Source organism: Vibrio sp. 378 (genome assembly GCF_033339435.1).
In genome coordinates this window covers 115,343-173,013 of the sequence record NZ_JAWOUO010000003.1, presented here as the reverse complement: position 1 = coordinate 173,013, position 57,671 = coordinate 115,343, and the positions used below count along the sequence as shown (strand labels likewise).

Genomic DNA, 57,671 nt, shown 5'->3' with positions numbered 1-57,671 from the left:
TCTTGCGGCGTTAATCAATCAAATGCCCGAGAGTGTCGACCAAATTCGAACGGATTCTTTGATTCAGCCACCGATGCTGGTGAACTCTCAGGAGCAATGGCTAAAGCTAGCGACAGACAGCAGTCCAGAGCTGTTGGTGGCGGCGCAGATGGTGAAAGCGAGCGAGTTCGCGAAAGATTCAGCTAAAGGTGGATACTACCCGACCGTCAAAGGCAGTGTGGGCTACAGCGATGGTGACAATCGTTCAAACGGCGAGTTTAACGCTGGGATTAGTTTGAGTTTGCCGATTGACCTCAATGGTGCAGTGCGAGCGAAAGTGGACGAAGCATCGTTGAACATTTTAAGCGCCAAGCAAGATATGCGTAGAGTGGAAATTGATATTCAGAAACGAGTTATTCAGCAGTTTAAGCAGGTCGATATCAACTGGAATCAAGTTTTGATAGCGAACGAGCTGGTTGAGTCGCGCGCCAGAGTGTTGCAAAGCAAAGAGAAACTTTACGACGCTGGTCTGCTTGAAGTGTCGGAAGTTATCAGCGCACACAACAGCTTGTTTGAGGCGAAAAACAGTCTGCAAACCAACTTGTACAGCTACTGGCGTAAGAGAATCGGCTTACTGCAAACCGCAGGGAAACTCGATGACGATACCATGGCGTTGATCTCTCGGGCTTTTCATTCATGAGCAGCCTATTGCAACAAACTTGGCAAACGTTGATGGCGCACCGCATGAAGAGCGTGCTAGCCATTATCGCGATTGCTTGGGGCGTGATCTCTGTGGTGGTGTTAATCGCACTTGGCGAAGGCTTTTATCGCCATCAGACCCAGTCGTTTTCATTTATGATCAACAATGTGCAAGTGGTGTTTCCGTCGAGTACCAGTAAACCGTGGCAAGGGTTAGCTTCAAGACGACAAATTGATATTCCACAAGAAAAAGTCGACATGATCAAACAGTCAGGCTTCGTGCAACAGGTGTCAAGCGTTTACGCCAAATGGGATGCGAATATCACCAATCTCAAAGGACAGAACTTATCGAGTACGGTCAGCGGTATTGATACGTCTTACTTTCCTTTAATGCAACGCAAGCTGCAATCCGGTTCGAGAAACCTGTCACCAAGTGATATGGACAACCATACTCGCGTGGCGGTGTTAGGCGATCAAATTGCGCAAATGGGCGGAATCCAAATCGGGGATAGGCTCAAAGTCAACGGCATTCCGTTTTTGGTGATTGGGATAACCGTTGGTGAGGACACTGGCATTTCATTCGGCGATAGCCGCACGGTTTTCATTCCTCAAACAACGTACCGCGATTTGTGGGATGCGAAACCTTGGATGGTATTGATGAAGCCGAGAGACGGGATGGATGCACCGTCGTTTCGACAAAATATCGTGAACTTTTTCGCCAAGCAGCTTCATTTTGACCCAAGTGATAAAGATGCGGTCGAATTACCCGATTTTAGTGAAGGTGCGGCGGTCATCAGTGGAATTTTGCGTGGCATTCAGATTTTTCTCGGAGCGAGTGGCGCGATGACCATGGCGGTCGGTGCGCTTGGCGTTGCCAACATCATGTTTTTATCTGTCACGGAGCGCACGCGTGAAATCGGTGTGCGTTTGGCGATCGGGGCGACTCAAAAATCCATACTCAGTCAGTTTATTCTTGAAGGGCTTATTTTGGTAGCTGTGGGCACGGCATTAGGTCTGATGTTTTCGTATGCCGTGGTGTCTGTCCTAAGCAGCATGGCATTACCGGAATGGATTGGTTTACCTGTGATCACGCCAGATTCCATTGCTTGGTCTTTACTTGTGACGCTTATCTTGGCATTGATGGCATCGTATTTCCCAGCAAGGCGAGCATCGCGTCTCACGGCAGTCATTGCTTTGAGTGCGAGGGCCTAGTCATGTTGTTACCGATGAGACAAATTTTCCAAGAAATGGCTGCAGAAAAGCTGAGATTGGGTTTGACCATTCTGGCTGTAGCGTGGGCGACCCTCTGTATCGCTGCTATGTTGGCGGTAGGTGAGGGCATTCGTCAGGGGGTATTGAAAACCGCACAAAATGGTAACGGCAACTTGATTTATTTGACCGGAGGGATGGCCACCGTCGACCACGGTGCTTTTCACCAAGGTAAGTTTCTGACGTTAAAAATGGACGATTCAGAGATCGTTCGAGCATTACCCGATGTAAAAAGCGTTGCGCCAACTGCGAAGTGGAAAGAGCGCATCACCGTTGGTGACAGAAGCTCATGGCAAGAGCCGTTAGCAGTCACGAGCGAGTTTCAATCCATGACCAATTTGGTGCCGATGGCGGGGGGACGATGGTTAAATCCACTCGATCAAAAAGAGACGCGCAAAGTCGTTGTACTGGGTTATGAACTGGCAGCCGACTTATTCAACCCGAATGAGGACTTTAGTTGGTTTGCGACAGTCACATTGCAAGTCAACCCTGTGGGGCAAAAGGTAAAAATCGGCAATGAGCAGTTCACCGTTGTGGGCGTATTGGAGAAAAACAGCGCCCAAATAGAACTGGGGGATCTTATCAACTATTCCAGCTTTGTGCCGTTAGCGACGTGGAAGCGATTTCATGTCAACGGTGAAATTGGTGGCATCAATGTGCAACCACAAGCGGATGTAGACCGAGAAGCCTTAGCAAAGACGATCAGGCAAGTGATTGCCCGTAAGCACGGGGCAAGTGTCAGTGATGAACAGGTCGTCCAAGTCGATGATATGTTCCTTAAACAAAAGAGTATGCAGCAGTTTCTGATAGGTTTGCAGAGTTTTCTTGGCATTATCGGCTTCGTGACGTTAGCTGTTGCTGGCGTTGGCATCGCCAATGTGATGTATGCCACCGTAAAGCGATCTACGCGTGATATCGGCGTGCGCATGGCGGTCGGTGCAACCCCAACGGCCATTCGCATGCACTATTTAGTGCAGTCTTTATTGACAATGATGATGGGGGGCGCGCTTGGCTTAGGCGTGACGTACGCGCTGGTGTCTGCCATCAGTTCCATTCCTTTAGAGGGCAATGCCTTTTATGAACAACTGGGTAAACCTGTCCCGGAGTTGTCGTGGGTCGTTGTCGCGATTGTCATCCTCACCTTAGTGATCATTGGTGTGGCATCTGCATGGTTACCTGCAAACCGAGCCGCAAAAGTCAGCCCGTTGGAGGCGCTACAAAGTGAATAACAACAATAACTCTGGAAAGAACATGTCGAACAAGCCGCTTGTTGAGCTGACCAACATCTGTAAATACTACTCAAGCGGGGAGGCGGAAGTTCGCGCGCTAGACGGCGTTGACTTAACCATTAATCAAGGCGAGTTTCTTTCGATTCTTGGCCCGTCCGGTTCAGGCAAATCAACGTTGATGAACATGCTCGGCTGTTTAGATAAGCCCACCGATGGCAAGTACCAACTTGGCGGCCAAACCGTCGCAAGTTTAAGTGCGAATGAGCTGGCTGGCATTCGTAACCAAAAGATCGGATTTGTCTTCCAAAGCTTTAACTTATTGGAATACGCGACGGCGCTTGATAACGTGGCACTGCCGTTGGTTTACTCTGGTATCAAAGCCAAAGAACGTCGCCAGCGCGCCGCTAAATTGCTAGAGCAAGTCGGGCTAGGGGATCGTTTAGACCATAAACCAAACCAGCTTTCTGGTGGTCAAAAACAGAGGGTCGCGATTGCAAGAGCCTTGGTTAACGATCCGCAAATCATCTTAGCAGATGAACCAACGGGTGCATTGGATTCAAAATCCGGCGCAGAGATTGAAGCCTTGTTCAACCAACTCCACGCCGAAGGTAGAACGCTGATCATCGTGACGCACGATAACGCTCTGGCAGAGCGCACTAAACGCATCATCACCATCAAAGACGGCAAGGTGATTTCGGATAGGGTGCCGGTAAGTAGGGAGAAATGAGCTTTTCTTAATTGAGAACTGAGTTTTAAGGGAAATAGCGATACAGAGGCTATCTCCCTTTACTTTTATTCGCGATGTTCGTTTTGTCTCTCTTTTATCAAGTCATGCTTTTGTTCTTTAAGTAGAGTGATTGCGAGCTTAGTGTCCTCAATCAATTTACTGTTATCGTTGAGATCTTTGCTCTTCAAAGGCAAAACTAGATAATGAATGCTGCCATCTGCATTCTGTACTCCGGTAGCGATGATGACATCACCTTCAGACGCCGTACCAAAATACTCTGATACGACTTTGGTTTCGCTGACACCGTAGCTATCCAAATAGGATGACTCCGTATTGTCAAACAAGATAGGAACCCCTTGCTTAGCTAATGTTCGCAATTGTTTTTGCTTTTTCTCGTCGAATGGATAGTCGGTCGTACTGATGTAACTTACCTGTTCAGCTTCAATAAAATCGTACAGTTCATTGCTCAGTTCATTTAATGGGGCAGATATCCAAGGTGTAGCTGGAATGACGTCGGAAGTATCATCATTGCGACTTAGTGGTGTTGGAGCGGTAACAACCTCTTGAGCAGCATCGCTCTCAGGAGGCGTTACACTTATTGTCGCAGCGTCTTCTGTCTTGATTTGCTCATCAAGGCTTGCAACAGGTTCGGTCTGGGCATTCTTGTTATTTGAATTAATTAGAAATATGGCGAGTACTGCACCAAGTGCTAGCGCCGATCCAGTCAAGAGTTTTTTGTTACTTGTCATGTGTCATGTCTTACCGTTTATTTCATTAGTAAATATAGCGGCCACTTATTTATTCCGTGGCCGCAGGCTAATAAGTTAGTGGTAGAGATCGTCATTCCAAGAGATAGTTACGGCTCGGCTAGTCTCTGTCCATTGACTGCTATCACGATTTTTCTTCCAGGTATTTTCTGGAGTGGTATACCAGCTACACCAGTCGCGACCAAAGTAGTAATTGGTTTTTCGCCAACCAGCAACCAGCTTGACCTCTGATGTATCTAGGCCATCTTGAATGTCATTTTTTCTATATACGACGCCGACTTGTGGTTTAAAGTCTGAACGCATAACGACAGGTAACTCATTGTAATCAATCAAATTACCCATGTCACAACTGGTCCAACGATACAATAACCAGTCTTTAGCTGGCGTATTATGGCGGATAGTCTTGTTTTCAATTAACCAATTAATGCTTTCGTTAGCTTGGTTAAAATCGGCAACCGTTTGAAACTCTGGCTGGTCGTACGTTACACGGTTGCTCCAGGAGATTCCCCCACTAATATTTGGAGAAGTAGAAGCACTGAATCCAAGGTTAAAATCTAGCGACTCACTGACAGATGCCGTTGCAATGGTGTTTTCTGGAGCATGGCTCATGTGGCGTAAAGGGGCGCCATTTAAATAGCTCAGTGCCAGCTTAAAAGCCGTTGGAACGGTGTAACGGTAATCTCCCCCAGTAGCAAAACCATAGATTTGTTCTTTGTTTGGAACATTAGTCATGTCGAAGCCAGAACCGCCATTTAGGATCAACTTGGCTTCTTTAGCGCCATTTGGTAGCAAAGATTGGTTCCAGACATTTTCTAAAGAATAAATTAAGCGGATTTTTTTCGAGCGTGCATCACCATCATCAAGCTGAAGCAATGTCGAAGTGTAAGATTTCAATGTATCTTCAGCATGTGCTGGTGCTAAAGAACCAAGTAAAGCGAGTGCGATAATACTCGCGGAAAGATGCTGTTTTTCCATTATTTTTTCCTATTAGTCAGCCCATAAAGACTTTTGTTTTAAACCATCTTGATGGGCACTTTATAATTATGGACAGGTTATAAATTCAAGCTCAATAAATGAGCGGTGAAATAGTGCATCTTGTTTTTTATTAAAAAAAGAAAAAGGATAGATTCGTGGGATTAATGTCTCATAGTTTTTAAATTCACCACTCAACTATAATAAATAAGAATTTGGTTATTAAGTTTTGTCTTTTTAAGTTATTGCTTAATTTTAATTTTCTAATGTTGTGTTGAGATTTTCTATTGATAAAAGTGAATTTTATAAATGTTAGCCATGTTATTTTTAGGGTTTTTGTTATACCAAATTAAGTAAAGTATCGTTATGTGGTTATCTCGGGTTTATGGGTTTAATTCAAATTAAAACAGTGATTTATGTTTTTTTTGTTATTATTTTTTAGAGCTTAATGTAATAGTTTAGTGATAAAGTCCGTCAATGAAGTTGCCATGTTCGTGTATGAAGTTATATGTGCTTTTACAGCAGGAAATTAAACTTTACGTTTAAGATGGTAAAGATAGAAAAAGAAATAAATAAGATTATTAAATAATCATGTTTCGAGAATATAAAATGTAACGTACTTCTAATTAAACGAATACTTGAATAAACGATGGAGTGTGAAAAGTGCTATTTAAGTTACGCTGTCCTATATTCCAGTTGGTGCCTTGTTCATACAATGCGTTTTCTCGGCTTAAACTGGTTTATGTACTGCTAATCTCTTATCCGTTTCTTAATTACACATATTGGCAATATGCTCGCCAAGTTACGTGTATTGGTGTCAATGAAAAACAGTATCTACGATAGCTCTCTCAGGGTTGGAACTGCCACTATGAATTTCCTTCATGTTCAATGTGAAACAATACCAATATTACTCAACTCGTGAAGCAAGTATAAAAAAAGGACTGCTCTGGTGTTAGGCACTGCGACGGTCGTTTTTTGTACGAACCGTTCGTCGTAAGTGCTGTGCAACCTAACGATTGGGAAAACCAAAAAACAAAAAATGTCCCCATGCACAGAGTTAGGAAAAGTCTGCTTTATCTAAGGAAATAGGATACCAACTCACGATGAATAACGATTTCACATTTGCTATCAAAAGCATTCGCTTTGATGAGAATTACCAACCATCAGACAACACGCGAATCACTACCAACTTTGCTAATCTGGCTCGCGGAAACTACCGCCGAGAGAATCTGCGCAATGCGCTCCGAATGATCGATAATCGTTTTAATGCGTTGGCATATTGGGATAACGCGCAAGGTGACCGCTACTCAGTTGAACTTGAAATCATCTCTGTTGATATGGATATCCAAGGTAGTGGAGAAGCATTCCCATCGATTGAAGTGCTCAAAACTAACATTGTTGATCACAACACTAACGAGCGCATCGAAGGCATTGTGGGCAATAACTTCTCTTCATACGTTCGTGATTACGACTTTAGCGTTTTGCTGTTGGACCACAACAAAAACCAGCCACAGTTCAGCATCCCAGCGAACTTCGGTGATTTGCATGGCAAACTGTTCAAAGCTTTCGTTAATTCTGAGTCTTATAAACAGCATTTCAAAAAGCTGCCAGTGATTTGTCTGAGCGTATCGGACAACAAGGTATACCGACGCACCGAAAATCAACATCCTGTTTTGGGCTTTGAATATCAGCCGAACGAATCTTCGTTGACGGAGCAGTACTTCAAGAAGATGGGCTTACAGGTGCGCTACTTTATGCCGCCAAACAGCGTTGCACCGTTGGCATTCTACTTCTTCGGTGACTTGTTGAACGATTATTCAAACCTAGAGCTTATCAGTACGATTAGCACGATGGAGACATTCCAGAAGATTTACCGACCTGAGATTTACAATGCCAACGCGGTTGCCGGTAATTGCTACCAGCCAAACTTAAAAAACCTAGACCACTCGCTAACTCAAATCGTTTACGACCGAGAAGAGCGCAGCCAACTGGCGATTGAACAAGGGAAATTTGCCGAGGAGCATTTCATCAAACCTTATCAATCTGTGCTTGAACAATGGTCTGCAAATTACGCGTAAAAGATAACGAGAATCTAGAAAGGAATGACGATGAAAACACTATTACCGACTTCAACGGCTGGCAGCTTACCGAAACCTTCTTGGCTGGCCGAACCAGAAAAACTTTGGTCACCGTGGAAACTGCAAGGTGAAGAACTGATTGATGGCAAACGCGATGCGCTACGCGTCGCTTTGCAAGAGCAAGAATTGGCAGGCGTTGATATCGTCAGTGATGGAGAGCAAACTCGGCAACATTTTGTGACGACCTTTATTGAGCATTTAAGCGGCGTAGATTTTGAAAACCGCAAAACGGTGACTATTCGCAACCGTTATGAAGCAAGTGTTCCGACTGTGGTTGGCCCAGTAAGCCGCACAAAGTCCGTGTTTGTTGAAGATGCCAAGTTCTTGCGTCAGCAAACTAAGCAACCTATCAAGTGGGCGCTGCCAGGCCCTATGACGATGATCGACACACTTTATGATGATCATTACGGTAGCCGTGAAAAGCTGGCTTGGGAATTTGCAAAGATCCTCAACCAAGAAGCGAAAGAGCTTGAAGCGGCGGGTGTCGACATTATTCAATTCGATGAACCTGCGTTCAATGTGTTTTTCGATGATGTGAACGAATGGGGCATTGCGTGTTTAGAGCGTGCGATTGAAGGGCTGAAATGTGAAACTGCAGTGCACATCTGCTATGGCTACGGCATCAAAGCGAATACAGATTGGAAGCAAACGCTAGGCACTGAATGGCGACAATACGAAGAAGTATTCCCTAAATTGCAGCAGTCAAATATCGATATTATCTCGCTTGAGTGTCATAACTCACGAGTGCCTATTGAGTTACTTGAGTTGATTCGCGGTAAGAAGGTGATGGTTGGTGCGATTGACGTCGCTACCAACGAAATTGAAACGCCAGAAGAAGTGGCGAACACACTGCGAGAGGCGTTGAAGTACGTTGATGCCGACAAGCTTTACCCATGTACCAACTGCGGTATGGCGCCTTTGTCTCGTGAAGTATCGACCGCTAAGCTCAATGCGTTAAGTGCGGGTGCGGAGATTGTTCGTAGAGAGCTGTCTGCTTAAGTTATTCAAAATATTTTCCCCTTAGATAAACAAAAAAACCAAGAGCTCGGTTCTTGGTTTTTTTCTTAAAACAGACGTTGTAACTTCGCGCTAGTTCATTTCTAGCTGTCGAACTTCAGGATGCTTTAGCAACATCACACGAATCCAGTGATGCACCACCCACATCACCATCGCGGTGAGCAGAACCGCAACGAAAATCGAGCTGAAACGGTACAAGATCGAAAAGAACGCGTCTTTTTGTTCTGGCACCAACGAGGTCGTCAGCGGAACCGATAGGGCAGACATGGCAGAAAACGCGATAGCCGCTTTAATTTGCCCCTTGGTGAGCCACAAGCAGAATGGCCCCATCGCAATGGTAAAGGCGAGCCAAAAGAGTAGCCCATGCCCATACCAACTGCCCAATATGAGCTGAACAGCCATCCCTGCGATGCAGCCTAGTGCGGTGCCGATGATGCGAATTTTTGCCATGGCGAGCGAGCCCGCTAAAGTCATTGGGGTTAGGATGATCAAAATGGAAGCTTGTGCGGATAGCGAGTCATATAAGTCCGCTACTTGGAATACGATAAACGCAGCCATCGCCACTACCCAACCCATAGCAACTTGGCTGATGTAGTCAATATCGCTTTTTACTGGGGTCGACATCTCAAGGTGCTCGGCGGGGGATTTTGGCTCCGGGAACAACCAATACGCGAATGCGCAAACAAAAATATTGCTGAACGCCATCACCCACATGTTGACGTTGAACTCTTCAATATCCATGAAGTTATAGCTGGCAAAATTCAACACAATTGAACCCACCAACAACCCCATGTAACCAAACAAATAGGTTTTCTGGTTCATCATTGCAATGCACTTGAACAGCATCATAATTCCGACGGCAACGGTCATTAATGTTGGATGAAACTGCAAGTATTCCAGCAAAAATGTGGCTTGTATGGTTGTCCACACAGCAGAGAAAAACACGATCAATAAAGCCGAAAGATTAAAGTGGTCCATTCTGCCCAAAATAAACAACGGCATCATGATGGCAAAAAATCCGTAAGACCAACCGAAGACCATGCTTAGCGCGAGCCCTAAAGAGCAGCCGAACCAAATTCGTAAGGTTTTCATTGTCGCCGCCTAGTAAATGAAGTGGAACCAGCTTGCGAGGTGAATCTGTGCTTGCGCCATCAACTGCCAGAAAATGCTGTTGTCTGGGTACAAAACAATGGTAGCGCGAGAGCCGACAAACAGTGCTGGTGGTAACTCTTCGCTGCTGGTTAGGTTCACTCGTGTACGCTGCGCATCACGTACCCAGCGGTTGTTCACTTCCACTTTGGTTAGTGCGCCATTAGGCGTTTGTTGTGCGGCTGCTACACCGTAATCGCGGCTAGCTAAATCAAAGTCGTACACCGAACCTGGGTTGGCATCAAATGTGACCAAGGCGTGGAAAGTCTTGTCTACGCTCGCGACGGACTTTTCACGAAAATCAGCGGCTACCCAGAGTGATCCTGTTGGTACAAATGTCAGCAATGGCATGTTGGTGTTTGCCATCGTGCCAACTTCTAGTTGCAGGTTGGTCACAACACCATCACTGGGAGCGAGTACCGCGGTATTTGCCAAATCAAGTTGCGCCTTTTCGATGCCGTTTTTGGCAATTCGAACGGCGGTGCTTTGACCTTTTTGATCGCCTAATTGCGCCTCAATGACTTTTAAGTTTTGTCGTTCCGCTTTAAGCGCTGCACGTGATACCTGATTTTGGGCAAAGGCATTATCGAGTGTCGATTGAGAGATGACTTTCTGCTTCGATAACGTCAGTAAGCGGTTGTATTCGCGGTGTGCATTATCAAATGTCGCTTGTGCGCGGGCAATATTGGCAAGAGCGGCTTCGCGTTGAGAATACAGCGTTGCTTCTTTTTCATAAGCGGATTGCAGAGACAGCTCCGCCTGTTCAAGTGCTATTTTGTATTTACGATCATCAATCGTAAACAACACATCGCCTTTTTGAACGGACTGGTTATTCTCGATGAGAACGTCGGTCACTTTACCAGATACCTCGGGCGCGACTTGGACAACGTATCCTTGCACTCGTCCTTCGGTCGTTAAGGGGGCGTGGCGGTCAGCAATGATAATGTACAAAAATAGTACGATGAACAGGACAATCAAAGTTCGCATCCAGTGTTTGAATTTTTGGTCAGCCGTCATTACAAGTTCCGTTAAACATATTGGATAGCGGATTATAGAGAAGTTACTCACAATTCAGTAGAATGATAATACGAACATAAATGACCTAAAAATAGGACAATGAACGTTAGTTTTGATGATATTTACCTATTCACTCAGACGGTGGTTCACGGCGGTATAAGTGCAGCGGCAGAGGCGAATCAACTACAACGCTCAAAAGTGAGTCGTCGCCTGCAAGAATTAGAGAAATCGCTCGGGGTACAGCTTTTGATCCGCACAACACGCAGCATTGAGTTGACGGAGCACGGGAAACGCTTGTTTGAGTTGGTGGGGCAGCCTATTGACCATATTCAGCAAGGTTTAAATGCCATGCACGAATATCAACAAGAGCTGACGGGCAAGGTGCGTTTAGCCATTCCTTCCGCATTGATGAGCTCTGCCGCGTTTAACGCGATCATCACCGAGTACACAACGCGGTATCCGGAGATTTCGGTCGAGATTGAAAACCATCAAGAGAGTGTCGATCTTAAGCGTCAATCGTTTGATTTACAGCTTCTTCCGAGCGTGGTCAAAGTCACCGATGACAGCTATGTGCAGTTCAGTCTTTTGCCTTATCGTAGTCACTTTGTTGCGTCAAAAGCCTATCTAGAATCGCATCCGCCAGTAAAAACGGTGGAAGATCTTAAGCAGCATCGCCTTTTAACTAATCGTTACAATGCCGATTTGCTCGATTCAGATCTGCATGTGGCGTTGCGCTCGGACGACCTCAACTTGCTGCGCTCGATGGCGATAGCAGGAAACGGCATCGCGTTTATTCCTCAAATTCATTCCAAGCCTGCACTGAGAGACGGTTTGTTGGTCGAGGTGCTGCCTCAATTTGCGCATCCGAAGCAGCATCTTACTCTGATTTATCCCTCGGCCTTATTTCTGCCCAATAAAGTCAAAGCCTTGATTGAGCTAATTCGAGAGAAATTTAAATAGTCAGTTCAAACCACTCTTAACTAAGAGCAAATGTGTGAGCGAAGGTCATCTTTCTAGGTTTTAGTGCTCTAACATGAAAGGATTCTGATACATTAACTGTTGCTCAACTTGTTGAGTATGGTTTGTGGTCACACAAGATAGGAGATGGAAATGTTATCGAAAGGAAACACGGGCCTGATTGTGGTGGATGTTCAGGGCAAACTCGCTACATTAATGCATGAAAGCGACGCACTGATTGAAAATATCACGAAACTGGTAAAGGGCGCCAAAGCACTAGATTTGCCTATTCTGTGGCTAGAACAGAATCCAGAAAGGTTGGGCCCAACCGCGGAGCCGATTCGTGAAGTGCTTGAAAGCACGTATTTACCTATTACCAAGTACACGTTTGATGGTTGCAAAGAGGCGACGTTTAAGGTCGCGGTGGAGAACGCGAAAGTGGATACCTGGTTGGTTTGCGGTATTGAATCCCACATTTGCGTCTATCAAACCGCGGTTTCTCTTAGTCAGTCCGGTTATCGCGTTGAATTAGTCACGGATTGTGTATCTTCCCGAACTGCTGCCAATAAGGCGCTCGCTCTTGCGAAGTTAACCGCTAACGGTGTGGTGCTCACTGGGCTAGAAATGTGTTTGTATGAAATGGTCGAAGATTGCCGAGCACCTGAATTCAAAGAAATTCTGGCGCTCATCAAATAGTGGAATCACTGTAATCAGCAACAACTTTATTTGAACACGCTATTCAAATTCTCGTTGATATCTTGGCAACATCGACTCGTTGCCAAGTAACCCGCCTTGGTGAATGTAAATCACCGTTTTATCTGTGTTCTCTTCCAACCAAGGTGTTAGGCATTGCCACATATACGGGTCGTATAACAGGTCAAATTCGAGGTCGGTTTGCTCAAAGAGCGCTTTCCATGTGATGTAATCTTCTTCGTACAAGCGACCAAAATGGTGTTTGTTGCGGATGGTTAAAATGGTTGGGTGGCTGTTTTCACCGAGCTGGTTGAACTGCTCAGTTAAGTAATCTGCATCGCCTACGCAAGGGCAAGTTAGCACTTCAATGCCGTGTGGACTTAAATGTTTATGAAGATATAAAGACGTCGTGCCAGTGCCTGATGGCAGGGCAACCGCAAACTGCTCTTTACCTCTCAATCGCGTCCAATCAAGAATTTCTCGTGCTAACTGTTTGATGCCAGCTTCAGCGAGGTGGGAACGTCCACCCTCTGGAATAAGCAATGTCGACTCATCTAATCTTCGTACCTGGTGGATGTATTCACTAGGGTGGAGTTCGCTACCGATGTCTTGCATGGCGGTGATTTTCATACCCAAATCGAGAGCGCCGCGATAGTTTCCGATGGGGGAGCTTTTTAGCCAAGATGGAATGTGATGAACATAAAACTCAAATGCCCAACCTTTAATCTGGGCGAGAGCCGCTAGCGAATACATCGCGTTGGATTGAGCAGAGCCGTAACTGATGAGGGTTTTGATGTCGCTGTTTTGCGTTTCCATCAACGCCATAAACTTACGTGCTTTGTTCCCAGAAAAGTGAGAATGCAGCATGTCATCACGCTTAAGAAAAAACGTATGACCGTTGAAGTTGTGTTGAGTTATCGGGCTTTCAGAGAGTTTCATGTGACTGCTGACGTGTCCAACCACGCGACCTTGCCGTTAAAAAGGGCGCGTAGTGTAACGCCATTAAACCCAGATAAAAAGTCTGTGTTTCAGTACAACCATTTCGGTTATTCCTGATGCTCTGACGCAAGATCAATTACTGCCTCACAACCACCTTCTGGATGTGTACCAATCTTAAATTGCCAGCCATAGCGTTGGCACAAATCATCCACAATCATCAAACCTAATCCGTGCCCATCTGAGTGCGGAATGGTCGAAAAGCCTTCACCTTCATCGCGCACCGAGATGGTGTTTTCATCCATGCTGATATGAATTGATCCCGATGGTGTCGCGGCGATGCCGTTGCGAATCAAGTTACCAAGAATAATGGTCAACACGGCATTGGTTGCGCGCGTTCTTGGGTTGCCGTCGATCTGTACATCAAAATTGAGTGCTTTCTCATCCGCCTGAGCTTGGCTTTGGAAGATGATTTGGTTGAGTTCTTCTTCGGTGATGCTGCGCACTGGTGAATCATCTGCATTACGCTCGTAACGCACTAAGCCGAGTAGGGCATCCACCATAGTCGACATTTGCTGCGTCGCATCTTGTATTCGGTTCACTTGGCGGGTTTGGAAATCCGTGTTCGCACTTCTCGCCAATAAGCTACTTGAGCCTTTCATCACGGTTAACGGTGTACGCAGTTCATGGCTTGCGTATCGTGCAAAGGCTTGCTCACGCTTGATGACTTGGTTGATTTTGTGGCGATACTCATTCAACTCATCCGCGAGGGTTTGGAACTCTTTGGCTGATCCCTCTGGCACGCTAAAAGTCTGCGTAGCATCGCCTTGGTGATGATCGAGTTGAGTTTTAAGCGCATTGACGGGTTCAATCAAGCGCTGTGATAAACGCAGCAACAGACTGCCAAATAGGAACACCAGGACGGCGACAATGGACAACACCATAGCAACGACGAGAATGAATTCCTCTGAGGTGATCTCGATTTCATCAATCAAGGAAACCAGAATCACAGGATGTTCAACGCCTTTGTAGGTGTAAGTGCTCATGTAAACCATGCGCGAGTATTCACCGTCTTCTACTTCATCAAGAAAGTGCTTTTGACCAATCAGGTATTTTTGGTAGCGCTCGGCAACCAATGAGATGTCGTTGTATGCAGTGGTGAGCAGGTCAAGCTGAATACTGCCTTGCTCTGGGTGGGACTGGAAATGTTCAATCGCTTCTTTTTTGTCGACCATAATACGACGCTCGCCGACACGGTCTTCAGACCAAAGCAGGGAGCCGGTAATCAACAAAAAGCAGAAGATGCCGATCACGACCGACACAAAAGAGAAAAACAGAGCGAGTCGCCCTGTCATACTTTGTGTGCTTTGCGTGCTAGCAAGTAAGCGATTGATCATGCAACTGTCTCCAAGCGGAAGCCAACTTTCGGCACGGTGATCAGCACATGTTGTTCAAATGGCTTATCAAGTTGGTTGCGAAGTTGGTAAATGTGGCTGCGCAGAACGTCGTTGTTCGGCTCGTTCTCTTGCCATAGTTGGAAGGCGATTTCTTCACGTGTTACTACGTCTGGCGCGCTTTTCACAAGCATTTCCAGAATGGTGTAAGTGGTGGGGTTTAGCGCCAACAGTTTATCTTGGCGGTAAGCTTTACGCGTTTTTTGGTCGATAGAGACTTCGCCATATTCCAACTTGCTCGACGCGACAGTGCCGCGGTAACGGCGGATCAGTGCCATCATGCGCGCTTCAAGAATATCCAGATCGAAAGGCTTGGTCAGATAGTCGTCCGCACCGTGTTGGAAGCCTTTTAGCATATCGTCACGGCTATCGAGTGCTGTCAGCATAAGCACTGGTGTGTTGTTGCCCGCGTCGCGAAGTTTATTACACATGGTCAGGCCATCCATGCGTGGCAGCATGAGATCGAGCAAGATGATGTCGAAGGTGTTTTCCATCGCTAGTTTCAGGCCGAGTTCGCCGTTGTCTGCATAATCGAGTTCCATACCTGCACACTCAAAATAATCGAACAGCATGCCTGCAATTTCTCGATTATCTTCGACTAAAAGTACGCGTTTCATGTATTTCTCTCCAAGTGGGCAGGTGTTCGAAAATAAGACTTCGTCTTAACCGAACATTATTCACTAAGGACGTGAAAAAGATGTCAATAACATCTCTTTCACGTTGATGTTTGTAGACTGGATTCATTCATCGGATTTAGTGGAAGAGTAGCATGTCAACCTTCAACATTCACGCTGCAACCTTTTCAAAGGTGAGCCAACACACTGAGCCTAAAACAGTTTTGTCTGTTGTGGTGCCATTCTTTAACGAGCAAGAAGTCTTACCTGAATTTCATCGTCGTTTAGCCGCCGTTTTGGATGAAATGCCAGAACGCTGTGAAATCGTTTATGTGGACGACGGCAGCAAAGACGAGAGCCTAATGATCGCGCAAAACTTTTCTCAATCTTCTAGCGACGTTCGTTGTATTGCACTAAGCCGTAACTTCGGCAAAGAGTCCGCCATGAGTGCGGGTCTGGAACACTGTCAAGGTGAAGCGGTGATCGTGATTGATGCCGACTTGCAAGACCCGCCTGAGTTGATCCCGCAAATGGTATCAAAATGGCGTGAAGGGTATGACGTGGTGAACATGCAGCGCAGCGAGCGCCACGGTGAAACTTGGTTCAAACGCTTCTCGGCCGCTTGCTTTTACAAAGTGCTTAACAGCATGGCGAAATTGGATGTGCCTGAGAACGTGGGCGATTTCCGTCTACTGAGCGCAAAAGTGGTTAAGCACATCAATGCGCTGCCAGAACGTAACCGATACATGAAGGGCATTTTTTCTTGGCCGGGTTTCAAGCAAGTGACGGTTCAGTTTGAGCGTGACGCTCGTTTCTGTGGTGAGACCAAATGGAACTATCTCAAGCTGATTGGCCTTGCAATGGACGGCATTACCTCGTTTTCCATTCGCCCTTTGCGCTTAGCGACACTTGCTGGTGCGTTAGTGGCGTTCAGTGCCTTTATCTATGGCGCATTCATAGTGATGAAAACCGTTGTGTTTGGTGAACCCGTCACTGGTTACCCATCCATGATGGTCGTCCAACTTGCCTTGGGCGGTGTGCAACTGCTGTCGATTGGCCTTTTGGGCGAGTACATTGGCCGCATTTTTGTCGAGACCAAGCAACGTCCTCTTTATCTTGTTCAGTCCGTTTACGAGCAGCCTGCAAAACATCAATCCATCCAAACCATGAAGTTTAAACTTGGAGAAACCGCGTAATCATGAGTATTAATAAAACCCATTTGTGGTTGTTGTTGGCGTTTGCTCTTTTACTCCGTCTTATTTCACTTGCTGCTTACCCTTTGATGGACACCACAGAAGCCCGCTACGGCGAAATGGCGCGCTTAATGGTGGAAACCGGCAATTGGCTTACCCCACAGTTTGATTACGGCGTGCCTTTTTGGGGGAAGCCCCCCCTGTTCACGTGGATGAGTGCTTACGGCATTGAGCTGTTTGGATTGAATGAATTTGCAGTGCGCGCGCCTCATTGGTTAGCGGGTGTTGCGACGATTGTTTTTGTTGCTTTCATGGCGCATCGTGCAGGCTTTAATGCTGTCATCGCAGCGTTGGTACTGGCGACGTGTGGCATCTTTTCAATTGCGGCGGGTGCGGTGATGACAGACATGGCACTGACGTTGGCAATGACGATGGCGATGGTTGGTTTTTACTATTGCTGGCTTGGCAAAGACAAACACAGCCGATTGTGGGGTTACCTCGGTTTCTTTGGCTTGGCTTGCGGGCTGTTAGCGAAAGGTCCAGTGGCGATCGTGATCATGGGCATCGCAGTATTTCCTTGGCTTGTGATTCAGCATGGTTTCTTTGGTGCCTTAAAAGCCTTGTGGCAGCGTTTTCCAATTGTGTCGGGGTTGGCGCTCATGCTGGCGATTGCTCTACCTTGGTACATCATGGCTGAAGTGGCGACGCCTGGATTTATTGATTACTTCATTGTTGGCGAGCACTTTAAGCGTTTTGTTGTCAGCGGTTGGGAAGGGGATCTGTATGGTTCTGCTCATGATCAACCACGTGGGATGATCTGGGTATTCTGGCTACAGTCGGCTGCGCCTTGGTCAATTGTATTGCCTATCTTGGCGTGGAAACGTCGTAAGGTACTCAAAGCCATTGAAACCGATCATCAAGGTTTGTTTAGCTTCCTGATGTGTTGGCTGATTTCTCCAATGATCTTGTTCACCATGGCTGGGAATATTTTGCCTGCTTACGTGCTACCGGGTGTGCCTGCGTTGGGTATCTTGATTGCAATGCTGGTGGATAAACACGATTTCAAATGGTTGACCGGAACGGCAGCGGTGTTGCCAGCCCTGCTTATGATTGCGATGTTGGTTTTGAATATGGGCAAAGCAGATAGCCGCAGCGACCGCATAATCTTCGCGCAAATTAATGACAACGCTCCGGTCTTTTATATTGGTAAGCGCCCGTTCTCAGGCCAGTTCTATAGTCATGGTCAGGCGAAAAAGCTTGAAGATAAGAATGACTTAAACAATCTGAAGAAATTCCACCTGATTGGTAAATCGCAGCAAGTGGATAGCATGATTCATGAAAATGCGTTGAGTTGTACCAACGAGTTCACAGCAAAATCGAAACGCTCACTCTACACCTGTGTGGTTGGATAACGGAATGCGCAAATTACCAAAATTTGCTTCGCTGGAAAGGTTTGCTTCGTTAACAAGGTTTGCTCTGGTAGGTGGTGTCGGCTTTATGGTCGACACCCTTATCTTTTCTGTGTTGTTCCATTGGTTTGGTCTGGAGTTGATGCTGGCTCGTGGGATAGCATTTTTGTTTGCAGCAACCACGACTTGGCTTGGCAATCGCTGGCTGACTTTCTCTCAAGCAGAAAAAACCAACCCTTTCGCTCAATGGCAAAAATTTATGGCGAGTGCCTGTATCAGTGCTTTGCCGAACTTTATTGTGTTCAAAGGCGCAACGCTCGCGCTAGGAACGCAAGGGGTGATGGTCTATTTGGCTTTGATCTTAGGCATATTGGCAGGCATGGTGAGTAACTATTTACTCAGTGCAAAATGGGTGTTTAGTTGAGGATAGAAGGTTCGGGCTTACTCTCCTATCCTCGAGTTAAAAATTCGTTATTTGAACCAATTTTTCTTTTTGTACATCAGAGTAAACCTAAAGCTTTTCATGGGGGGATGTAAAAGGTAAACAAGCCAAGGTTTATACCTTGGCTGCCGTTAGTTCAGATTTTGATTTTTCAATCTCAGATTCCGTTTGCCACTTGCCGTTGTAAAGGTATTCACGCTCAGGAAGTGGGGCATTTGACGCCCTTAAATCAAATACCTCTTCGGTTTGATATTCTCTACTACAAACCGGAATACTAAAGAGCCTTGATTCTGGCTTTGCTTCAAACAACTTTTTATGGTCATCGACCTCGGTACAATTCAGTTTGTAGACCTTTGACAGTTGCGCGACCATGGATTCTAAATCCGCTTCAGTTTTAAAGAAAACATAACAATCTGATCTATCTTGTGAGCGAAAGATAGTCTTATGAGCAGTATCTCGATATCTGCATATGTCATGCTTAAAATAGAACTGGATCACTTTCCTTTTTTTATTGTAGTCCGCAAACAGCCAATCCTCACGCTCTCCGATTCTCACTTCTGTTGGTTCATCTGGTTGGCGTTTAAGCATTTTAAAGGAGACTAATATAAAAGCACCTGCACCTGCTAACGCCATCGGGCCAACCATCGCTACCATCACCACACATACCACTGCACCTATCCAGCCAACGGCTTGCGTGGCGGTATTCACCCACTTAGGCATGTTGCGACGTTTCTTCATCACAAAGCCTTTGTCAGAAAAAATATAGTCATAGCGATAGTCGAGGCCAATCGTAAGGTAAAAGGCTCCAGACACCATCACCGATAAAATAAAAGAAAAAATAGTTACGTCAACCGTGTCACTCGTATGTATAAACAAAGTTAATAGGAATGGAGCGATCACAAATGGAAACGCAAAAAGTTTAAAGTAATAGCGAAATGGTTCCTCTACATCATACTTATGCCATGTTCTGACGTTATCGCCTGCGAGTATTTCTTGCTCTTGTGCCTCTTGATAAACTGCCAACTCTTCTGGGGTGACGTAAAATGGTGAATATGCCAAGGGTTACTCCTTAAAACCTAATGTGCCAACAACGGTGGTGAGTGATTTTTTAATGATATTTTGTTTGGTATTGTCTGAAATCACGCGATAAGTTGCACTCTGTTTTACGCTATTTTGGAACCAATACTCACGCTTTGATGGAGCATCATCTTCCGTATCGTACACCACTTGCATTGCAAGGTAATGGTCTACTTCTGTGATTGGCAATGCTACCTTGTACACCACCAATTCGGCACTAGCTAGGTCTTGAGTTTTAAGAGTGACTAAATCTGCGTTTTGATGCCACGAGCCGGACGTCAAATCATCTTCTGTTGCCTTGCTGTTAGTACTCACCATAATACCATTCGTTGCAGCGCGCCGTGGCAGCTGAATATGCACTTCCAAGCCAACTAACTCACGATGTGTATAGCCTGGATAAGCCTGTATATTTTCAATAGGTTGATGGTATACCGTAGGCTGTTGAATAATAGATTGTAAGTCAAACAGCGCTTGCTGCACTAATGCTGAATTATGCTTCTCTCTTTCGGGCAAGCTCGAAGATTGGCTCCACTGAGTGCGAGCAGGGTGATAACCCCAAGGCAGTTTATCTAACCATTTTTGGAAATCATCTTGTTTCAGTTTATTCAACTTATAATTGATGGCTAAGTATGTAACTGTAAGAATAACTAAAGCTGCCGTTACCGGGCCACCAAAAAGCAAGTTAGTCGAAAAAGTACCAGTAGAGGCTCCTAAGAACTGAAACGCACCAATCGCACCAGTTAAACCAAGTGTTACGGTATTCGCTAAATATAATTTGCTTTCGAGGCCATAAACGTTATCGATACTCTGCCAAGAACGGTAAGCCTCAATACCTGAAGCCAGCGCTCCTAAAGCCCCTGTAATCGCAAGCCATTTATTAAATACTTTTAAGTCATCAAGAATCAGGTTTTCAAAGCCTTTTGTATTTCGATCTACTAACTTTTTTAGAGTTTTTAGCGAGTGCTCTCTGAGTTCGTCACTTCCCTTAACCTTATCCCAATACTTACCCGTACGAATACCCGTCCAAGCGTTTGCTGTATAAAAAAGCTTTTGCTGAATATCTAAAAATTCATCTGAGGATGTTAACCCTGTGTCTTGGATACTGCTCATGGCATCACCAAGCGCGATGCAGTTAAATACTAATGCCATAAAGCCTAGACCACCGGCATTCTCGAACAGTTTATTCAAATCATCGAGCTTATTCATCACGAGCCGCGTTTTAAGCTCGACGGTTCTTTGTGGTAGATCATCGGGTAATTCAATACGCTGTGGGTACTCCAATGTAGCCACAGCGAGTGCCTTCTTAATTCTCTTTTTATTTTTTAAAGCTGTTGTGTATTTAGAGTCGGCTTTGCGGTTGTTTTTCTGGAAGTCAGCAATGACCGCATCGTTTTTCTTGAGCTCACTTGGGTAATCATTTACGCGTGTTTTCCATTTTTTAAAATCGCGAGCGTAGCTTTCATTTAAAGTAACTGGCATATTGTGTGCCATATGCTCTGCTATAACAGCAAACAGATAATAGCTCTGACGGTTCAGAGGTTTAGCGAAAACAGGCATCAGCATAATCGATGCTTGTGAGGTCAAGCTAACGCCAAACTCTACAACGCCTTTTGCAAGCGCACCTATTGCAGATTTAAAAATAATATCCAGCTCTTGGAAACCTTTGGCGATATCTTTGAGAAAGGCTGTTTCCGCAGTGTTTGGGTTGGAAACAAAGTCCATGATCTTAGAGTACATATTCACGCGGTTGCTGGTATCAGATATCTGGTCCATCAACTGATTCTCAGGATCAGGATTTTCTGAGGCGATCGACTGTTCATCAAGCGCCTCTGTAATATTCTTCTCCATCACTTTAAATAAACTACGACTAAACCCAGAGGCATAGAGAGCAAGTAAACTGGTTGGTTTCTCCCATTGGCTTTCAGCCCATTGGCGGTCTTCTTCTTGTATCACCAAAGTAAATGACTCAACGGCTTGCTTGTGCAGTTGATACAAGCTGTACTGCGTGTCTTCGCTGTATAGGTCGAAGGTTCTTTCAAGATGATGCGGCGTTAAGGACTCCATTACTGCGATAAAGTCGCGTTTGACCGAAACCACTTGGGCTAGCATGGTTTCTTTTTGTTCTGACAGCTCTTGCATCTCGCTCAGCATTTGCTTCCAGTTGAGCTGCTGACGCCAGCGTTCAGTCGCTATCCATTGTTCGTATTTACCAAAACGGCTCGCAGAAATTCGATATTTGTCCTGTATCGCTTTAGCAATGTCACTTTGGGTATGTTGGTGTGATTCAATCGCTCCAGCGGAAAATTTAGCAGGATAGCCGGACTGAACTGAGCTTTTGTTCTGCTCTGCCAAATCAAGTTGGTGAGAGGAGTCATAATAGTCAGCCATGTCGGTATAAAACGACAGCTCTTCGCCGTTACGCTTAACGCTAGGTGGCATGTCTATCTCGTCACTTGCACCAAACATACACAGTTGCATGGCGGTCTGCATCAAGTTCCACTGGTTTGAAAACTGGTCAGTGAAAAGGCGGTAAGGGCTTGCGGCACCAACAAAATGCAGTGACATATCTTGAATGTCTGCGGCGTAATCTTTTATCGCGACGAAGTAGCCTGATTCTTCTTCTGGAATCGCAGAGGTTAAATCGCTTTCGACTGCGACAGGTTTAAAGACAGAACCATCTTCATCTGCTTTGGTGGCGATGCCAGAATCCGCAAAGCGACCATCATTGACGGCAGAAGATTCAATATCAGCGACTTGGGTTAACTTATCTATTGGTGCAATGTTGTGCTGATTCTCGTTTGAGGACAGAACAATGGTTTGCATGCGATCGATATGATTACTCGGATTGTTAAGTACGCGCATGAACGTGTGCCATGTCCAGCGGTGCTCAGAGAAGCAAATCGATAGTACGCTTCCGTTGACGTAAGTAAGAAAGGGCTTTGCATCTTGTGGTGTCCCACGCTGCTCTGATTTTGGGCTTTCTGATTCTCCCAACTTATAGAGCGTGAATTGCGTTCCTTTGATTTCGTATTCGTCTAAGCTTTTGTTGATTGTATCATAGACATACAGCCAACCGTCGCGCAGTTGACGCAGGGTGTAACCAACGGTATTGAGTTTGGCTGGGCCTTGGCCTTTCCATTCTTCAGGCAAACCAAAAGATTGTGTCTCTTCTGTTTCTAGCTGATCGATGGCATAGCGGACTGGGATAAAGTGCGCAGGTGATGCTTCCGTTGCTTCTTTCTCAGTTTTTAAATTGAGAGGCTCTGGTTCAGACGGCGGTGGCGGATCGATTTTTTTTGTTTCTCCCTCCCAAAACATACTGCGCTCTGGGGGTGAGCCAGCAAGATCATCGGATTCCTTGGTTGGAACGATATTCAGCGATTTCAGTGTACCATCGCTTTCAAATGCCTGAACGGCCTCCTCATAGGTATAGCTGTTGTCATACCAGAACATAGAAGTTTTTGGGGGAAGTGGATGATTCATCGTTAGCCCATGTTTAAGAGTTTTACTCTGTTATGCAAATATCGCACCAAAATAAATCTATTAAAAATCAATGGGTTAGTTTTCTATGGTTTTGCGTCAATCAAATAATTGTTTGTTTTTCCAATAAGTTGGTTGGTGTTTACCATTTTTTGTATTGATTGAATCAAAGTTTGAGTTGTGAGTGATGCCTCAATGAGCCGACAAAACAAAAGGGCTCCAGAGTTACCTCTGGAGCCCTTTTAGTATTTAAGCGCTAAAGAATTAGCGACGCTTTGGTTTACGTTGACCAGTTGGTTTGCCTTGTGCTTGTGGGCGGCCTTGGCCTTGCGGCTTGCTACCTGCCGGGCGGTTTGCACCGTTGCCGCTAGGACGTTGGCCGTTGCTTGCAGGGTGTTGACCACCTGTAGCTTTACCTGAACCGTTACGGTTGCCAGATGGTTTACCATCTTTTGAACCGCCTTCAGAGCGTTTGTTCAAATGACCACCGAAGCCTGGTTGGTTTTTGGTATGTTTGGTTGCAAAGCGGTTTGCCCCGTGACGACCAGATTTACGACGTTGCGCAGGTGTTTGTGCTTCAATGTCTTCTGCAGGAACGAGACAGCCTTGTTTGTCACCGATCAAATGTTTTTTACCCATACTGACTAGGGCTTCGCGGATCATTGGCCAGTTTGCTGGATCGTGATAACGCAACAGCGCTTTATGCAGGCGACGTTGACGTTCACCTTTTGCTACAGGTACATCTTCACGTTTTTTGTACTTCACGCGTTTCAGAGGGTTTGTCTCTGAGTAGTACATCGACGTTGCGTTACACATTGGCGAAGGGTAGAAGTTTTGTACTTGGTCACATTCGAAGTTGTTCTTTTTCAGCCACAGAGCAAGGTTCAGCATGTCTTCGTCTTCTGTGCCTGGGTGCGCAGAGATAAAATAAGGGATTAAGTACTGCTTCTTGCCTGCTTCTGCACTGTATTTCTCGAACATCTCTTTAAAGCGATCGTACGTACCCATGCCTGGCTTCATCATTAGATCAAGAGGACCTTTCTCTGTATGTTCCGGTGCAATCTTCAAGTAACCGCCTACGTGGTGAGTCACGAGCTCTTTCACGTATTCTGGTGATTCAATCGCAAGGTCGTAACGTACGCCAGATGCAACCATCACTTTCTTCACGCCTTCAACTTTACGCGCTTCGCGGTATAAATCGATCGTGTGTTTGTGGTCTGTGTTTAGCTTGTTACAGATGCCCGGGAATACACAAGAAGGACGACGACAGTTCGCTTCCGCTTTTGGATCTTTACAGCCCAGGCGGTACATGTTTGCAGTCGGGCCACCAAGATCGGAAATTGTGCCGGTAAAGCCTGGAACTTTGTCGCGAATTTCTTCAATCTCGTTGATGATAGACTCTTTCGAACGGTTTTGAATGATTCGACCTTCATGCTCGGTAATCGAACAGAAAGAACAGCCACCAAAGCAACCACGCATGATGTTCACAGACGTCTTGATCATGTCGTACGCAGGAATTTTTGCTTTGCCGTACATAGGATGAGGAACACGCGCGTAAGGCAGGCCAAACACAAAGTCCATCTCTTCGGTCGTCAATGGAATTGGAGCTTGGTTTACCCAAAGTTCACGATCACCATGGCTTTGAAGTAACGCTCGACCAGAGTACGGGTTCGTTTCTAAATGCAGTACACGGCTTGCATGCGCATAAAGAATGCGATCGTTTCTTAGCTTTTCAAACGAAGGTAAACGGACCGCAGTCGTCGCAGCATCGTGGCGTGATGGGCGAATTGTGATTGGTTGTGCAACTGGCTCGTCTTTTTTAGTTTCACACTGAGTTTCTACTTCGTATGGGTTCTTTGGTACGAACGCTTCTTTACGAGGTTTTTCAATGCGAGAAGAATCAATAACCGTGTAGCCTTCTGGTGCAGCTGGCAAGTTCACGGCAGTACCACGAATATTGGTCATGGTGCTGATGTCTTCGCCGTTTGCGATGCGATGTGCTACTTCGACAAGTGCGCGCTCTGCGTTACCAAAAAGTAGGATGTCTGCTTTTGCATCAAACAGTACAGAACGGCGAACTTTATCTGACCAGTAATCGTAGTGCGCAACACGGCGTAGGCTAGCTTCGATACCACCTAAAACAATAGGTACTTCTTTGTATGCCTCACGACAACGTTGAGAGTAAACCAACGTTGCTCGGTCTGGGCGTTTACCACCTTCGTTATTCGGTGTGTACGCGTCATCGTGACGAAGCTTTTTATCCGCGGTGTAACGGTTGATCATGGAGTCCATGTTACCCGCAGTGATCCCGAAGAACAGATTTGGCTTACCAAGTTGCATGAACGCATCTTTATTTTGCCATTCTGGTTGAGCAATGATACCGACACGGAAACCTTGTGCTTCTAGCAGGCGGCCAATGATAGCCATACCAAAGCTTGGGTGATCCACATAAGCGTCACCGGTTACAATGATAATGTCACAGCTATCCCATCCTAGGGCATCCATTTCTTTGCGACTGGTCGGCAAGAAAGGTGCCGTACCAAAACACTCTGCCCAGTATTTTTTGTACTCATGAATAGGAGTGATGTTATTGGTCATATTTTGCTCTCTGTTCCAGGGAGCGCGAATTATAGCGATTTGATTATCAGGTATCTATAACAAACTCATCTATTCAAGCTTAGTTCATCGAGTTTTATTTGGTTTGTAAAAATATCAATGCTCTATCGGCGATTTTCTGTCTAATTTCACCTTGAAAGCCTCATGGTTATAGATCGGTTCATGAAAAATGTCGCAATCTTAATACAAAGCATAAGCAATGGTGTGCTTATGTGGGGTAAAGCCTATAATCAAATTAGTGCATATTAAATGCAAAAGGCTGAGCTGCTCTGGAAATAGTTCTAAGTCGATAGGCTTATCGTTGACACAATCCATCTATAAAGAGGATCGGCAGGTCCCAACTGGAATGTCGCGAATTGACTGTGAATTTTGAGCCTTGGGCTAATTACAAAAAAGGGGCTAGGGTATGAGTGAATCTACGACAACAGTGCATCCAAAAATGCAAACGACTTCCAGTCTAACTCCTGTTATAGAGTGGTCTTACGATATTGATACTCGCGAGTTCGAATGTGATCAGCAAGGAATGGCAAAGGCATTTGGGATAAGTACGCCAGTAACCAGCCTAAATAACTTGTTTGATCATATGCTGATGGGGCAACAAGAAACGCTAAAACAACGAATTCTAGAAGTGGAACTCTTTGGCGGACGGGGGCGGTTTTCTTGTTGCATGATGCTAAAAAACGTTAACTTAGTGCACGTTACTATTAGTTTTGAAAGGCTCAATAAGCGCATTATCCAAGGCACTATCATTCCACAATTAACAATCACTGGTTGCGAGGAGTTAGCGAAAATTCTCGAAACGATTTTTGATTTGCCAAATGTAGGCGTTTTAGTTGCCGATGAAGATACGCGCATCTTAGGTTGTAACCGTGCCTTTGAGTTACAAATGGGCTATCAAAACCGAGATCTGGTTGGGCTTAAAACTCATATATTCAGTACCTCTCACCATAGCCAAGCGTTTTATGATCAGCTGTGGCAGCAAATTAATGATGAAGGATGTTGGTGTGGTAACTTGCTGAGCAAAACAGCAAACGGTAGCAACCAAGCTCATCATCTTTGTATTTACCGACTTACGTTTCACTCTGGACGAATTCTTTATCTCGGATTTTCTACGGATATTTCTGCTTCGTTGTTGTGGATGAAAAATCGTTGTGAACAACAGCATGATTGGGCTGCCTTTTTACCGACGAGGAAAGAATTTGAACTCCAATTAGCTACCTTAGCGAATGAAAGCAGAAATAAAGAACTCAACATTGTTATGACACTCAGACCCAAGTTTTCGGAGAGATACTTGCTTGAACAGCAATTAGGTTTTGCAGATTTTATTATGCGAAGTCGTTACACCAGTATTGCGGGGCAGTTATCTCGGGACGTGTTTGTCGTATGCTTACAGACCCCTCATTGTCAATGGTTGAGCCCGGTTCGTTTGATCCAAATTGCCATGAAAGGGTTCTTTAATGAGCTAAGAAATGAAATGGGCACAAAAATGCATGCCACTATCGTTAAAGGCCAAACTGGTGTGTCAATCCTTGGCTATGATACGAACCGACCAAGACAAGCGCTAGCACATGCAGCGCAAGCGATGTTGTCCTCTATTTCCGGTGAAGGCAGCTATTTCAACTTTTACGACAGTGAACTTCACTCTGAATTAGTGAAGCGCCAACATCTCGAGGCGTTTTTGGAGGCGCAAATAGAGAGTGGGCTAGTGGACGTTTACTTTCAACCGATTATCGACGTTCAAACCGGAAGAGTGGTTAAGTTCGAGGCTCTCGCACGCTTCTATGATGAAAATGATGCGTATTGTACGCAAAAGATGATCGCTATTATTGAAGATCTAGAACTCATAGCGGCACTTGATGATGTGGTCTGCCAAGCTGCGTTGAAGCACTTTCCGCGCTTACAAGAAATTTATGGCGAGGAAGTGGGCGTGACCATCAATCGCTCCCTCAATACGAAATTGGATTCTCTTCAGATCCTTCAGCGGTCGCATGATTTGATTAAAGCCAGTGGTGTAGACTCTAAGCGAGTAACTATCGAGCTAACAGAAACCGCGTATTTTGAACAAGATGAGGAGCATACTCGAGCTCTAGAGGAAGTGCGGAAAGAGGGCGTTGAGATCGCGATTGATGACTTCGGTACTGGGTATTCTTCTTTTTCTTATCTAGAAAAAGGGCAGTTTGATTTACTGAAAATAGACCGAAAATTCATCAAGAACATTCATAAAGGGAGCACCAGCTATAACATTGTGAAAATGGTCACCGAGCTTGCACAGCAAATGAATGTAAAAGTGGTTGCTGAAGGCGTGGAATCTAAGCAAGAACTTCAAGTATTGGCAGAAATCGGTGTCGATTACATGCAGGGCTTTCTATTTTCTGCTGCCGTGCCTGTCGATTTGATGGATAAAGCGGACAGTTATGAGCATCTGTTCTCTGACATCGCGATTGAGTCTAAGCAAAGTGATGTGTTGCAATCTTTGAGCCATGAACAAGTCAGGTCTATGGACCCTGGAGAACCGCTCTCCTTGGCAGTGGAGTACATGAATTTGAATCCAAGCTCGCCTTTAGTTGTTCTCAATGAAAATCGTTGTGTTGGGTTAATTACGAAAGAGACGGTGAATTTACACCTAACGCCTTCGATGGGAACAGAGCGAGAAACTGAACGAGAAAGCCGAATTTGGAAACGTCCTGTTAATCAGATAATGAGCACCGAATTTGTGTTGGTTGATGAGGATTTACCTGTCTCTGTTATTCGAGAGTTGGTTAAAACCGGCATTCGTTTCCCTTGGGTACTGTGTAATACCAAAGAAGAGTACCGTGGAGTTTTAACGCAGGAAGACGCGTTGAAGTATCTTGCTTCTCTGTGAATAAAATTGTCTTACCGTTTTAGCTCATTTGGGGGCCGACTTTCGGTGGTTTGGCGATAGTTGATTTGATATTATCGCCCCCCAAAATGACTTTTGAGCGTGCATTCAACATGATTCAACAATTGCTGGTTACTTTCCCTCCGATGCTATTTGGCGCACAAGCGCTACTGACTTTGCTTCTAATAAAGGGCGATATTTGTCCTGGTCAGCGAGGACGTCTTCATAAAATGTTGCCAGCAGTAGCTGTATTGTGGCTCGCTGTTGCGTCACTTCGCATTGAAGCATTTATGATCGTGTTTGCTATTTTCTACTTCTATTCTCAGGTTCAAACCAAGAAAACGCGTGAAAAAGGGCCACTATGGGCGATGCATTTAGCGAATGGTTTGGCCTTTGCGTATGTGAGTATTCAAGTATTTGAGCAATCAAGCTGGCCAGCATCGATAGCGATGGCGCTAATGATATTTTTCCTTGGGGCGTCATTTTCTCAATTGCTGCTTACGATAGCTCGCAGCAGATTACAGGCATTTCACCGTATTTTACCAGTTACGGGCATTGTGTCTGGAATGCTATTAGTCATCGCAACGTTGTTTGCTTCTTACCAGTTAAATGAAGCCACACTAAACGCTGCGACACAGCCGATCTTGCTGTCTTTAGCTATGCTAATTTCTTCAATTATTGTGTGGTGTTGGCATATTTTTACGCATAAGAAACCAGAAAAGGTGCAACTGAGCGTTGCCTTGTTTCTAGCACTCGCGTCGATGACGAGCCTGCAAGGTTTATTCTCTCTCGCGGCTTAACCTCTATTCTAAAGACAAAGCTAGACAGCTTATATCCAAGTGCTTTCTTGGTGCTTGGGTATAAGGTGATCACGTTTTAGATCGCACTCACTTTAAATTCGCGTGATTACTACTACGCTTGTTTATATACCTTGTCGAAGAGGAGAGTCGCGATGGATTTAAGCAATGTAGGTAATCTGGACAGCACTATTTTGCTAGGTATCGTCAACGAAAAGCTACGTTTAGAGTGCGACAGTTTTGACGAGTTAGTATCAGTGTATGAGATGGATGTAGAGTCTGTAGTCGGCAAGCTTGATATGCTCGGTTATCAGTACGATCCATTGACTAACCAATTTAAAGCATATCAACGCTAAGCCTTTCATAACCCAAATCTTTTAAGCCACCTTGATTCCGTCAAGGTGGCTTTTACATTGTAGCCTCGCGGTTGCGAAAAAAGCTTGTAAGTAACGCTTTTCTTTCTCTGAGTGACGCGTTGCAGCAAACAAGCGACGCCATAAGCCTTGGCCGAAAGGTTTACTGGTAATAAGACCTTGGCGAGAAAATTCAGAAATCGCCCAATTGGGTAGTGCCGCCACCCCTAATCCAGCAGAGACCATCTGAACTAACATGAGAGTGTTGTCGGCTTGCTTCCATTTCGCAGGTTCTATTCCTGCTGGCTGAAGAAAGTGTTTTACGACGTCTAGCCTTTGTTTTTGAACCGGATAAGAGAGCATGGTTTGATCTGCGAGATCTTGCGGATCAATAATTTCTTTTTCCGCCAATGGGTGGTTGGTTGCGGTAATTAAACGCATTTCAAAGTCGAATAGAGGCTCGTAGTGGACTTCGGATCGAGGTTGGATATCGGAAGTAATAACGAGATCGAGTTCGCCTGCCAATAGAGCTGGGAGTGGTTCAAAGCCAAAACCAGAGGAAAAGTCCAATGTTACGCTAGGCCAAGCAAGTTGGTACTCCCTAAGTGCAGGCATTAGCCATTGGAAGCAAGAGTGACATTCAATGGCCATATGTAATCGGCCATTGACGTCTTCTTTCAAGCTCGCTAAATCATTTTCTGCTCTTGCGAGTTTCGGAAGGATATCTTCTGCAAGACGCAATAGGATTTCTCCCTCTGAAGTGAACTTCACCGGACGAGTCTTTCTCAGGAACAGTTGCCCTCCAATTCGCGCCTCCAAATCTTTGATCTGATGAGACAGTGCCGACTGAGTGAGATGTAAAGCGGTCGCTGTTGCCGTTAGAGAGCCAGTGTCTCGAAGCGAAGTTAGTGTCCGCAAATGTTTTAGCTCTATCATGAATTCCTTTCATCCTTTGTTGCTTGCTATGAACAGAATAGCAATCGTGTAAATAACTTAACGACAAAAAATGGATATGTAAACGTCTAGACGTCTATTTGTTGTGTTTATTTGCGAATCATGTCGCCTCATGATGAATTTTTTTAATAAACAAGTTGAATAAATGGACGTTGTTCAAACCGCAGATGAGAGCGATAGTTTAGCCATCCAGACATCTTTAATGACGAAAGATACTCTGACCCAAACAAATTAAACAAGATTGAAAAAGGAATAGGGACATGGCTACAACAACGCACGTACTAGGTTATCCACGCATCGGTGAAAAACGAGAATTAAAATTCGCTCAGGAAAAATACTGGCGCGGAGAAATTGATCAAGCAGAGCTTAAAAAGGTTGGAGCAGATCTGCGCGCTAAAAACTGGCAAACGCAAACAGATGCTGGCTTGAGTTTTACCACCGCTGGCGATTTTGCTTGGTACGATCATGTACTGACGACCACGTTGTTACTGGGTCACGTGCCAAAACGTCACGCAGACGGTTTCCCTGATTTGGATACGCTATTCAAAGTGGGTCGCGGTCAATCTCAAGCGGGTTGCGGCTGTGCGGGCGCTGCAGCATCGGATATGACTAAATGGTTCAACACAAACTACCACTACATCGTACCTGAATTTAGCAAGGACGATACATTTGAAGTGAGTTGGCCTCAACTGTTTGAAGAAGTCAACGAAGCAACCCAAGCTGGGCATAAAGTGAAGCCAGTTTTGCTTGGCCCAGTCAGTTATCTTTACTTAGGTAAAGAGGTAGAAGAAGGGTTCGATCGCCTGACGCTACTGCCACGATTGCTTACGGCTTACCAAGCTATTTTGGCAAAGCTCGCAAGTCAAGGTGTTGAGTGGGTTCAGATTGATGAGCCAATTTTGTCACTGGAGCTAGAAAGCAAATGGGCTGATTCGTTTAAGCTAGCCTACCAAGTGATTCGAAGCGATGTAAAAGTGCTGCTAACGACGTACTTTGACTCCGTAAGCGATACGCTAGGCAAAATTGTAGAGCTTCCGGTAGATGGTTTACATATCGATTTATCTGCCGCGCCTCAGCAGCTTGACGACGTGGTTGCCAAACTACCGGAGGGGTGGGTGCTGTCTGCTGGCGTGGTCAACGGTCGTAACGTGTGGCGCTCGGATTTGAGTGCGCAACTTGAACGTCTACAGCCAGTAAAAGAAAAACTGGGCGACAACCTTTGGGTTGCGAGCTCATGCTCTTTGCTACATAGCCCGGTTGATCTGGAACAGGAAACAGAACTCAGTGAGGAAGTGAAAAGCTGGTTTGCGTTCGCAAAACAAAAAGTAACAGAAGTCGCCTTGCTTGGCCGCGCACTCGATGGTGATCAAGATGCGATTCTCGCTTGTGATACCTACAGCCAGCCAATAAAAGTGCGCAAGACAGCAACACATGTGAATAAACCTCAAGTACAAGCGCGTTTAAACAACATTACCGCGTCACTTGCCGAGCGCAGCGCACCTTATGCAGAGCGTGCTGCGCATCAAGCTGAAGTATTGGGCTTGCCTTTGTTGCCAACAACGACAATCGGCTCTTTTCCTCAAACGGGTGAAATCCGGGTGCAGCGCAGCGCTTATCGTACAGGTCAATTATCTGAGTCTGAATATATCCAAGCACTTAAAGGACATATTGCTGACGCAGTGAAACGTCAAGAGGCGCTCGACCTAGATGTGCTAGTTCACGGTGAAGCAGAGCGTAACGACATGGTGGAATACTTCGCTGAGAACTTAGCGGGTTTTCAAACGACCAAATTTGGTTGGGTACAGAGTTATGGCTCTCGCTGTGTGAAACCTGCCATTGTAGTTGCTGACATTGAACGTGAAAAACCGATCACGGTTGAATGGTCGACGTACGCCCAGTCGCTAACCAGCAAACAGATGAAAGGCATGTTGACTGGACCAGTTACGATTTTATGTTGGACGTTCCCACGTGAAGACATCACACGTCAAGAAATTGCGCAGCAACTTGCTTTGGCACTACGTGATGAGGTGTCTGACCTGCAAGATGCAGGCATAAATATCATTCAAATTGACGAGCCAGCCATTCGAGAAGGTTTACCACTCAAAAAACGTGATCACAAAGCGTACTTAGAATGGGCCGTAAATGCGTTTAAGGTCTCTGCGGCAAGTGCAAAACCAGAAACTCAGATTCACACTCATATGTGTTACAGCGAGTTCAATGAAATCATTGATTCGGTTGCGGCACTCGATGCGGACGTCATTACCATTGAAACATCTCGCTCAAATATGGAGCTGCTGAAAGCATTTGAAGAGTTCAATTACCCGAACGAAATTGGCCCTGGTGTTTATGACATTCACTCACCAAACATTCCTACGGAAGAATGGATTGAAGGTTTAATCAAGAAAGCGGCAGAAAAAATTCCGGCTCAACGTTTGTGGGTAAACCCAGATTGTGGTCTGAAAACACGAAACTGGAAGGAGACAGAAGCGGCATTGGCGAATCTGGTTTCAGCGGCGAAGAAGCTCCGTGCTGAGCTGGCGTAACACATCGTTACAGCAAATAAAAACGGAGACTGTGGTCTCCGTTTTTCTATTCTTAACTGTTAACTTTCGTTTTCAGATTATCCAATAATAGCGAATCATCGTCTCATGCCGAAAGCAACAAAAATTACTGTAGCTACTTCACCTGAGTACAAGTCTGTGCGGAAACCAACTCATCTGCCATCAACTGACCGCGAGAATTACGTACCTTAATACGATACATCAAGCCCATATCAATTTGCTTGCGAACTTCTGGGTTGCTGCAGTAGGTATAGATACTGGTATTCAGTACTTGATTTAACGGCTTTGCACCGAGTGCGCCATCGTTATAAATCATCATCATCTCTACAACATTTTTGTTGGATGAGACACGCATTATTTGCAGTGGACCGTACTCTAAAGGGAGGCCCGCAGACAAGACTCCTGCTCGGTTTGATGCCATAAGCTCAAGTTGGCGCTGATTATCATCGGTTGATGAACAGCCAGCCAGAGCACCAAATACCAAGAAAAGACACAGTAATTTTTTCATAAATTAAAACACTTTTTTGAACGGTTTCACGATAACATGATCGTAAACACCAGCCGCTACATAAGGATCGGCTTCTGCCCACGCTTTAGCATCCTCTAGCGAGGCGAATTCAGCGATGACAGTTGAGCCCGTAAATCCAGCTTCTCCAGGATTGTCAGAATCTATCGCAGGCATCGGACCAGCTGTAAGAAGGCGACCTTCGTCTTGTAGCTTTTGTAAGCGACCCAAGTGTTGTGGGCGAACGCTCATGCGTTTTTCCAACGAGTTCTCAACGTCCTGTGAAAAGATGACATACCACATAGCATAGTTCCTTAATTGGTAGGGTAAAGTGTTAATTTAACGCCTTTTTTGTGTCTCTCACAAGTGAACAACAGAAAATGTGAGGTCCTTTCTAACTGTTAGCGTTGTAGGTTGACTAATTCTGAACCGGACGTGGTTTACCTTCACTGTCAATGGCTACGTAGTTGAAGGTCGCATCACAAACCATGAAGCGTTCGCCAACACCGTGAGCTTTGACGGGTTTGACCCATACTTCCAAATCGACACTCATGGATGTGCGGCCGATCTTAGTGCATTCGCCGTAGCAGCATACGACATCGCCCACACCAACAGGTTTTTTGAACGTAATGCTTGATACCGAAACGGTGACAACGCGACCACAAGAGATCTCTTTTGCCAGAATCGCGCCTGCTAAGTCGAGCTGAGACATTATCCAACCGCCAAAAATATCGCCATTGGCGTTTGTATCTGCAGGCATTGCAAGGGTACGAAGCAGCATTTGACCTTTCGGAGAGCTAATTTCTTGACTCATTGTGACATCCTAAATCTTAAAGGCGCTCAAACTAAGCGCCAACATAGTAAATACCTAGAACCAAAGGTCCTTAAAAAACCGCAGATACCGGACCAGAGAAAGTTGGTTTACAGCAGCAAGAATGGTCTGAAAACGGTACGTTGTTTGAGCGGTTTACTGATACATGGAGCAAAACAGCGACCCTAAGGTCGCTGTGAAGTCGTGGATTATAGCAAAACTGAGTTTTTAATCATCAGTGGACACATCGGATGAGTTATTTTTTTGTTCTTTTGGCATGTGTTTATAAATGTAAAAGCCAGTCGCAATCATGTAAGCAAATGTCGCGATCAACATTCCAAATACTTTGAAGTTAACCCAAACATCCAACGGCAATTCGTAAGCAATATAAATGTTTAGGCCAGCGAAGAATGAGAAGAAGCCAACCCAAGCCCAGTTAATCTTTGCCCAAACAGCGTCAGGTAACGTAATTTCCTTGCCTAGCATACCTTTGATGGCTGATTTTCCCAATGCGTGGCTCACTGCTAAGCCAATCGCCAGAATCGCGTAAATGATGGTGACTTTCCACTTTATAAAATTGTCGTCGTGGAAGAAAAGGGTCATGCCGCCGAAGATAGTGACGATAACAAATGTTATTAGCTGCATCTTTTCGACTTTCTTATACAGCGCATAGGTGACGACAAGCTGAATGGCTGTTGCTACGATCAGTGCACCTGTCGCCACGTAGATGTCGTACAGCTTGTATAAAGCGAAGAAAACGATGAGTGGTATAAAGTCTAGGATCTGCTTCATGATGGCAAAATCTACCTAATTGTTGAATTGAAGACAGTCTAACGGAATCTGACAAGATGTGAATACTGAGGAAGTTAAGGTAAGAATAGTAACGCTTAGTATATCGTACAGCCCGCAAGCTTCTTCCACGTCGAAACAGCAAATGGAAGGAATAAAAATTGCCGCGTGAAGCGGCAATAGAGTTGAGAGTTTTAAACCTTAAGCCACACGTTGATATTGGGAAATAAGCGTTTTTACATCTTCTAAATAGCCTTCCCGCAGTAAGTTATCGACCGTTGCTTCTAGCTCTTCGAGAGACATCGTGAAGCAAGTGGATTTACCAGTCATCAGGGTCAGATATTGATGATACTCTTCTTCTGTATAGTGGCCTAAGCGATCAAGTAACAGTGTTTTGATTCCATGATGAATCAAGCCGTAGTATGTATGTCGATGAAGTAACATGGCGATCTCCTTATCAAGCTCATACGCTACTCATTTGCAGCCTGCTTGACCTTCTGGATAATTCGATTTACTCCAATAATGCACATCTAGTGCCAATTCTATATTTGCAAATTAAAAAGTGCTGGAAGGTGCAAAATTCTCGTTCTGTAACCATCTTTGGATGACGACTTGAAGTGCATTTAACGTGGTGGGCTTTTCGAGCCTGTCATCCATGAGTTTCGAAATTAGCTCCAACTCTCTAGCTCCAGACTCACCAGATAAGGCAATGATTGGAACGGAGGATGTGATTTGCTTAATCCGCTGGCTGGCGTCAAATCCATTCATTACCGGCATTTGGACATCCATAAGAACGAGATCAATCTTGTGAGAGTGGAATAGTTCTACCGCAGAGGCTCCATTATTTGCTTGTAAGCTGTTGACTCCCAATCTTTTTAAATACATCTGTACCAAGGTGCGTTGCACCTCTTTGTCATCTACAATGAGCACTGTTGGTGCATCTTTACATACTTGTACGTGTTGAGCTGAATGATTTTCAGAATGTGATGCAGTTGCTTTCCAGCTATCAAAGTCCGGTGCTCTTAATGTCTCTGGTTTTGGTGCGTTTGGTACGACTGGGAAATACAAGTAGAATTCTGTGAACTCGTTCAATTCAGACTGGCACTCTATTCGTCCTCCGAAGGAGCGCATAACACGTTGGCAATAGCCCAAACCTAAGCCACTGCCTCCGCTTTTTTGATACGAGAAAAAGTCATCAAATATCTTGTGTAAGATACTGCTATCTATACCTGGCCCACTATCTCGGAAGATCAGAATGTTTTCGTAAGCCCCCGTCTGGGTACGAATCTCAATTTGACTGTCGGGATAAGAATCAAAATAGTAAATAGCGTTACGAATCAAATTGAAAATGACAAAGTTAAACAGGGTCTCATTTAACTTCGCGACAAAATCGTGTGCCTGTGGCAGGTTAATTCTCTCTATTATTTGATCGTTTTCAAAACCATAACGGCTTACTGCTTGGTCGATGGCTTTATGTATGGAAGTGAGAGCTAAAGGCTCATGCTCTGGTGAACTGTCGCTAACTTCTCGTAAAATAATATCGATAAGTTGTCGACCGCGTTGTATAGCGGCTTCACCTTTATCAATTTCTCTTTTTAGCGTATCCAGTGAGGCGTTTGACTCTATATGCTGTTTTAAAGCTTCAAATTGTAATTGTACTTGAGCGAGAGGGTTACGCATTTCATGTGCAATGGAGTTAGCCAGCGCACGGCTTTGGCGTACCTTTCTATCGGCTTCAATGGTGCTCTGGATGCGAACTAATAACGTTTGCAGAGCTGAGATTTCTTCATTAGAAAACAGCTTATTATCTATTTTATGTGAAGAAATTAGTAAGTGAGTAACAGACTTTCCACGACCGAAGAGAGGCATAACGAGCGCAGTATTGCTTGAGCGCATGCGCTCGTAGAGCTTTCTCATCGACCCTTTAGAAGAGGAGGCATAATCAATTTCTTCAGACAACTCATCTAGCACGAGAACTGACTTGCTTGACGGCAGGTACTCTTCGTAAAACGTTTCTGTGTAATTGCTAGTGACTAGCTGTAGCTTGTTGTTTGGTATGTTAAGTAACGATGCCAACTGACGCATAGCATCATCTATTGAGCGTTTAAACTCTTCCTCTAACCCAAGGATTTGCTGAACGGGAGTGTGTCGTTTCCCATAAATAAAATACGAAGCGAAACGACTGACTCGCTTAAAAAGCAAGTGCCAAGTGATACCGATAAGCGCGCATAAAGGTACCGCAACAAGCCATTGGTTATCTTCAGAGATAGGAATAAATATCGCCCCTAGCGGCAGAACAAAAATGGCGCAGACTAAGAGCGCGCTTACCGTTAAGTACGTGAGATATTTAGCGCTGTAGAAGCGAGAGGTAAGTAGGGCATAGCCCACAAACAACATTTCGCTGATTGAAAGTGCTGGTGGTAACCAAGTTAGGGAGAAGTCGCCAAGGAAATACGTCATTCCAAGGTGTATCACTGCCGTAGATAACATGAATACCAAAATGCCAGCGATCATATAGTTGCTTTTTGCTAGCGTGAGCTTGCTGCTGTTAGCGCGCATGGCAATCAAGTTAAGCAGCGTTAGTACCACGAAAGCTAGCAAACTAATGAAAAAATATGAGGTATGTGGGCCAAATTCAATGACGAACTGGCTTGGACCACTAATGGTGACATTTTCGACAGTAAGATTCGGCACTAAGTTGATGTACAGTGAATACGTTGCTAGTGCGACAAAGACGACTTTTTGCCAGACTTTGACCGCTGTTTTTTTAACATCTGCGGTTAACTGGCAAGAAAAATAGAATGCAAACGCAAAGGCGAAAAAAGACGCTAAGTTCGCTAACTTAGCCATAAAAATACCACCAACAGAGCCTAATTCTGGCAATAAATCGGTATGGAAATAGGCGTTGCTGCTTATCCAAACAATGATACAGCTGGAATAAGCGATGTAAGGCGCGTGATGCGAGCCTAAGATTGATTCACTCTTCTGTTTTAGGCGATAGCAGTAATACAGTAGCCAAGCGAATACTATTAGTACAGTCGCGTACAATGCCATTGCTTTTGGGTAAAAGAGACCGTGCAAATGAACATCAAGCATGCTCATTCACCTTTTTATCCATTCTTTTTGTTCGTACGCAATGTTTGTAGTCGCGAAATTGTATGTCTTGAAATGCTTCAACCATCATACCTAAATTCCAGAAACCGCGGTATGTCTTGGTACCGTCACCGTTAATGTCGCGGTATCCTGAGTGAAAGTAGGCACTTAAATCAATAGATTGATAGAAATTTAACATAAATACTTGCTCAATAATGGTAAAGCCGAGCTTATAGCCTGCTTTATAGAGCTCGCTCATCATAGTTTTTTGCGCCAGATACAAAAAATACAGCTTTTGTTGAATGTTGCCTCCCACCGTAAGACGCAGTACTTCGCAAACCGCTTCACTGTTCTTTACACGAGATTGAAACTGAGCATCAAACTCAATAAGAGTGTGCTCATGAGTTAGAGCACGACACTCCAAAATACCCAGTTGATTGAGAACACTGTACCCATGATTAGGAAAGCAAAACTGCCATTGTTCGTTACTAAACTTTGGTGAGTAACTGAGCCAGTTATTTCGTTGATGCCAGCTTTGCACTAAAGCGGAGGAGGCCATGATTGGTGAAGATGACGATTTGAGCAAGAGGGCAAAGTGCTGCCCTTTTTGCGAGAGTGATAAAAGAGGCAAGATTTCAAACCATTGTTCAGTTTGGACGAAAAGCTCAAGATTACTCAGTGTGATCGCTTCGGAAATCGGCATTAACGCTGCATGATTTGGCAGCATTACCTCAAGATCGCAATCTGCGATATCTTCAATTAACACGCTAGTATAGCTGTGGTCGTCAAACGGAAGCGGAGTAGGAATCGCAGCTTCGTTTGAAGGATATTTTTGCTTGATTGCTTCGATCTCGCATTGACACCAGAAAACCATCCAATGCGGGTAACAATCTGCGGCAAGTTGTTCAAGTAAACGAATCTCTTTGGAGAAACCTGTCGGATACTGTTGCACTAAATCTCGATAATCCATTAACTCAAATAGTGCAGAAAGACTTTTTGATGCGTGTTTAGGAAAGAGAGATTTAAGCAGTTTTATTCGATACAGAGCAACCTGTTGAAAAAGAGCATCTCGTTTTTGTTTCGTTAGGGTAAGAATAACTGAGTCAACCAGGGCCTGCTGCTTTGATTCGATCGGCAAATTTATTTTGGTGAGATATTCCAAAGATTGCTCAAGACTCATGATATAACCTAGCTCTAACGTTTTGTTATATTTTGTAATGGTTTATATCATTTTGAAAAATTTATGCCATCGGTTTCTATTTGTATAGTTACGTAATGCAAGAAAAGACAAAAAAACCGCTCATTATGAGCGGTTTTTGGTCTATTCAAGAAAGGGTTAGGCTTCTTGCTTTTTTAGCTCAGCTTCTGCCGTTTCTTCTTCAATTAGCGCATCAACGATAACTGCACATGCAGCATCACCTGTGATGTTCAGTGCTGTACGAATCATATCGAAAATACGGTCAAGAGCGAATAGCAGCGGTAGACCTTCAATTGGAATGCCAGCGGCAAGAAGCACGGCAACCACTAGGAAAGAAGGGCCAGGAACACCCGCTTGACCAACCGCACCCAATGTAGACGTTACGATAATTGCAATGTAAGCGCCCATGCCTAGATCGATATTGAACAGTTGAGCAAAGAAGATAGCAACCAAGCCATAGTAAATCGCATTACCTGACATGTTGATCGTTGCGCCTAGAGGCAGAACAAATGATGCAGTTGAATTTTTTACGCCCAGCTCTTTTTCACAGGTGTCCATTGTAACAGGCAGTGTTGCCATAGAAGACGCTGTTGAAAGCGCAACTGCTTGCGGTTTCTTCATTGAAGACAGGAATTTCTTCGCAGATGTCTTCGTGAAAACATGCACCATTGCTGGGTAAACAACGAAACCGAAGATTAGGATGGCGGCAACGTAAACAACGAACAGTTTAAACACCACCATTAGCGCACCAAAACCGAACGTACCGACGGCTTCTGCCATCAGACCAAATACACCGATAGGTGCAATGATCATTACTTTGTTGATCATCCAAACCATTGCGTCAACGATGCAGTTAACACCATTGATGATTGGTTCACGACGCTCTTTTGCTTGCTTAGAAATCGCAATACCAAAGAACATACAGAAAACGAGGATCTGTAGGATGTTTGCTTCATTTAGTGATTGGAAAACGTTGGTTGGGATCATACCAGTGATGGTTGCCCAGAAAGTAGGTAGTTCACCTTTTGAAGCGTATTCTGCTGAGAACATGCCTTCAACGCCAGAGACGTCGATACCCATGCCTGGTTGGAATACTTCACCCATAAATAGTGCAAGCGCAACGGCTAGGGCGGATGTTAAACCAAAATAACCTAGAGTGACGATGCCAACTTTACCTGCTGACTGGCTGTTCCCAAGACCAGCGGCGCCAGAAATCAAGGCGACAGCGACCAAAGGAATAACCAACATTTTGATTAAGTTGATAAAGATAGCACCTAAAGGAGCGAACACTGTCGCATCATGACCCATCATGGCACCAACGGCTGTGCCCACGATCATGGCGATTACGACTTGTACGCCAATGTTGTTTAGCAAACTCTTTTCTTTTAACACTTCCATAACCTCTGTGCTAATAAAATGTAAAATCCTAAAATTACCCACTAACCATAAATGGATTTACGGATAATTATCTCGCCTTGCTTTTTACACTTATCGTTTACAATTGGCAATATGCAGCAAGGTATTATTGATGGATTAATCGATATTTTATTGACGAACGATAAAGTTTTGTTCAATAGCAAACGTTTGCTATTGATTTTTCTTATAAGGGTCGCGCTTAGGATTGTTCAAGTTTATTTTTCTTTATTTGTTTTCTTTTTGTTAATTTTAACCGCTTTTGTATTTGCTATTGCAGTCAGAGTTTTTAGTGACTTGGGTTGATATTTATAACAATTCATCTCTTTCAAGCTCACACTTTTATTAATTTGCCTTCTGAAATGTTAATTGCTTTACATTCTTGGCTCTAATTGCGTTGTAAACATAATGTTAAATTGTAATGACTGGTGAGACTCAAATGCTGACGATCCAGTGTTAGAGATAACTTGCTTAGTTAATGCTCCTGAGCTGATTAGACGAGAAAGACAAGTAAGAGGTGAAGAGACTATGATGAATCTTGCTGCTGCGTTACAAAGAAATGCTGCGAGTAAACCAGATAAAACGGCGTTGATATGTGGCACTGAAAAGATAAATTATGCGCAGTTTGATGCGATCGCCGGCAAGATCGCAGCGTCTTTAATCAATAAAGGCGTAAAGCCAGGTGACCGCGTTGCGATTTCATGCCCAAACATTCCTTTTTTCGCGTTTGTTTATTATGCAATACAAAAAGCTGGCGCGGTTGCAGTCCCATTAAATGTGCTTTTGAAAGCGCGAGAAATTAAGTATCACTTAGAAGATTCAAAAGCGAAGTTTTATTTCTGCTTTGAAGGGACGAAAGAACTGCCAATGGCAAAAGAGGGTGTAAAAGCCTTTGAACAAGTCGATACATGCGAAGGCATAGTCGTACTGACTCAATCTCAAGATGAAAGCTATTGGAATGGTGTAATAACTCTCAATGCGTTTATAGCCGATGTCCAACCGTTGCCAGATTATATACCGCGTAATGCGGATGATACTTGTGTGATTTTGTATACATCAGGGACGACAGGCTTACCAAAAGGCGCTGAGCTGACTCAGCAGAACATCATAATGAACGCTCTGGTGGCACAAAACATTATGGGCAGCCAGGCCGATGATATTCACTTAGTAACTTTGCCTTTATTTCATACATTTGGTCAAACCGTCCACTTAAATGCTAGTGTTTTGGGCGGGGCAACATTGGTGTTAGTGCCTAGGTTTGAGCCTAAACATGTTCTTGAGCTGGTGGAAAAACATAGGGTGACGATATTTGCTGGTGTGCCAACGATGTACATCGGTCTGCTTCATGTGCAGCATCAATTTGATACCTCGTCATTGCGTGTTGCAGTAAGCGGTGGTGCGTCATTGCCAACCGAAATCTTTCGAACCTTTGAAGAAACATTTAATGTGCCGATCTTAGAAGGATACGGGTTGTCGGAGACAAGTCCTATTGCATGTTTTAATCATTTGGATCAGGAGCGCATACCAGGCTCGGTAGGTCAACCGGTTCAAGGTGTCGAAGTAAAAGTTATCGATATTGAAGGTAATGCACTACCGATAGGCGAAGAAGGTGAGATTGTTGTGCGTGGTCATAATGTTATGAAGGGATATCTTGACCGCCCAGAAGTTACTGAATCTGCACTACAAAATGGTTGGTTCCATACTGGTGATGTGGGCCGATTTGACAGTTCAGGTAATTTGTTTATTGTCGATAGAATGAAAGATCTGATCATTCGAGGTGGATTTAATGTTTATCCCAGAGAAATTGAAGAAGTTTTCATGACTCATCCTGCAGTTTCAATGGTCGCGGTGATAGGGATTCCAAATGAAGAGTATGGCGAAGAGATAAAAGCCTACGTTGTACTTAAACCAAAAGAATACATTGACGCCGATTCATTACAAAAGTGGGGTAAAGAGCAATTAGCCTCGTTTAAATATCCTCGTTATGTCGAAATTCGTGAGCACCTCCCGATGAGTGCGACAGGAAAGATTTTGAAACGTGAGTTGAAATCTGAATTGAATATAGCTTAGTCAATTCAATGGTCTTTGTGTCACAGCGCCACTTGCCTAAGCGCAAATGGTGTTGTGCTCTTGACCAATTAGATGCATAAGGTTTTTAGCTATCGTTAGACAATACTTACCGTTTGTTGAATGGATCTATTGCTCGAGTTTTTTAAAGTATTCTTCTAAGCGCTTCGGATTGGTAATGGTTACTGAGCCATAGTTTAGCTCTAGCATCCCGATACTTTCTAATCGTTTTAGTATCTTGTGTACACTCTGACGAGTTAGCCCCATCATGTTAGCGATATGTTCTCTTGTTACCCTGACAACGCATGGTCGAGTATCGATCGCTTGATTAAGTTGGTATTCAGCAAGCAGCAGCAACCTTTTGGCGACTCGTTCTTCAATTCCTCTAATCGCGTCATCTTCGATAACAGAAATAGCAGACCACAAGCGGCGGCTAAGTAAGTCGAGTATAGTGGGGTAACTTTGAGGGTATTTGGCGAGTAATTGGCGAAATTTATCTCCAGGAAGCTCCATTACAGTCACGTCAGAATGCGCGGTCGCACCAAAAATACGAGGCATACCGGGAGAAAAAACATTGTCTCCAAACCAGCCACCAGCTTCGAAAATCATCAGTGTGACTTCTTTGCCTTTTGAACTAATTGAGTTCACTCTCACTGCACCTTGAGCTATGACCATAAGAGAAGATTGAAGCGCACCTTTATTGCAAATCAGTGCTTTTTCGTCGAAGCAGCGAACCTTAGTCATTTGCGCTGCTTCACTAAGCCCTTTATCTGGCAGCCCTGATAGTACAGGACATTTGGCTAGCAGTGTTTTGACTTCTTCCATGTAGCAACCTTACTGCACATTGCTTTATTGAGTGAGTTAAGTTACCCAAGCTTAACACTCTTTGAGTGCTCTGCTTGAGATAGATTTGGAAAGTGCGGGCGTTGAACAAAAAATGACGTGGTATAAACGCGATAGTAAGAAAACGCCCACTAAACATAATGTTAAGCGGGCGTTGTTGTGTCATATCAAACTGAAATTATTTTTGAGTGGCAGCTTTCATTGCAGAAACGAATTCACCTAGCTTGTCGAGCATAATTTGTGGCTGATCAACGTTCGCTTCAATGATTTTTACCACGGCTGAACCAGAAATTGCACCAGCGGCGCCAGATTCTAGTGCTTGTTTCACCTGTGCAGGCTCAGAGATGCCAAAACCAAGTAGTGCTGGTGGCGCATCAAACTGGTTCAGTCTATCGAGCATATGACCTACAGGCATGTTTGCTTTGGTTTCTGCGCCAGTAACACCTGCACGAGAGAGTAGGTAAGTGTAGCCGCCACCTAACTCTGATACTTGCTTCAGTGTTTCATCACTTGCCGTTGGTGGTGCGATGAAGATTGGGTGAATACCAAACTTTTCTGCAGCAGCAACAAATTCGGCACTTTCATTAGTTGGTACATCTGCAATCAAAACAGAATCGATACCTGCTTTTGCACAACGCTCATAGAAGTTCTCGATACCACGAGAGTAAACAAGGTTCGCGTACATAAGAAGACCAATAGGTAACTCTGGGTATTTAGCACGGATCTTACCAATTTGCTCAAAGCAGATATCTGGTGTTGCGCCTGAGTCTAACGCGCGAATGTTAGCGCCTTGGATGGTTGGGCCATCCGCTAGCGGATCTGAGAATGGAATACCAAGTTCAAGGGCATCTGCACCAGACTCAACCAGTGTTTCCATGATTTTGTAAGACTGCTCGGCGTTTGGATCGCAAACCGTTACGAACGGTACAAATGCGCCTTGGTTCTTTTCGTTTAGGCGCTCAAACATCTTTTCATAACGGCTCATTAGATTGCTCCTTTTTCTTCTAAGATGGCGTGTACGGTGAAGATGTCTTTGTCACCACGACCTGATAGGTTAACGACCAATAATTGCTCTTTTTCTGGATTCTCACGAGCCATACGCAGTGCATGAGCCAGTGCGTGAGAAGATTCAAGTGCAGGGATGATGCCTTCGTGACGCGCAATTTCTTGGAATGCTTCTAGTGCTTCATCATCCGTCACGTTGTCATATTCAGCACGGCCAATTGCGTTTAGATGTGCGTGCTGTGGACCAACTGAAGGGAAATCAAGACCAGCAGAGACAGAGTATGACTCTTCAACCTGACCGTTTGGATCTTGCATCAATGGAGCTTTCATACCAAAGAAGATACCCGTTTTACCATGTTTAAGTGGTGCACCGTGCTGGTCAGTATCGATACCTTTACCTGCTGGCTCAACACCAATTAGGCGAACGCTTTCTTCTTCGATGAAGTCAGCAAACATGCCAATCGCGTTTGAACCACCGCCCACACATGCGATAACCGCATCAGGAAGACGACCTTCACGTGCCAAAATCTGATTCTTCGTTTCTTCACCAATCATGCGTTGGAAGTCACGCACGATTGTTGGGAATGGGTGAGGACCTGCCGCTGTACCTAATAGGTAGTGTGCATCTTCATAAGTTGCAGACCAGTCACGCAGCGCTTCGTTACATGCGTCTTTAAGTGTTGCTGAACCCGAGTGGACAGGAATAACCTCTGCGCCCATTAGCTTCATACGGAATACGTTCGGGCTTTGACGCTCAACGTCTTTTGCACCCATGTACACGCGACACTTAAGGCCAAGCAGTGCACATGCTAGTGCGGTTGCAACACCGTGTTGACCTGCGCCAGTTTCAGCGATGATTTCGTTTTTGCCCATGCGTTTCGCAAGTAGCGCTTGACCCAACACTTGGTTGGTCTTGTGCGCGCCACCGTGAAGTAGGTCTTCACGTTTTAGGTACAGTTTGGTTTTCGTACCTTTGGTTAGGTTACGAGTTAGAGTCAAAGCCGTTGGACGGCCCGCATACTCTTGAAGAAGCGTCATGAATTCGCTGCGGAATTCTGGATCTTCTTGCGCGTCGATAAACGCTTGCTCTAGTTGCTCCAGTGCTGGAACTAGATTTTGCGGAACGTACTGACCGCCGTATTCGCCAAAGTAGGCATTCAGTTTTGCCATCGTTATATTCCTTCTCGTATTTTTCGCTACGAATAGCTTTAAATTTTTTAGCTGATATCCAGCTTTAGTAGTTGCGAATAGCAGTGAATGCCGCGAGCAACTTCTGTGAATCTTTTTTGCCTGGTGCGCTTTCTACACCAGAGTTTAAATCTAATCCCAAGCAACCTAGTGTCGCTGCTTGTTGAGCATTTTCTGGCGACAGTCCGCCCGCTAGCATAATTTGACTTGGGTCGCCGATCAGTGACCAGTCGAACACTTGACCAGTTCCACCAGTTTGAGTGCCAACTTGCGCATCTAATAAATGGCGATCAATGTTGTCTGCTAGCAGTTCTGGCTTGGCATCAGTCACGCCGTAAGCTTTCCAAATTTCTACCGCTGCTGGTAGTTCGGCTTTGAGTTGGTTTACGTAAGCTTGGTCTTCTTGACCGTGCAGTTGCACCGCTTTTAAACCCAAAGAGGTGACGACAGAAGCAACAAAATCGATATCGTGATTTTGGAAAACGCCTACATAGTTCAGTGGAGCACCGCTCATGGTTAAGCGAGCACCCTCAAGGTCGACCGCACGCTTCGACTTCTCGACAAAAATCAGGCCACCAAATACTGCGCCTGCTTGATATGCTTTTGCTGCGTCATCTGGATGCGTTAAGCCACACACTTTGTTTTCGCCTAAGGTCACTTTACGTACAGCAAGTTCTAAGTTGTCTTCTGCCATCAGTGAACTACCAATCAAGAAGCCGTCTGCGTATTCCGCTAAATCACGAACTTGTTGATGCGTATAAATGCCAGATTCGGAGATTACTGTTGCGTTAGGAGCCAGTTCACGAATTGTCGGTGCCAGTTCTTTAGTACGATTCAAATCAGTACTTAGGTCGCGAAGGTTACGGTTATTAATGCCGATAACGCGTGCGCCAAGCTTAACGGCACGATGAAGCTCTTCTTCGTTGCTGACTTCGGTCAAGATACCCATGTTCAGGCTGTGCGCCGCTTCCTCTAGCGCTTTGTACTCTTCGTCATTAAGGACAGAAAGCATCAGTAGCACGGCATCAGCACTGTAATGACGTGCTAGGTAAACTTGGTAGGTATCTACCATGAAGTCTTTGCACAGAACAGGTTGTTTGACTTGACCGCGTACTTGAGGAAGAAAGTCAAAGTTGCCTTGGAAGTACTTCTCGTCTGTTAGGACTGAAATCGCATCAGCATGGTTGTTATAAACCGATGCAATGTAATCCAAGTCGAAGTGATCACGAATCAAACCTTTAGAAGGAGATGCCTTCTTACATTCGGTGATGAATGCCGTCGTTTCGCCACTCAGAGCATCGTAGAAGCTGCGGTCCGATGGCAGCAAATCAGACTGAAATGTGCTTAGCGGTTGAGACACCTTACGGTCTGCTACCCACTGATATTTGTCGCGGACAATTTTCGCCAGTACTTCTGCCATTTCTGCTTCTTTCTTAGAAACGTGTTCAGACAGGTTGTCAGCTTGCTGAGTGTTGAAGTCAGTCATGTTCTTCAATTCCTTAAGCGTGTGCGGCAAGTTGTTGTACCAATTGGTACGCCTTGCCTGAATTCATTGCCTCAATCGCTTGTTGCGTGTTGGCTTTTAAATCTTCGTGGCCGAATAGGCGCATTAGCAGAGCAACGTTCACCGCCACTGCGCCCAATTGCGCGTCTGTACCTTTACCCGTCAGAATGTTGGTAATGATCGCTTTGTTTTCTTCAGGATCGCCACCTTTGATCGCTTCTAGCGGGTGCGCTTCTAGACCGAAGTCTGCAGGCGTTAGTTTGTATTCTGTGATCTTACCGTCTTTGATCTCGGCAACGGTTGTTTCACCGTGAATTGCTACTTCGTCCAAGCCACTGCCGTGTACTACAGCGGCGCGCTTCATACCCATTTGTAGCATGGTTTCTGCGATAGGACGAACCAGTTCTTCACTGTAAACGCCCATCAATTCGATGTTAGGACGAGCAGGGTTAATCAGTGGGCCAAGAATGTTAAAGATAGTGCGTGTTTTCATGGTTTGACGCACTGGCATCGCATGGCGCACACCACCGTGGTATTGAGGTGCAAATAGGAAAGCAACACCGATATCGTCTACCGCTTTGCGCGTATCTTCTGCGCTCATGGCTAGGTTGATACCAAATGAATCAAGAAGGTCAGAAGAACCCGATTTGCTTGAAACGCTGCGGTTACCGTGTTTCGCCACTTTTAGACCACATGCTGCAGCAACAAACGCCGCAGTGGTTGAAATGTTGATGGTGTTGTGACCGTCACCGCCAGTACCTACGATATCTGCGAAATCGTAATCTGGACGAGGGAATGGGTTTGCGTTTGCCAGCAGTGCTTTCGCTGCGCCCGCAATTTCATCTGGTGTCTCGCCTTTGATTTTTAGTGCAGTCAGTGCTGATGCCATTAAAATTGGGTCTAGTTCACCACGGATAATGATGTCGAATAGCTGTTGGCTCTCTTCCTGAGTAAGCGATTCTTGCTCGTACAGTTTGGTAATAATAGGGTTGATGATTGCTTCCATATTTCCTCTCCTAAATTTCTTATGTGCCAAGTGCTTTTTAAGCAGTGAGTGGGTTCGCTGAAGTTTGTTCTTCAAGTGCCCATTCAATGGCATTGGCCAACAGTGTTGCTCCGTAGGTCGTCATAATAGATTCCGGGTGGAACTGGAACCCGCAAACTTTATCTTCTTCATGTACAACAGACATTACCAAGTCATCTACTTCTGCTGTGATGTTTAGGCTCTCAGGAACCTTGGTCGCAACCAGCGAGTGGTAACGTGCAATCGCAAGTGGTGATGGTAGGTTTTGGTAAATCGCATGGTTTTGGTGCTCCATCATAGAGACCTTACCGTGAATGATTTCGCCTGCGCCAGCAACGGTGCCGCCGTATGCTTCAACAATCGCTTGGTGACCAAGACAAATCCCGATCATCGGCACTTTGCCTTTCATGCGTTGGATAAGCTCTGGCATTGAGCCTGCCTCTGACGGTGCGCCTGGGCCTGGCGATAGCAGAACCACTGGGTTTTCAAGCTCGTTTACCGCTTGTTCAATGGTTTCTGCTGGGATGTTGTTTCGGTAAATCTTGACTGAGTGACCTAGCGAGCGGAATTGATCCACAAGGTTGTAGGTGAACGAGTCAAAGTTGTCGATAAAAATGATATTAGCCATCTCTGAACCCTATTCCTTATTGTGACTTATGCGCTGCTTGGATAGCAGAGATTACCGCTTGTGCTTTGCTGCGCGTTTCGTCTGCTTCCGCTTGCGGGTCAGAGTCGAACACCACGCCAGCACCAGCTTGAACTTGAGCAATGCCGTTCTCAACGTACGCTGAGCGGATCACGATACAAGTATCTAATGTTCCTTCGCCGGTAAGGTAGCCCACAGCACCGCCGTAGCTACCGCGTCGTGCGCCTTCTACGTCGCGAATCAACTGCATTGCACGAATCTTTGGTGCACCAGTGAGTGTGCCCATGTTCATACATGCTTGATATGCGTGCAGCGCGTCTAGGTCTTCACGCAGTTGACCAACCACACGAGATACCAAGTGCATTACGTGGCTGTAGCGGTCGACTTTTAGAAGGTCTGCTACGTGGCGAGTGCCAGCTTGAGCAATACGAGCGACGTCGTTACGTGCTAAGTCAACCAGCATCATGTGTTCTGCGTTTTCTTTCATGTCGGTACGCAGTTCAAGTTCGATGCGGCTATCTAGGTCGAAATCAATCTCGCCGTTAGGGCGCTTACCGCGGCGACGAGTGCCTGCGATTGGGTAGATTTCAATTTGGTTAGTGTCGGTTTCGTACTTAAGCGCGCTTTCTGGTGATGCGCCAAACAGAGTGAACAGCTCATCTTGCATGTAGAACATATAAGGGCTCGGGTTACTTTGTTTTAGTTCTTTGTAAGCTGCCAGTGGAGAAGGGCAAGGTAGAGTGAATCGGCGAGATGGTACAACTTGGAATACATCGCCTTTCACTACGAACTCTTTTAAGTCGCGAACAGTTTGGCAGAAGTCTGCATCAGATACGCTAGGTTCTACCGTTACGTCAGCGATTTGTTTTGCGCTTGGCAGTAGTTTTGGCGCTGCACACTGAGCGCTGACTTCTGCAATACGAGTCTCTAACGCTGTTTTCTCTGAACCATCAACAAACAACGTCGCTTGAAGCTGGCAAGATTCCGTTTGATGGTCGACAACAAGCAGTGTTTCCGCGACGTAGAAAACGTAATCTGGACACTGATTTGTTGCTTCTGCATTCCCAAGCGGCTCGAAATTTGCGACTAAGTCGTAGGCAAACAGACCACCAAGGAAAATCGCGTGTTTGTCTTGCTGTGAAATATCAAAACTATGCTGAACCAAACGCAGCGCATCGAAAGAAGAGGCTTCACGTAGGCGAGAGTCTTCATCTAACGTGCCGCATGGCTGGCTAAATTCCAAAGTTAGCGTTTCGCCATCGAACTTACTCTCTACATCACCACGGATGTTCTGGTTTAGGTGAGACAGTAGGTTTTTACCGTTGTTGGTCAAGGCGTGCATGCTAACGGTATGGCCGAAGCAAACAATGCGAACCGCTGAATCTACGATCAGCAGGGATTTTAAATTTTGCTTTGAATCGATCTCAGCAGATTCCAGCAATAGGCTGTCAGTTTTGTTCTCACATAGTGTGTGGAACAAGCGAGTCGGGTCTTGAGTATAAGGGACGGAAGCCGTTAGCACTTCAAGCTGTCCAAGTTTCTTAATTTCAATGGCCTTGTTCACAAGACCTCCTTGTAGCTGTTTAAATCTTCCTGCCGTACATAGTCGCATAAAGCAAACGTTCTCCCAATCTAGAGTTGGCTATATTCGATTAATGTTTAGGCAGTTGAATGTGAAATGAGCAACAAAACAAAAAAGCCCGCTTAAGTAGCGGGCTTTACAACGTTTGGTTCTATAAACTAGAAGTATACGTTTGCCCACCAAGAACTAGTCCAAGTGCGCCACCAAGCAAGATCTGATGAGTTTGCCTTATTAAGACAAACCGCAACTTTCGCTTTTTGGTTTTGGTTAAATTCTTGTAACATGGTGAACCTTAAATTACGTACTTTGTATTTGTGTACTAGTTAACTAGTGCGAGAGTAAAAAGTCAACCCCAAAACGGCATTAAAACGATAAAAATATGAGAATTGATTTACATAGTCACACCACTGCATCGGACGGTCGGTTAGAACCTAAAGATTTAGTGGAAAGGGCGCTGAGTTTTGATATCGAGGTTTTGGCGATCACTGATCACGATACGGTTGACGGTTTGGCGTTAGCTAAGCAATACGTTCAAGATAATAATTTGCCGATAAAAATCATCAATGGCATTGAGATATCGACCGTCTGGCAAAACAAAGACATTCATATTGTCGGCCTGAATATTGATCCGGAAAATGAACAATTATCTGCCCTCATAGAACAGCAGAAGCAGCATCGCATAACACGATCTGAGTTAATTGCAGAGCGACTACAAAAAGCTACTCGAGTAGGTGTGCTTGAAGAGGTAAGGCAAATCGCCGGTGATGCTCCAGTGACAAGAGCGCATTTCGCGAAATGGTTGGTAGATAATGGTTACGCAAAAACCATGCAAATGGTGTTTAAAAAATACCTAACGCGTAATAACCCAGGTTATGTACCACCGAATTGGTGTTCGATGAAGGATGCGGTTGATGCTATCCATGCGGCTGGTGGAATGGCGGTATTAGCGCATCCTGGCAGATATAAGTTGACAGCGAAGTGGATTAAGCGTCTTCTAGCAGCGTTTGTCGAAGCAGGTGGTGATGCGATGGAAGTTGCACAGCCACAGCAAGCGCAACAAGAAAGGCGCAACTTGGCTGATTATGCTATACAATACAAACTATTAGCCTCTCAAGGCAGTGATTTTCACTACCCATCACCGTGGATGGAGCTAGGAAGGAACCTATGGTTGCCTGCTGGCGTCGAACCAGTTTGGAAAGATTGGGGAATAGATCCTTCGTTGAATAATACTCAGTAATACGAAGTCGAGAACCCATAAAAATATAGAGCCGAGAGGCTCGATAATGAGGAATTACAATGAGCCAGTTTTTTTACGTTCACCCAGAAAACCCACAGGCTCGCTTGATTAATCAAGCAGTAGCAATCATTCGTAACGGCGGCGTTGTGGTTTACCCTACTGATTCAGGGTATGCACTTGGCTGTCAGTTGGAGAACAAACAGGCACTGGAACGAATCTGTCAGATTCGTCGTCTGGATGATAAGCATAACTTTACTTTGCTGTGTCGTGATTTGTCGGAGCTTTCTCTCTATGCCCGAGTGGATAACTCTGCATTCCGACTGCTGAAAAATAACACACCAGGTCCTTACACCTTCATCTTCAAAGGCACAAAAGAGGTGCCGCGTCGTTTGATGAATGCAAAACGTAAGACCATCGGTATCCGTGTTCCAGACAATCAAATTGCCTTGGACTTGTTGGAAGCATTAGGTGAGCCGATGATGTCTACGTCGTTGATTCTACCTGGCAGTGACGTAACAGAATCTGATCCAGAGGATATTCGCGATAAACTAGAACATGCGGTTGATGTGATTCTTAATGGCGGTTACTTAGGTGAACAACCTACGACTGTAATTGACTTTAGCGAAGGTGAACCTGTTGTGGTTCGTTTGGGATCTGGTGACCCTGCACCATTCGAATAGTAGACGCACACCACCGTCAAACAAAATAGGAGGCATCGCGCCTCCTATTTTAGTTGTCATATCGAATATCTCATTGAACTTAACTGATTGAGGTTAAGCGAAATCGAAAATGTCGATACCATTTTGTTCTGCATAGTTGATGTATGCAGAGCTCACACCGTTTAGTGTCACTTCAACATTGTATTCATCACTTGAGAATACTGCCCAGCCACATTCATTGTAAGATAAAGTCAGATCATCCGCTGAATCCAAGAACGTATCTCGAATGCCATCGTTATCAGTGTCTCGGCCCATATCAAAGACAAGTTTGTCATGGAAAATATTAAAATCGACAATGTCGGCTTTAACATCAATATCGTTGGAAGACACTGGCTGATCAGGTACACCAATAGCCAGGCGGTTTGTAAGCACGAAGGTGTCGTCTCCACAGCCACCGCTCAGTACTGATTCACCATCACCAACAACGAGCGTGTCGTTACCCCAGCCACCACTCAAGTAGTTGTTGCCTGAATAATCAAAAATTGTGTCGTCGCCGCAGCCACCAAAGAGTTTGTCGTTTCCTAATCCGCCGGATAGGAAATCGTTTCCAAAGCCGCCAGAAACAAAGTCGTTACCTCGGCCACCAAGCAAGGTATCATCTCCCCAGCCACCGAAGACAATATCATTACCTCCGTATCCTACAAACTTATCATCACCACAGAAGCCGAAGAAGATATCGGTTGTTTCAGAGCCTTTTGTGCCTGTCATATCGTCATCTTGAGATGTCCCAAAAATCCAATTTAGGTCGAGATTTAGCATAGACATTGTTCTATTCCTTTTTGTCTGATTTATGCCAATCGCCGAGAGTGCAGAGCGAACCTAGAGAGTCAGAGTACACGATAGCATTAGTGTTATTTTTGATGTGAACTAATGACTTAAAGACAATTTTTGTCTTGTTACCCACGACCTTGTTTTGCTATGAGCGCTCATTGTCTGCGGTGATTGGTATTACTTAGCAGCAAACAGGGACGGCTTATTCTTCGTTGCTTTCTAGCAATACGAACAGTAAACACACCCCAAGTGGTTATTGTTGTAACCCTGACAATTTTATCAGGTACCGCGTGGTTAAAGTGGTTCAGGAAGACCGATATTAGTGGGATTCTCGTTGAGCAATGCCTGCATTAAGTAGTAAAAAAGTTGCAGAATAGGACAAATATTTCGGTCATTTTTGAAGTGAATTTTGGTGTGGAGAATGGCGCCGATTTAGCTTACATTAACTAAGAAAGTTACGTATAATGTCCGACCGAAAAATCCCACTGAAATGGGTAAATAGCAAAATGCAGACCAATCCTGGTCTAGACGTCTGTGAAGACGACACATAGGTAGATAAATGAGCGAAAAGTTACAAAAAGTATTAGCACGTGCTGGTCACGGTTCTCGTCGTGAGATTGAATCGTTAATTAAATCTGGTCGCGTTAGCGTGAACGGTGTAGTCGCTAAGCTTGGTGAAAGACTTGAAGACGAGAGCAGCGTAGTTCGTATCGATGGTCACATTGTCTCTGCAAAGATTCAAGAAGAAGTGATTTGTCGTGTACTTGCGTACTACAAACCTGAGGGTGAACTGTGTACTCGTCACGATCCAGAAGGTCGTCGTACTGTTTTTGATCGTCTGCCAAAAATTCGTGGCTCTCGTTGGATTTCAGTTGGTCGTCTGGATGCGAACACTTCTGGTCTTCTACTTTTCACAACGGATGGTGAACTGGCGAACCGCTTAATGCACCCAAGCCGCCAAGTTGAACGTGAATACCTAGTACGTGTGTTCGGTGAAGTAACTGAACAGAAAGTTCGTAATCTAGTAAAAGGTGTTGAACTGGAAGACGGTTTAGCTCGCTTTGAAGATGTTGTTTACGCGGGTGGTGAAGGCATGAACCACACGTTTTACGTTGTTATCAACGAAGGTCGTAACCGCGAAGTTCGTCGACTATGGGAATCGCAAGAGTGTACCGTTAGCCGTCTGAAACGTGTTCGTTACGGCGACATCTTCTTAGACAAGAAACTGCCTCGTGGCGGTTGGATGGAGCTTGACCTGAAAGAAGTAAACTACTTGCGTGAGCTTGTAGAGCTTCGTCCAGAGAAAGAAACCATGCTTGATCTGAACAAAGACAATACGTCACGCAAACGAGAGCGTGCACGCAGCCAAAAAATTCGTCGCGCAGTTAAGCGCCATGAAGAGCGTGTTAACACGCCAAAAGGTCGCAGCAACAACCCTTCTCGTCGTAAGCCGAAGAAGACTGCTGGTGACCAAGGCGCACGCAACAAGCATCGTTAATCGATAGCAAAACATCAGAAAGGCTTGCCAATTCGGCAAGCCTTTTTCTTATCTGTTACATAACAAAAGGATCTAAAGCCTATATAGAGCAGGGTGCTTTGTATAAACATATATCTCAGCTAGACGAAAACAACAGATAAAAAAATACCAGCACTAGGCTGGTATCTTTGTTCATGATGAAGAAACGTTAATCGCGTTTCCAAAGCATATGGCAGAACTTATGTTCAGGGTCTCGGCTGATTAGCATACGAGCAAATACGTCATCAAGAACGTCATTTTCCTCATTTACTAGGCCGATACGAACCTCTGCATATACTTCTTTGTCGATCTCGAAGCCAACATGTTCAACCCAGTCATCACCGGTTTCAACAAGTTCTGCGGCACCACGATCTTCAAATTGCGCAGTAAACAGAATCACGTCAGCTGGCTCTAGGTTATCTGGAGCCATCTCAAGGAAAATGTCGTACGCTGCGTCGATGACGTCGTCGTAAGAAATCAAATCAGACATGCTTATGCTCGGCTCATGTATTTACGTTCAGCTGTGTTAATGATAACTCGGTCACCAGTTGCAATGTACTCAGGAACCTGGATGACAAGACCTGAAGCGAAGCGTGCTGGTTTAGTACGAGCAGATGCAGAAGCACCTTTGATTGAAGGGTCAGTTTCTTCAATCACTAGCTCAACAGAAGATGGTAGTTCAATACCCACTGCAGCACCGTTAACAAGGATAATGTGGATACCTTGTGTATCTTCGTTGATGAACAGCATGTCGTCTTCAACTTCATTGTGCTTGAATGTGTATTGTGAGTAGTCTTCGTTATCCATGAAGATGTGCTCATCGCCGTCAGCGTATGAGTACACAACTGCACGTTTGTTCATTTCTACCGTTTCAACAACGTCATCAGACTTGTAACGCTCATCTACACGTGCGCCCGTGTTTAGATCTGTACAACGCATTTTGTAGATTTTAGCGCCGCCACGACCGCCAGGAGTCGTTACTTCGATGTCTTTAACTAGAAGAGTTTTACCATTAGACTCGATTGCGAAGCCTTTTTTGATTTCACTTGCCTTTGGCATTGTATATTCCTATTCATACTTATTAAGCAAAACTCGGTGATTATAGCGCTAAGTTAGCCGCCTAGCATTAAAATTCATTACAGAAATTTGTTGTTACTCCCATGACTAAACACCTGAATGGACTTGATTCGGTGAGTCGGCTAAGAGAACATATAGCCCAACTTCTTGAACCATCTGAGAACACGTTCTAAGTCATGTCTCTGCCTGTTATCGATCCTAAACAACCATTTCAACCAGAGTTTGCGCCTTTAATTAGGGAAGTCACCGCTTGTCTCAAAGGTGGATTGGGGCAAAACTTACACAGCGTTTATGTATACGGTAGTGTTGCTCGTAAAACAGCGATCGTTGGGAAGTCGAACTTAGACCTGGTTGTCGTTACTCAATCATCCTTTGAGCACAATCGCGCGACTTTGCTCAACACAATTAAGTGGCGTGCGCAGCAGAGTTACCCTCACGTTAATGGTGTATCGGTCCGTACAGCCTTAGTGAGTGAAGTGGCTAATTTAGACAGTATTTTCACTTGGGGCTTTATGCTTAAGCATTGCTGTGTCTGTGTTTATGGTGATGATCTAGCAGACTGTTTTGGTGATTACGTCCCAAGTTGGGAAATTGCTAAGCACTGGAATATGGATGTGGAAGATTGGATTACGGTGTATCGCAAAAAAATCGTACAAGCGAAGACGATAGAAGAGCAGGTGGCCGCCCAGCGCGTGATTGCTAAAAAGTTACTAAGAGCGTCATACTCTTTGGTGATGTATCGAGATAAACGTTGGTTTGATGACCCTATACAATGTGGCAAGGTATTCTTAACTTATCATCCTGAAAAGCAGCTTGAGATCGAGCGGCTAGAAATTTTACTTTCTGGCCGGGGGATTCCCAAGCGTTCTGTTATTGGGCTAATTGATGCGTTTGGTGATTGGTTAGTCAAACAGTACCAGAAAACAGAGTTTCGTATCGGCTAAAACAACCCCATTTGTGGCGCTGAAAGCCTGTCAAAGTCCGTCCCAATGAAAGGGAGAATCGCATCCGCAACGGGTTTGAGTTGTTTATCAATGTAATGTTGATAATCAATCGGGCTATTGAGGTACTCATAAGGTTCAGGGCCGTTCACGGTAATAATGTATTCAATTCGCCCTTTGTTTTGATACTGTAATGGGCGGCCAAGCTTGGCATTTATCTCATCCGCTAAACGAGCTGCACGCACTTGTGGCGGGACGTTCTTCTGATACTCATACAGTTTTCTGCGCAGTCGCTTTTGATACACCAACTGTTCATCAAATTCACCGTTATTAGTTTTCTCAACCATCTCTCGGACATAGTCGCTTGGATCTTCACCATGGAA

The 57,671-nt window shown here is 44.9% G+C and carries 51 protein-coding genes and 1 other annotated feature (2 of these 52 running past the window's edge); of the genes, 20 read left to right on the top strand and 31 right to left on the bottom strand.

What is annotated here, in order from left to right; translation table 11 throughout:
* The 4 genes in view from R7Q48_RS07290 to R7Q48_RS07275 are tightly spaced (at most 22 nt apart) and all read left to right on the top strand, a layout consistent with a single transcriptional unit that may run on beyond the window.
* A protein-coding gene (locus tag R7Q48_RS07290; RefSeq protein ID WP_256902933.1) for a TolC family protein crosses the window boundary here: on the top strand, positions 1–679 show its 3' portion. 593 nt of this gene lie to the left of the window's left edge; only the last 679 of its 1,272 coding nucleotides appear in the window; the start codon falls outside the window, past its left edge; it ends in the stop codon at positions 677–679.
* On the top strand, positions 676–1,890 hold the full coding sequence (locus tag R7Q48_RS07285; protein WP_193247732.1) for an ABC transporter permease: 1,215 nt from the start codon (positions 676–678) through the stop codon (positions 1,888–1,890). The genes R7Q48_RS07290 and R7Q48_RS07285 overlap by 4 nt, the downstream gene beginning before the upstream one ends.
* Before the next feature lie 2 nt (positions 1,891–1,892).
* Complete coding sequence (locus R7Q48_RS07280) at positions 1,893–3,176, top strand: ABC transporter permease (protein WP_222133036.1); 1,284 nt, start codon at positions 1,893–1,895, stop codon at positions 3,174–3,176.
* Between the two features lie 22 nt (positions 3,177–3,198).
* Positions 3,199–3,903, top strand: coding sequence for an ABC transporter ATP-binding protein (locus tag R7Q48_RS07275; protein ID WP_256902932.1), 705 nt, complete (start codon positions 3,199–3,201; stop codon positions 3,901–3,903).
* Between the two features lie 65 nt (positions 3,904–3,968).
* On the opposite strand, the gene R7Q48_RS07270 is transcribed toward R7Q48_RS07275, so the two are convergent.
* Together R7Q48_RS07270 and R7Q48_RS07265 are read right to left on the bottom strand one after the other, a co-directional pair.
* Complete coding sequence (locus R7Q48_RS07270; protein ID WP_213872655.1) at positions 3,969–4,652, bottom strand: topoisomerase I; 684 nt, start codon at positions 4,650–4,652, stop codon at positions 3,969–3,971.
* Between the two features lie 75 nt (positions 4,653–4,727).
* Complete coding sequence (locus R7Q48_RS07265; protein ID WP_005376731.1) at positions 4,728–5,645, bottom strand: leukocidin family pore-forming toxin; 918 nt, start codon at positions 5,643–5,645, stop codon at positions 4,728–4,730.
* Between the two features lie 1,100 nt (positions 5,646–6,745).
* Between R7Q48_RS07265 and R7Q48_RS07260 the strand changes: the two genes are divergently transcribed.
* Both R7Q48_RS07260 and R7Q48_RS07255 read left to right on the top strand, forming a co-directional pair.
* Positions 6,746–7,720 (top strand): DUF1852 domain-containing protein, encoded by a 975-nt coding sequence (locus R7Q48_RS07260; RefSeq protein WP_017636059.1) that lies wholly within the window; start codon positions 6,746–6,748, stop codon positions 7,718–7,720.
* A 30-nt stretch (positions 7,721–7,750) separates the two neighbouring features.
* Positions 7,751–8,779 (top strand): methionine synthase, encoded by a 1,029-nt coding sequence (locus R7Q48_RS07255; RefSeq protein WP_256902931.1) that lies wholly within the window; start codon positions 7,751–7,753, stop codon positions 8,777–8,779.
* A gap of 90 nt (positions 8,780–8,869) precedes the next feature.
* Here the strand turns inward: R7Q48_RS07255 and R7Q48_RS07250 are convergent, their stop codons facing one another.
* Positions 8,870–9,889 (bottom strand): DUF2955 domain-containing protein, encoded by a 1,020-nt coding sequence (locus tag R7Q48_RS07250; RefSeq protein WP_025509221.1) that lies wholly within the window; start codon positions 9,887–9,889, stop codon positions 8,870–8,872.
* A gap of 9 nt (positions 9,890–9,898) precedes the next feature.
* A complete protein-coding gene (locus R7Q48_RS07245; RefSeq protein ID WP_025625699.1) occupies positions 9,899–10,963 on the bottom strand; it encodes an HlyD family secretion protein in 1,065 nt (354 codons plus the stop codon).
* A gap of 99 nt (positions 10,964–11,062) precedes the next feature.
* Between R7Q48_RS07245 and R7Q48_RS07240 the strand changes: the two genes are divergently transcribed.
* Together R7Q48_RS07240 and R7Q48_RS07235 are read left to right on the top strand one after the other, a co-directional pair.
* Positions 11,063–11,923 carry a LysR family transcriptional regulator gene (locus R7Q48_RS07240; RefSeq protein WP_005376746.1) on the top strand — a complete coding sequence of 287 codons (861 nt, stop codon included), beginning with the start codon at positions 11,063–11,065 and terminating at the stop codon, positions 11,921–11,923.
* A gap of 150 nt (positions 11,924–12,073) precedes the next feature.
* Positions 12,074–12,616 carry an isochorismatase family protein gene (locus R7Q48_RS07235; protein ID WP_256902930.1) on the top strand — a complete coding sequence of 181 codons (543 nt, stop codon included), beginning with the start codon at positions 12,074–12,076 and terminating at the stop codon, positions 12,614–12,616.
* A gap of 39 nt (positions 12,617–12,655) precedes the next feature.
* Here the strand turns inward: R7Q48_RS07235 and R7Q48_RS07230 are convergent, their stop codons facing one another.
* The 3 genes from R7Q48_RS07230 to R7Q48_RS07220 all read right to left on the bottom strand — a co-directional run bounded on the left by R7Q48_RS07230 (position 12,656) and on the right by R7Q48_RS07220 (position 15,620).
* Positions 12,656–13,552 (bottom strand): 1-aminocyclopropane-1-carboxylate deaminase/D-cysteine desulfhydrase, encoded by an 897-nt coding sequence (locus R7Q48_RS07230; RefSeq protein ID WP_256902929.1) that lies wholly within the window; start codon positions 13,550–13,552, stop codon positions 12,656–12,658.
* Between the two features lie 107 nt (positions 13,553–13,659).
* Positions 13,660–14,946, bottom strand: a complete 1,287-nt coding sequence (locus tag R7Q48_RS07225; RefSeq protein WP_170890403.1) for a sensor histidine kinase — start codon at positions 14,944–14,946, stop codon at positions 13,660–13,662.
* Positions 14,943–15,620, bottom strand: a complete 678-nt coding sequence (locus tag R7Q48_RS07220; RefSeq protein WP_020197905.1) for a response regulator transcription factor — start codon at positions 15,618–15,620, stop codon at positions 14,943–14,945. Before R7Q48_RS07220 ends, R7Q48_RS07225 begins: the two co-directional genes overlap by 4 nt.
* A 152-nt stretch (positions 15,621–15,772) precedes the next feature.
* On the opposite strand from R7Q48_RS07220, the gene R7Q48_RS07215 reads away from it, so the two are divergent.
* The 3 genes from R7Q48_RS07215 to R7Q48_RS07205 are packed head-to-tail and all read left to right on the top strand — an operon-like array spanning position 15,773 to position 18,643.
* Entirely contained in the window at positions 15,773–16,813 is a 1,041-nt protein-coding gene (locus R7Q48_RS07215; protein ID WP_017634706.1) for a glycosyltransferase family 2 protein, read from the top strand.
* 2 nt (positions 16,814–16,815) lie between these two features.
* Positions 16,816–18,222, top strand: a complete 1,407-nt coding sequence (locus R7Q48_RS07210; RefSeq protein WP_262592392.1) for an ArnT family glycosyltransferase — start codon at positions 16,816–16,818, stop codon at positions 18,220–18,222.
* Positions 18,223–18,226: 4 nt separating this feature from the next.
* Positions 18,227–18,643: a GtrA family protein gene (locus R7Q48_RS07205; RefSeq protein WP_256902927.1), complete on the top strand. Its 417-nt coding sequence runs from the start codon at positions 18,227–18,229 to the stop codon at positions 18,641–18,643.
* A gap of 132 nt (positions 18,644–18,775) precedes the next feature.
* Here the strand turns inward: R7Q48_RS07205 and R7Q48_RS07200 are convergent, their stop codons facing one another.
* The 3 genes from R7Q48_RS07200 to R7Q48_RS07190 form a co-directional block, all read right to left on the bottom strand.
* Positions 18,776–19,720 carry a hypothetical protein gene (locus tag R7Q48_RS07200; RefSeq protein WP_256902926.1) on the bottom strand — a complete coding sequence of 315 codons (945 nt, stop codon included), beginning with the start codon at positions 19,718–19,720 and terminating at the stop codon, positions 18,776–18,778.
* Positions 19,721–19,723: 3 nt separating this feature from the next.
* Positions 19,724–23,221, bottom strand: a complete 3,498-nt coding sequence (locus R7Q48_RS07195) for a T6SS effector BTH_I2691 family protein (protein ID WP_256902925.1) — start codon at positions 23,219–23,221, stop codon at positions 19,724–19,726.
* Between the two features lie 261 nt (positions 23,222–23,482).
* Positions 23,483–25,816 (bottom strand): YgiQ family radical SAM protein, encoded by a 2,334-nt coding sequence (locus tag R7Q48_RS07190; protein ID WP_256902924.1) that lies wholly within the window; start codon positions 25,814–25,816, stop codon positions 23,483–23,485.
* Between the two features lie 424 nt (positions 25,817–26,240).
* Here R7Q48_RS07190 and R7Q48_RS07185 point away from each other — a divergent pair, with 424 nt between their 5' ends.
* From R7Q48_RS07185 to R7Q48_RS07175, 3 genes are all read left to right on the top strand, one after another.
* A complete protein-coding gene (locus tag R7Q48_RS07185; RefSeq protein WP_256902923.1) occupies positions 26,241–28,697 on the top strand; it encodes an EAL domain-containing protein in 2,457 nt (818 codons plus the stop codon).
* An 86-nt stretch (positions 28,698–28,783) separates the two neighbouring features.
* Positions 28,784–29,494 carry a hypothetical protein gene (locus tag R7Q48_RS07180; RefSeq protein WP_005376761.1) on the top strand — a complete coding sequence of 237 codons (711 nt, stop codon included), beginning with the start codon at positions 28,784–28,786 and terminating at the stop codon, positions 29,492–29,494.
* 152 nt (positions 29,495–29,646) lie between these two features.
* Positions 29,647–29,847: a DUF4250 domain-containing protein gene (locus R7Q48_RS07175; protein ID WP_005376762.1), complete on the top strand. Its 201-nt coding sequence runs from the start codon at positions 29,647–29,649 to the stop codon at positions 29,845–29,847.
* A gap of 21 nt (positions 29,848–29,868) precedes the next feature.
* On the opposite strand, the gene metR is transcribed toward R7Q48_RS07175, so the two are convergent.
* Positions 29,869–30,780 (bottom strand): HTH-type transcriptional regulator MetR, encoded by a 912-nt coding sequence (gene metR / locus R7Q48_RS07170; protein ID WP_005376763.1) that lies wholly within the window; start codon positions 30,778–30,780, stop codon positions 29,869–29,871.
* A 278-nt stretch (positions 30,781–31,058) separates the two neighbouring features.
* Here metR and metE point away from each other — a divergent pair, with 278 nt between their 5' ends.
* A complete protein-coding gene (gene metE / locus R7Q48_RS07165; protein ID WP_256902921.1) occupies positions 31,059–33,341 on the top strand; it encodes a 5-methyltetrahydropteroyltriglutamate--homocysteine S-methyltransferase in 2,283 nt (760 codons plus the stop codon).
* 133 nt (positions 33,342–33,474) lie between these two features.
* Here metE and R7Q48_RS07160 read toward each other — a convergent pair whose 3' ends face one another.
* The 8 genes from R7Q48_RS07160 to R7Q48_RS07125 all read right to left on the bottom strand — a co-directional run bounded on the left by R7Q48_RS07160 (position 33,475) and on the right by R7Q48_RS07125 (position 41,153).
* Positions 33,475–33,867 carry a GspS/AspS pilotin family protein gene (locus tag R7Q48_RS07160; protein WP_005386726.1) on the bottom strand — a complete coding sequence of 131 codons (393 nt, stop codon included), beginning with the start codon at positions 33,865–33,867 and terminating at the stop codon, positions 33,475–33,477.
* A gap of 3 nt (positions 33,868–33,870) precedes the next feature.
* On the bottom strand, positions 33,871–34,167 hold the full coding sequence (locus tag R7Q48_RS07155; protein ID WP_017634695.1) for a YciI family protein: 297 nt from the start codon (positions 34,165–34,167) through the stop codon (positions 33,871–33,873).
* Positions 34,168–34,282: 115 nt separating this feature from the next.
* Entirely contained in the window at positions 34,283–34,678 is a 396-nt protein-coding gene (yciA, locus tag R7Q48_RS07150; RefSeq protein ID WP_005376768.1) for an acyl-CoA thioester hydrolase YciA, read from the bottom strand.
* Positions 34,679–34,903: 225 nt separating this feature from the next.
* Positions 34,904–35,467: a septation protein A gene (locus R7Q48_RS07145; RefSeq protein WP_005376769.1), complete on the bottom strand. Its 564-nt coding sequence runs from the start codon at positions 35,465–35,467 to the stop codon at positions 34,904–34,906.
* A gap of 198 nt (positions 35,468–35,665) precedes the next feature.
* Positions 35,666–35,908, bottom strand: coding sequence for a hypothetical protein (locus R7Q48_RS07140; protein ID WP_017634694.1), 243 nt, complete (start codon positions 35,906–35,908; stop codon positions 35,666–35,668).
* Positions 35,909–36,019: 111 nt separating this feature from the next.
* Positions 36,020–38,560 carry a hybrid sensor histidine kinase/response regulator gene (locus tag R7Q48_RS07135; RefSeq protein ID WP_167415321.1) on the bottom strand — a complete coding sequence of 847 codons (2,541 nt, stop codon included), beginning with the start codon at positions 38,558–38,560 and terminating at the stop codon, positions 36,020–36,022.
* Positions 38,553–39,737, bottom strand: coding sequence for an acyl-homoserine-lactone synthase (locus tag R7Q48_RS07130; protein WP_256902919.1), 1,185 nt, complete (start codon positions 39,735–39,737; stop codon positions 38,553–38,555). Before R7Q48_RS07130 ends, R7Q48_RS07135 begins: the two co-directional genes overlap by 8 nt.
* Positions 39,738–39,893: 156 nt before the next feature.
* On the bottom strand, positions 39,894–41,153 hold the full coding sequence (locus tag R7Q48_RS07125) for a dicarboxylate/amino acid:cation symporter (RefSeq protein WP_005376774.1): 1,260 nt from the start codon (positions 41,151–41,153) through the stop codon (positions 39,894–39,896).
* A gap of 543 nt (positions 41,154–41,696) precedes the next feature.
* Between R7Q48_RS07125 and R7Q48_RS07120 the strand changes: the two genes are divergently transcribed.
* Positions 41,697–43,238 (top strand): long-chain-fatty-acid--CoA ligase, encoded by a 1,542-nt coding sequence (locus tag R7Q48_RS07120; protein ID WP_213894015.1) that lies wholly within the window; start codon positions 41,697–41,699, stop codon positions 43,236–43,238.
* A gap of 126 nt (positions 43,239–43,364) precedes the next feature.
* On the opposite strand, the gene R7Q48_RS07115 is transcribed toward R7Q48_RS07120, so the two are convergent.
* The 8 genes from R7Q48_RS07115 to R7Q48_RS07080 form a co-directional block, all read right to left on the bottom strand.
* Positions 43,365–44,060 (bottom strand): Crp/Fnr family transcriptional regulator, encoded by a 696-nt coding sequence (locus R7Q48_RS07115; RefSeq protein ID WP_182016734.1) that lies wholly within the window; start codon positions 44,058–44,060, stop codon positions 43,365–43,367.
* Positions 44,061–44,256: 196 nt separating this feature from the next.
* Complete coding sequence (trpA, locus tag R7Q48_RS07110) at positions 44,257–45,063, bottom strand: tryptophan synthase subunit alpha (RefSeq protein ID WP_047103302.1); 807 nt, start codon at positions 45,061–45,063, stop codon at positions 44,257–44,259.
* The gene (gene trpB / locus R7Q48_RS07105) at positions 45,063–46,253 is read right to left on the bottom strand and encodes a tryptophan synthase subunit beta (protein WP_256902918.1); all 1,191 of its coding nucleotides are present in this window, start codon (positions 46,251–46,253) and stop codon (positions 45,063–45,065) included. Before trpB ends, trpA begins: the two co-directional genes overlap by 1 nt.
* A 64-nt stretch (positions 46,254–46,317) precedes the next feature.
* On the bottom strand, positions 46,318–47,757 hold the full coding sequence (trpCF, locus tag R7Q48_RS07100; protein WP_213903921.1) for a bifunctional indole-3-glycerol-phosphate synthase TrpC/phosphoribosylanthranilate isomerase TrpF: 1,440 nt from the start codon (positions 47,755–47,757) through the stop codon (positions 46,318–46,320).
* Between the two features lie 13 nt (positions 47,758–47,770).
* Positions 47,771–48,781 carry an anthranilate phosphoribosyltransferase gene (trpD, locus tag R7Q48_RS07095; protein WP_017635721.1) on the bottom strand — a complete coding sequence of 337 codons (1,011 nt, stop codon included), beginning with the start codon at positions 48,779–48,781 and terminating at the stop codon, positions 47,771–47,773.
* Positions 48,782–48,818: 37 nt separating this feature from the next.
* Positions 48,819–49,427: an aminodeoxychorismate/anthranilate synthase component II gene (locus R7Q48_RS07090; protein ID WP_045480888.1), complete on the bottom strand. Its 609-nt coding sequence runs from the start codon at positions 49,425–49,427 to the stop codon at positions 48,819–48,821.
* A gap of 16 nt (positions 49,428–49,443) precedes the next feature.
* The gene (locus R7Q48_RS07085) at positions 49,444–51,009 is read right to left on the bottom strand and encodes an anthranilate synthase component 1 (RefSeq protein WP_256902917.1); all 1,566 of its coding nucleotides are present in this window, start codon (positions 51,007–51,009) and stop codon (positions 49,444–49,446) included.
* A 126-nt stretch (positions 51,010–51,135) separates the two neighbouring features.
* Positions 51,136–51,239: a sequence feature (Trp leader region), on the bottom strand.
* Positions 51,186–51,311: a trp operon leader peptide gene (locus R7Q48_RS07080; protein WP_005376787.1), complete on the bottom strand. Its 126-nt coding sequence runs from the start codon at positions 51,309–51,311 to the stop codon at positions 51,186–51,188. Its footprint overlaps the feature before it by 54 nt.
* A gap of 95 nt (positions 51,312–51,406) precedes the next feature.
* Between R7Q48_RS07080 and rnm the strand changes: the two genes are divergently transcribed.
* Both rnm and R7Q48_RS07070 read left to right on the top strand, forming a co-directional pair.
* Positions 51,407–52,264: an RNase RNM gene (rnm, locus tag R7Q48_RS07075; RefSeq protein ID WP_005386777.1), complete on the top strand. Its 858-nt coding sequence runs from the start codon at positions 51,407–51,409 to the stop codon at positions 52,262–52,264.
* 59 nt (positions 52,265–52,323) lie between these two features.
* Positions 52,324–52,944 (top strand): L-threonylcarbamoyladenylate synthase, encoded by a 621-nt coding sequence (locus R7Q48_RS07070; RefSeq protein ID WP_005376791.1) that lies wholly within the window; start codon positions 52,324–52,326, stop codon positions 52,942–52,944.
* A gap of 93 nt (positions 52,945–53,037) precedes the next feature.
* On the opposite strand, the gene R7Q48_RS07065 is transcribed toward R7Q48_RS07070, so the two are convergent.
* Complete coding sequence (locus R7Q48_RS07065; protein ID WP_005376796.1) at positions 53,038–53,748, bottom strand: calcium-binding protein; 711 nt, start codon at positions 53,746–53,748, stop codon at positions 53,038–53,040.
* Between the two features lie 565 nt (positions 53,749–54,313).
* Here R7Q48_RS07065 and rluB point away from each other — a divergent pair.
* Positions 54,314–55,252 (top strand): 23S rRNA pseudouridine(2605) synthase RluB, encoded by a 939-nt coding sequence (rluB, locus tag R7Q48_RS07060; RefSeq protein ID WP_005376798.1) that lies wholly within the window; start codon positions 54,314–54,316, stop codon positions 55,250–55,252.
* 187 nt (positions 55,253–55,439) lie between these two features.
* On the opposite strand, the gene R7Q48_RS07055 is transcribed toward rluB, so the two are convergent.
* Both R7Q48_RS07055 and yeiP read right to left on the bottom strand, forming a co-directional pair.
* Entirely contained in the window at positions 55,440–55,760 is a 321-nt protein-coding gene (locus R7Q48_RS07055) for an HI1450 family dsDNA-mimic protein (protein WP_005376800.1), read from the bottom strand.
* Between the two features lie 2 nt (positions 55,761–55,762).
* Positions 55,763–56,329, bottom strand: coding sequence for an elongation factor P-like protein YeiP (gene yeiP, locus R7Q48_RS07050; RefSeq protein ID WP_005376801.1), 567 nt, complete (start codon positions 56,327–56,329; stop codon positions 55,763–55,765).
* Between the two features lie 194 nt (positions 56,330–56,523).
* On the opposite strand from yeiP, the gene R7Q48_RS07045 reads away from it, so the two are divergent.
* Complete coding sequence (locus R7Q48_RS07045) at positions 56,524–57,291, top strand: elongation factor P (protein WP_017635724.1); 768 nt, start codon at positions 56,524–56,526, stop codon at positions 57,289–57,291.
* Here R7Q48_RS07045 and R7Q48_RS07040 read toward each other — a convergent pair.
* Positions 57,288–57,671, bottom strand: partial view of a DNA polymerase II gene (locus tag R7Q48_RS07040; protein WP_256902915.1) — the 3' end only. The gene runs 1,980 nt beyond the window's last position; 384 of the gene's 2,364 nt are visible here — the last part of the coding sequence; its start codon lies beyond the right edge, outside the window; the stop codon is at positions 57,288–57,290. The genes R7Q48_RS07045 and R7Q48_RS07040 overlap by 4 nt on opposite strands.

Bases quoted from the DNA above. Each gene is read 5' to 3' on its own strand.
- R7Q48_RS07285 (WP_193247732.1), top strand. From the start codon at position 676: ATGAGCAGCCTATTGCAACAAACTTGGCAAACGTTGATGGCGCACCGC.
- R7Q48_RS07280 (WP_222133036.1), top strand. From the start codon at position 1,893: ATGTTGTTACCGATGAGACAAATTTTCCAAGAAATGGCTGCAGAAAAG.
- R7Q48_RS07275 (WP_256902932.1), top strand. From the start codon at position 3,199: ATGTCGAACAAGCCGCTTGTTGAGCTGACCAACATCTGTAAATACTAC.
- R7Q48_RS07270 (WP_213872655.1), bottom strand. From the start codon at position 4,652: ATGACAAGTAACAAAAAACTCTTGACTGGATCGGCGCTAGCACTTGGT.
- R7Q48_RS07265 (WP_005376731.1), bottom strand. From the start codon at position 5,645: ATGGAAAAACAGCATCTTTCCGCGAGTATTATCGCACTCGCTTTACTT.
- R7Q48_RS07260 (WP_017636059.1), top strand. From the start codon at position 6,746: ATGAATAACGATTTCACATTTGCTATCAAAAGCATTCGCTTTGATGAG.
- R7Q48_RS07255 (WP_256902931.1), top strand. From the start codon at position 7,751: ATGAAAACACTATTACCGACTTCAACGGCTGGCAGCTTACCGAAACCT.
- R7Q48_RS07250 (WP_025509221.1), bottom strand. From the start codon at position 9,889: ATGAAAACCTTACGAATTTGGTTCGGCTGCTCTTTAGGGCTCGCGCTA.
- R7Q48_RS07245 (WP_025625699.1), bottom strand. From the start codon at position 10,963: ATGACGGCTGACCAAAAATTCAAACACTGGATGCGAACTTTGATTGTC.
- R7Q48_RS07240 (WP_005376746.1), top strand. From the start codon at position 11,063: ATGAACGTTAGTTTTGATGATATTTACCTATTCACTCAGACGGTGGTT.
- R7Q48_RS07235 (WP_256902930.1), top strand. From the start codon at position 12,074: ATGTTATCGAAAGGAAACACGGGCCTGATTGTGGTGGATGTTCAGGGC.
- R7Q48_RS07230 (WP_256902929.1), bottom strand. From the start codon at position 13,552: ATGAAACTCTCTGAAAGCCCGATAACTCAACACAACTTCAACGGTCAT.
- R7Q48_RS07225 (WP_170890403.1), bottom strand. From the start codon at position 14,946: ATGATCAATCGCTTACTTGCTAGCACGCAAAGCACACAAAGTATGACA.
- R7Q48_RS07220 (WP_020197905.1), bottom strand. From the start codon at position 15,620: ATGAAACGCGTACTTTTAGTCGAAGATAATCGAGAAATTGCAGGCATG.
- R7Q48_RS07215 (WP_017634706.1), top strand. From the start codon at position 15,773: ATGTCAACCTTCAACATTCACGCTGCAACCTTTTCAAAGGTGAGCCAA.
- R7Q48_RS07210 (WP_262592392.1), top strand. From the start codon at position 16,816: ATGAGTATTAATAAAACCCATTTGTGGTTGTTGTTGGCGTTTGCTCTT.
- R7Q48_RS07205 (WP_256902927.1), top strand. From the start codon at position 18,227: ATGCGCAAATTACCAAAATTTGCTTCGCTGGAAAGGTTTGCTTCGTTA.
- R7Q48_RS07195 (WP_256902925.1), bottom strand. From the start codon at position 23,221: ATGAATCATCCACTTCCCCCAAAAACTTCTATGTTCTGGTATGACAAC.
- R7Q48_RS07190 (WP_256902924.1), bottom strand. From the start codon at position 25,816: ATGACCAATAACATCACTCCTATTCATGAGTACAAAAAATACTGGGCA.
- R7Q48_RS07185 (WP_256902923.1), top strand. From the start codon at position 26,241: ATGAGTGAATCTACGACAACAGTGCATCCAAAAATGCAAACGACTTCC.
- R7Q48_RS07180 (WP_005376761.1), top strand. From the start codon at position 28,784: ATGACTTTTGAGCGTGCATTCAACATGATTCAACAATTGCTGGTTACT.
- R7Q48_RS07175 (WP_005376762.1), top strand. From the start codon at position 29,647: ATGGATTTAAGCAATGTAGGTAATCTGGACAGCACTATTTTGCTAGGT.
- metR (WP_005376763.1), bottom strand. From the start codon at position 30,780: ATGATAGAGCTAAAACATTTGCGGACACTAACTTCGCTTCGAGACACT.
- metE (WP_256902921.1), top strand. From the start codon at position 31,059: ATGGCTACAACAACGCACGTACTAGGTTATCCACGCATCGGTGAAAAA.
- R7Q48_RS07160 (WP_005386726.1), bottom strand. From the start codon at position 33,867: ATGAAAAAATTACTGTGTCTTTTCTTGGTATTTGGTGCTCTGGCTGGC.
- R7Q48_RS07155 (WP_017634695.1), bottom strand. From the start codon at position 34,167: ATGTGGTATGTCATCTTTTCACAGGACGTTGAGAACTCGTTGGAAAAA.
- yciA (WP_005376768.1), bottom strand. From the start codon at position 34,678: ATGAGTCAAGAAATTAGCTCTCCGAAAGGTCAAATGCTGCTTCGTACC.
- R7Q48_RS07145 (WP_005376769.1), bottom strand. From the start codon at position 35,467: ATGAAGCAGATCCTAGACTTTATACCACTCATCGTTTTCTTCGCTTTA.
- R7Q48_RS07140 (WP_017634694.1), bottom strand. From the start codon at position 35,908: ATGTTACTTCATCGACATACATACTACGGCTTGATTCATCATGGAATC.
- R7Q48_RS07135 (WP_167415321.1), bottom strand. From the start codon at position 38,560: ATGCTTGATGTTCATTTGCACGGTCTCTTTTACCCAAAAGCAATGGCA.
- R7Q48_RS07130 (WP_256902919.1), bottom strand. From the start codon at position 39,737: ATGAGTCTTGAGCAATCTTTGGAATATCTCACCAAAATAAATTTGCCG.
- R7Q48_RS07125 (WP_005376774.1), bottom strand. From the start codon at position 41,153: ATGGAAGTGTTAAAAGAAAAGAGTTTGCTAAACAACATTGGCGTACAA.
- R7Q48_RS07120 (WP_213894015.1), top strand. From the start codon at position 41,697: ATGATGAATCTTGCTGCTGCGTTACAAAGAAATGCTGCGAGTAAACCA.
- R7Q48_RS07115 (WP_182016734.1), bottom strand. From the start codon at position 44,060: ATGGAAGAAGTCAAAACACTGCTAGCCAAATGTCCTGTACTATCAGGG.
- trpA (WP_047103302.1), bottom strand. From the start codon at position 45,063: ATGAGCCGTTATGAAAAGATGTTTGAGCGCCTAAACGAAAAGAACCAA.
- trpB (WP_256902918.1), bottom strand. From the start codon at position 46,253: ATGGCAAAACTGAATGCCTACTTTGGCGAATACGGCGGTCAGTACGTT.
- trpCF (WP_213903921.1), bottom strand. From the start codon at position 47,757: ATGACTGACTTCAACACTCAGCAAGCTGACAACCTGTCTGAACACGTT.
- trpD (WP_017635721.1), bottom strand. From the start codon at position 48,781: ATGGAAGCAATCATCAACCCTATTATTACCAAACTGTACGAGCAAGAA.
- R7Q48_RS07090 (WP_045480888.1), bottom strand. From the start codon at position 49,427: ATGGCTAATATCATTTTTATCGACAACTTTGACTCGTTCACCTACAAC.
- R7Q48_RS07080 (WP_005376787.1), bottom strand. From the start codon at position 51,311: ATGTTACAAGAATTTAACCAAAACCAAAAAGCGAAAGTTGCGGTTTGT.
- rnm (WP_005386777.1), top strand. From the start codon at position 51,407: ATGAGAATTGATTTACATAGTCACACCACTGCATCGGACGGTCGGTTA.
- R7Q48_RS07070 (WP_005376791.1), top strand. From the start codon at position 52,324: ATGAGCCAGTTTTTTTACGTTCACCCAGAAAACCCACAGGCTCGCTTG.
- R7Q48_RS07065 (WP_005376796.1), bottom strand. From the start codon at position 53,748: ATGTCTATGCTAAATCTCGACCTAAATTGGATTTTTGGGACATCTCAA.
- rluB (WP_005376798.1), top strand. From the start codon at position 54,314: ATGAGCGAAAAGTTACAAAAAGTATTAGCACGTGCTGGTCACGGTTCT.
- R7Q48_RS07055 (WP_005376800.1), bottom strand. From the start codon at position 55,760: ATGTCTGATTTGATTTCTTACGACGACGTCATCGACGCAGCGTACGAC.
- yeiP (WP_005376801.1), bottom strand. From the start codon at position 56,329: ATGCCAAAGGCAAGTGAAATCAAAAAAGGCTTCGCAATCGAGTCTAAT.
- R7Q48_RS07045 (WP_017635724.1), top strand. From the start codon at position 56,524: ATGTCTCTGCCTGTTATCGATCCTAAACAACCATTTCAACCAGAGTTT.